Here is a 57,671-nt window from a genome sequence, read left to right on the forward strand (position 1 = left end):
CTGCTGGCCATGTTCGTCAGCACGCTGTCCGAGACGGTGACGGCCACCGCGCTTCCCACCATCGTGGGCGATCTGGGCGGCGTCGACCATATGCAGTGGGTGACCACGGCGTACATCCTGGCGTCCACCGTCATGATGCCAATCTACGGCAAGCTGGGCGACCTGTTCGGCCGCAAATACCTGTTCATCATCGCGCTGTCCATCTTCATCGTGGGGTCGGCCACGTGCGGGCTCGCGCCCAGCATGGACGGCCTCATCGCGGGCCGCGCCGTGGAGGGGCTCGGCGGAGGCGGCCTTATCATCCTGGCGCAAGCTACCATCGCCGACATCATCCCGCCGCGTCAGCGAGGGAAGTACATGGGCCTCATGGGCTCGGTGTTCGCGGTGTCCACGGTGGTGGGGCCGCTGTTGGGCGGCTGGTTCGTGCAGGTGACGGGGTGGCGCTGGCTGTTCGCGTTCAACATCCCGCTGGCGCTGCTGGCCATCGCGGCCGTGGCGTTCTTCCTGACGAAGCCCGTGCGGCGCGACGACCGCCCGCCTATCGACATCGGCGGCATGATGGCCATGGCCGTGTCGGTGTCGTCGCTGGTGCTGGCCACGGCGTGGGGCGGCACGCTGTTTCCGTGGATCTCGCCGCAGATATTCGCGCTGTTCGCGCTGTTCTTCGTGGCGGCGGTTGCGTTCGTACTGGTGGAACGCAAGGCGAAGGAGCCCATCATCCCCATGCTGCTGTTCAAGAACCGCAACTTCGTGGTGTGCACGGTCACCGGAATGTTCATCATGCTGGGCATGATGGGAACCATATCGTACCTGCCCACGTACTTCCAGATCGTCGAGGGGCTGGCGCCCGAGCAGGCGGGTCTCATGACGGTGCCGATGATGGCGGGCGTGCTGATCACGGCGGTGGGCACGGGCTTCCTCGCCACGAAAACGGGCCGCTACAAGTGGATGCCCATCGCGTCGTGCGCCGTGACGGCCGTGGGGTTCGTGCTGCTGTCGCAGCTGACCGTGGGCACGCCGCTGGTGGTGACGGGCGTGTTCCTGTTCGTGCTGGGCTTCGGCATCGGTCTGGGCCAGCAGATCCTCGTGCTCATCGTGCAGAACGAGTTCCCGCACGCCATCGTGGGCACGGCGACGGCGGCGAACAACTTCTTCCGGCAGATCGGCTCCACGCTGGGCGCGTCGCTGGTGGGCGCGCTGTTCACGTCGCGCCTGACTGCCGACTTGGCCGCCAAGCTGCCGCACGTGGACAACATCAACATGAACCGCATCACGCCCGATTTCGTGCAGCACCTCGACAGCGGCACGCGCGCCATCATCACCTCGGCGTACAGCGACGCGCTCGTGCCTATCTTCCTGTACGTGGTGCCGTTGCTAGTGGTGGGCTTCGTGCTGATGCTCACGCTCAAGGAGCACCCGTTGGCCACGAAGGTGAACCACACCGGCCACCCTGGCGACACGGTGTAGAGCGAGACATCAACCTACCGGCGCAGCTGCCAGAAGGCTACGGCGCTGGCGGCGGCCACGTTGAGCGAGTCCACCCCGCAGGCCATGGGGATGCGCACGGTGTAGTCGCAGCGGGCGATGGTGTCGTGCGCGAGGCCGTCGCCCTCGGTGCCGAACACCAGCGCCAGGCGCTCCTCGGCGTTGAGGGCGGGATCGTCCAGCGGCACCGAGTCGTCCGTCAACGCGAAGGCTGCGGTCTTGAAGCCCAGCTCATGCAGCAGCGGCACGCCGTCGGGCGCCCAGCCGCCCGTGCCCGTCGCGCCCGCGCCGGCCTCTTCGCCGATGCGCGTCCACGGCACTTGGAACACCGTGCCCATCGACACGCGCACGGCGCGCCGGTACAGCGGATCGTAGCAGGCGGGCGTCACCAGCACGGCGTCGATGCCGAGGGCTGCGGCCGAGCGGAAGATGGCGCCGACGTTCGTGTGGTTCGTGATGTCTTCCAGCACCGTGATGCGCCGCGCTCCGCGTACGATATCGGCCACGCTGGGCAGCTGCGGGCGGCGGAACGCTCCCAGCGCGCCGCGCGTCAGCTCGAACCCGGTGAGCTTCGTCAACTCGTCGTGCGGTGCGACGAACACGGGGACGCCGTCGCCCCAGCGCGCGGAGATCTCGTCGATGATCGGCTGCATCGCGGGCAGCCATTTCGCTTCCATGAGCAGCGACAGAGGCTCCATGCCAGCCGCCAGCGCGCGCTCAATCACCTTGCCCGACTCGGCGATGAACAGCGCTTTCTCCGGCTCCAGCTTGCTGCGCAGCTGCGCCTCGGTCAGCCGCGCGAACGCATCCAGCCGCGGATCGTCCAGCGTTTCCACGTTCTCGATCATCGGGCTGCCTCCTCGAAGCATGCCTCGCGCACTCCGCCCGCCACGTCTGCGACGTTCGCCAGACCGCGTTCGCAGAATTCGTCGCAGGTCATGATGTGGGCGCCGATGAAGGCCATGTCCTCGATGTTCGCCGCCTGCACCTCCGGCGTGCGCGACGACGTGCAGTCTTCCAGCAGCACCACATTGTAGTCGAGCGACAGCGCGTCGTAGCAGGTGGTGCGGATGCAGTTCGGCGTGGTGGTGCCGATGAGCACGACGGTGCCCACGCCCAGGCGGCGAAGCACCAGGTCCAGCTGCGTGGCGAAGAACGCGGAGAAACGCGGCTTCGCGATCACGCGGTCGCCCGGCTGCGGCGCCAGCGGTTCGTACTCGTCCAGCGTGCGCGGGCTGGCGCAGGCGCGCGACACGGGCTTGCCGCCTTCCACCCAGCCGCGATGCCGCGCGGCTTCCACATCCGAGCCGTCGGCAGCGTACTCGCGGATGGCGTGGAACACGGGCATTCCCAGCTCGCGCGCTCGGTTGAGCGCTCGCGTGCAGGCGGGCACGGTGGCTGCGGCTCCCGCCACGCATAGCGCCGACGAGGAGTCGAGGAACCCGTGTTGCATGTCGATGATGATGAGGGCTGCTTTGCGCGGGTCGATCATAGGGCGCTCCTTCGCACGATCTCGAACTGGTTCCTATTGTAGTCGATGAGGCCGTCCCTTTTCATCCGCGACAGCTCGGCGCACATGGCACTGCGGTCCACCGACAGGTAGTCGGCCAGCTCCTGGCGGTCGAACGGGATGACGAAGCGGCTGGCGTGCGCGGCTTCCGCCTGGTCGGAGAGGTACGACAGCAGCTTGGCGCGCGTCGTGCGCTTCGTGGTGTGCTCGATTTTGCGCGTCAGCGCGTGGGTGCGCTTCGCCACGATGCCCAGCAGGTTGCGGATGAGCCGGGCGTGGAACGCGCACGACGACGGGCACATGGTGGTCACGCGCCCGATGTCCAGGAACAGCACGGTCGCGTCTTCGGCTGCCACCACGTTGATGTCGAAGGCCAGGTCGGGCTCGCAGGCATACACTTCGGCGAACGATTGGCCCGGTCCGAACGATGCGAGGATGCTGCGGTTGCCCCAGTAGTCCTCCTTCTCCAGCCGTACCGAGCCTTCCAGCATGATACCCATCGCCGTGGTGCGGTCGCCCACGCGGAAGAGGTAGGAGCCTTTGGGGAATGTGCGCTTCCGCGCGCCCAGGCACTGCAGCATGGGCGCGAGGTCGGCGGCGTCGATGTTCGCGAACAGGGGCGATCGGCCGATGAGGGGCAGGTGGTGTTCCATAGGGCTCCTTTGTTGTAAATACAACGGAAATGCTTGAACCAGTATCGTAGGGTAAGCGTCATCAGGCAAGCAAGCGATGACCGAGCGCTGCGCACTGCACCGTGAACGGCATGCGGCGCGAAGGGGGGCAGTCCCCTTTCGCGCCGCTCTGGCGGGGTTTGAGCGCAGGCGCAAGAGAGGACGAGACATGGGCGATACGGCGACGATGTTCTGCTTCCAATGCGAGCAGACGGCTGGATGTACTGGCTGCACCGGGGCGACCGGCGTGTGCGGCAAGCAGGCGAGCACGGCTGTTTTGCAGGACGAGGTGACGGGCGCGCTCGTTGCTCTGGCGCGAACCGTACGTGCTGCGGGGATGAACGGGGACGCGCGGCGAACGGCGGACGATCTTGCGATGGAAGGTTTGTTCGCTACGCTGACGAACGTTGATTTCGACGATGCGGCCTTGGCCGACCTCCTCGCGCGCGTCCATGCCGAGCGCGATTCCGTTGCAGCGTCGGCGCAGGTGGGGGCTGCGCCCGACTACGATCTGGCCATGCTGTGGAACGCACCCGAGGACGCGCGTTCGCTCAAGTCGCTGGTGCTGTTCGGTCTGCGCGGGCTGGCGGCCTACGCCTATCATGCAGCGGCGCTGGGCTATCGCGACGACGCGGTGTCGTCCTTCCTGCATGAAGGCTTGGCCGCGCTGGCCGACGACGAGGCCGACGCCGACGTGTTGCTGCCGCTGTCGCTCAAGGTGGGCGAGGTGAACCTGCGCTGTATGGAGTTGCTCGATCGGGCGAACACCGAGACGTTCGGCACGCCGGAGCCCACCACGGTGACGCGCGCGGTGGAAGCCGGCCCCTTCATCGTGGTCTCTGGTCACGACCTGCACGACCTCAAGCTGCTGCTCGATCAGACGGAAGGCCGCGGCGTGAACGTCTACACGCACGGCGAGCTGCTTCCCGCGCACGCGTATCCCGAGTTGAAGCGCTATGCCCACCTCAAGGGCAATGTGGGAACCGCATGGCAGAGCCAGCGCGTCGAGTTCGCCGACCTGCCCGCGCCCGTCCTGTTCACCACGAACTGCCTCATGCCGCCGGCGGCCTCCTACGCCGACCGCGTGTTCACCACCGGTCCTGTGGCGTACCCCGGCATGATGCACGTTGAGGCTGCGCCCGACGGCGGGAAAGACTTCGAGCCGCTCATCCAGCGTGCGCTGGAGCTGGGCGGTTATGCGGCTGCAACCGATACGACCGGCACGTTCACCACGGGCTTCGGCCACAGCGCCGTCCTCGGCGTGGCCGACACCGTGGTCGACGCGGTGAAGCAAGGCGCCATCAGCCGTTTCTTCCTTGTGGGCGGCTGCGACGGTGCGCGTCCGGGCCGCAGCTACTTCCGCGACTTCGTGCAGCAGGCTCCCGACGACAGCATCATCCTGACGCTGGCGTGCGGCAAGTTCCGCTTCAACGACCTGGACTTGGGCACTATCGGCGGTCTGCCGCGCATCATGGACATGGGTCAGTGCAACGACGCGTACGGCGCCATCCGCGTGGCCGTGGCGCTGGCCGAGGCGTTCGACTGCGGCGTGAACGACCTGCCGCTGACGCTGGTGCTGTCGTGGTACGAGCAGAAGGCCGTGTCCATCCTGCTGACGCTGTTGCATCTGGGGATTCGCGGAATCTACCTGGGTCCGACTCTGCCCGCATTCGTGTCGCCCGGCGTGTTGGATGTGCTGGTGCGCGAGTTCGACGTCCGCCCCATCACCACGCCGGAGGAGGACTTGAAGGCGATTTTGGCGTAGCTCCCGACCATGCGTGCGAAGGAGCGAAGCGAGGTGCTAAAAACGAAATTGAGTTGAGAATCCGGCGGGTATTCCGAAGTTTTCTCAATTGGTTTGAGAAAACTTCGGAACGTTTCAAAGCGGAGCTGTACCAAGCGCGTCAAAGCGTGTCAAAGGGACGGGTGATTTGACACGCCTTCGATACGCTCACGAATGGCGCGAAAGGGGACTGTCCCTTTTCGCGCCACTTAGATATCCACGCCCAGGAACTGCTTCACCAGGATGCCGATGACGAACGACAGCGCCGCCACGCCCAGGCTGATGCCGGCCATCTGGCCGAATCGTTTCTTGAACGGAAGATCCTGCGCCACCGAGAGATAGTAGTTGAACACCACGAGTATCAGCAGCACGATGACTACCATGGTACCCATGGCCCACAGGTAGTGCGACTCGTCGAACAGCAGGTACGGCAGAATCAGCAGCGCTACCGTCACGAGGTAGGCGACGCCCGTGTACGAAGCCGACTTCAGCGCGTCGGGACGCCCCTCGCTCTTCGACGACAGGTACTCGCTCGACGCCATCGACAGGGTGGCTGCGATGCCGGTGATCAGACCCGAAAGCGCGATGAGACGCGTGTTCTGCATAGCCAGCGTCAGACCCGCCAGCGTACCGGTCATCTCCACCATGGCGTCGTTCATGCCCAGCACCATGCTGCCCACGTACGACAGGCGCTCCTCGTCCAGCATCGCCAGCAGCGCCTGCTCGTGCGATTCCTCGTCGGCGCGGATGCCCAGCGCCTCGGGCGCTTCTTTCGCCAGCTCCTCGTACGAGATCTGGGCCTTCTCCTCGCCCCGCTCCATCAGCTTGACGGCGAACGTGAAGCCGAACACGCGCGCGATAAGGGAGAATCGCAGCACCTTGCCGCGCTGGGGCTTCATCGCCTCGCCAGTGTAGCGCTGCCAGATGGCGGCGTGCTTCGCCTCCTCGTCGGCGATGCGCAGCAACGCGGCGCGGTTGCTCTCGTCCTTGGTGCCGGCCGCGATGCGCCGGTACACTTCGGATTCGGTCACCTCGTTCTGCTGGAAGATGCGAACCTGTGCGAGCGCTTCGGGGGAGAGCTGCGCGGTCGGGGCGGGTGCGGTATCGATCATGATGCTCCTCGCTGTTTCTTTTTCGGTTCGGCTGCCAGCATATCCGATTTTGCTATGTCGTGGCTGCTGTTTTCCGGTTGCGCCGCATCTTTCTCGCTCCGTGTCCGATCCCGTGCATCCGATGGTGCCGCCGGTGGCGAAAAAGGCTCGAATTCGGAAGTTTCGGAGCGTGCCGCAGGCGCTGCGAAAAACGCTCTTTCTCGTAATACCTGGTCATCGAAGTGCCCTTCATGGATACAGGCATGCCGTGCCCTCCTGAGGGGCGCGATGGTTTCCGAATTCGGCATCTTTTTGCCATTTCGAGCCCGGGGCGTTGCACGCTCTCAGGTCTGGGGCGTTGCACGCTTCACCCAGAGCAGCCACCCGAAGGCGGCCGCCATCAGCACGAGGCCTGCGGCGTCGAACAGGATGAAGCGCTCGATGCTGGCGGAAAGCGCGGCGTGGCCGGCGGGCAGCCCGAAGCGCAGCCACGATTCGCCGGCAAGGCCGATGGCCTGCTGCACCAGCACGATGACGGCCACGGCGCGGAAGCGCAGCGGGCTGGCGATGACGGCGGGGTAGGTGGCGTTCCACATGAGGAACGCGATGCCGAGGCCCTGCACGGCCGCGGCGCCCGGCACGCCCGCCACCTCGAACGACGGTGCGTAGGCATCGGGCCAAAGCACGAACGACGCCGCGCACTGCACGTTGATGGCAAACACCAGCAGAAACGCTGCGCGCGCCAGCCACGCGGCGCGGCGTACGCGCACGGGCAGGTCGTTCGTGTCGGCGGGTTGGTTCATACCGATATCCTTTCGCATTGTCGTGCAGCATACCACGCCCCTCGCGCGGCGGTATACTGCTGTTGAGCAACCGAAGAAAGGATCTCCATGACTGCCTCCGAACCCACGCCGCCCATCGCATCCCCGTCTCCTGCCGCGCCCCTCGCAAGCCAGCTTGCGGCCAACCCCTGCAGCCATCCGTCGTTCGACCAGTTCGTCGCCACCATCGCCGCGCTGCGCGCGCCGGACGGATGCCCGTGGGATCGCACGCAGACGCACCAGAGCATCGCGCACAACATGATCGAAGAGGCATACGAGGCGGTGGACGCCATCGAAGCCGCCGATGTCGCGCACCTGCGCGAGGAGCTGGGCGACGTGCTGCTGCAGGTGGTGTTGCAAAGCCAGATAGCTTCCGATGCCGGCGAGTTCGACATCAACGACGTGTGCGCCGACGTGAACGAGAAGATGGTCCGCCGCCATCCTCACGTGTTCGGCGAGGCGCAAGCCGCCAACGCCGGGGACGTGCTGGATCTGTGGGAACGGGTGAAGATGGCGGAGAAGGGCGCCGCCGACGAGGCGGCCGACGGTGCGGGCGAGCGGCGCGAAGGCCTGCTGGACGGCGTGCCCACCAGCTTCCCCGCGCTCATGCAGGCGCAGAAGATATCTCGCAAGGCCGCGGCCGCCGGGTTCGAGTGGGACTCGCTTGACGGCGTGTGGGAGAAAGTGCGCGAGGAAATCGCCGAGCTGCAAGAAGCCTACGCCGTCGCGCCCAAGGCGGCGAACGGCAAGGTGGACGCCGCGGCCGCTTCCGCAGGCGCGGCCGTCGACCCCGCCGCGGCCGAGGCGGCCGTCGCCGCCGTCGAGGACGAGCTCGGCGACGTGCTGTTCTCGCTGGTGAACGTGGGCCGCCGCATGGGCGTGGACGCAGAAGGTGCGCTGCGCTCCACCTGCCGCAAGTTCCGCGACCGATGGGCCTGGATGGAGCAAGCCGCCTGGCAGCAGGGTCGAACCATCGAAGACCTCTCCAGCGAAGAGCGCGAAACCCTGTGGAACGAGGCGAAGAAGCGCGAGCGATCGTAGGGTCGCCTCCTGTCGTCCTGGGCGCCCGCACCGCTTCGTTCGGGTCTCCGCTTCAACCCTTTGGCACATTTGATGGCGCAGGTGGGCGTAAAGCGCTAAACTGTATCCCCATCGTCATACATCCTACCAAGAAGGCGAGGGGGGCGATGCGTCCTGCATGGGAATTTGGAATCGAAAAAGACTCGCTGGAGGAAGAAAAAACCGACGGGGGGGGGGCTCATTCGGGCCTTCTGAGCACGACGCCCTCTCGGGTCTTCTAAACCGCAGCGGATTCAACGTGCGCGTGCGCGCATTGATCGACGCCCATCCCGATGAGGCGTATGTTCTTGTGTACGGCGACATCGATCGCTTCAAGGCGTATAACGATCTGTTCGGCACTTCGGCGGGCGATAGCCTGCTCGCTGATATCGGCGAGATGATCCGCCGCAATCTGCCGAGCAATGCGGCGGCGGCTCGGTTGCGCGCCGATCATTTCATCGGCTGCTTCCCGCGTTCTCTGTTCGACGCCGATCGCATGCTCGCCGTGTTCAACGACTGGTTCGCTGCCTATCGTCAGGACTTCACCTTCTTCGTTCGCATGGGGGTGTATTCCATCGACGATCCCGAGCTGGACGTCAACCTCATGTGCGACCGTGCGCTCTTGGCGCTGCGCGCCGCGAAGAGCGGTTCTGCGGGCAGCCGCTATGTGCTGTACGACGAGACGCTGCGTGCGTCGCTGCTGAAGGAGCAGCAGCTGGCGGGCGAGATGACTACCGCGCTCGACCGGGGGCAGTTCGTGCCGTTCTTCCAGCCTCAGTACTGCTATGCGACCGGCCGTATGATCGGCGCCGAAGTGCTCGCGCGCTGGAAGCATCCCAAGCGTGGTCTGCTGGGTCCCGCCGAGTTCATTCCCGTGTTCGAGCGCAACGGCCTCATCTCCCGCTTCGATTACTATATGTGGGATCAGGCGTGCCGCTGCCTGCGCGCGTGGATCGACGCGCACGGTCGCGACGCCGTGCCGCATCTGTCGGTGAACCTGTCGCGCGCCGACATCTATCGATCCGACCTGTGCTCGTATCTCAAGGGGCTCGTGGAGCGCTACGATGTGCCGCCCAGCCTGCTGAACCTCGAGATCACCGAAAGCGCGTACATGGAATCGCCTGACCAGCTGGTTGGAGCCGTCATGGAACTGCGCCGCGCCGGCTTCACCGTGGAGATGGACGACTTCGGCAGCGGATACTCGTCGCTGAACACGCTGAAAGACGTGCCTGTGGACGTGTTGAAGCTGGACATGGGCTTCCTCGATGCGCACGAGAGCTCGCGCGGCGGCCTCATCCTCGCCTCCATCGTGCGCATGGCGCGCTGGCTGAACCTGCCCGTCATCGCCGAGGGAGTGGAAACCCAGAAGCAGGCAGCATACCTGGCCAGCATAGGGTGCGAGTACATGCAGGGCTATCTGTTCTCGCGTCCGGTAGATCGCGAGACGTTCGAGCGCATGTTGATGGACGGCGGTCGAGAGTCCGTCAAGCGGCCGATCATTGAGAATCTGCAGGATGATGCATCCGAGTTTTGGAACGCGGATTCCCCGGTAACCCATTTTTTCAACAGCTACGTGGGCGCCGCCGCCATCGCCGAATACGACAACCGAACGTTGGAGATCGCGCGTGCGAACCATCAGTTCGCTGAGCTGTTCGGCATGCTCGATGATTTGGACGCGGCGGAGAGGATACGCAAGGACCTGCTGACGCAGCTGTTGGACGAGGATCGTGCCGCGCTGCATGAGGCTATTTTGCGCGCGGTGCGCGATCGCGGCGACTCCGAGAGCGAGCTGCGTTTCCGCAGCGGCGGACGAGGGCGTTGGATCCGTGTCCGCATCCGTCTGCTCTCGCGCGCGGGCAATCTCAGCAACCTCTATTTGCTTGCCGAGGAAACCACTCAGGAGCAGGCTTTGCGCGATCGGCTGGCTGCCACGCGCGACACCATTCCGGGCGGTCTGGCGTTCTACGAGGTGGCGGATCGCATTCGTCTGTTGGATTTCAGCGATGCCGCTGCCGATATGATCGGCTACACTCGCGAGGAATACCAGGCCCGCACGTTGGACGACGCGCTTGCGGTGGTGCATCCGGAAGATCGCGCACGCGTCGAAGCGGTGGCTGCCGAACTGGATGCGGGTGCGTCGCGGTCGTCGTGCACTATGCGCGTTCTGCGCGGCGACGGCAAGGTGGCGTGGCTGCATCTTTCAGCGTCGACGATGTATCGAGACGAGACGGCGCTGTACGTGGTGGCCGTGCTCATCGACGTGACGAACGAGAAGGAGAATGAGCAACGCCTCAAGGCGCAAAGCGAGCTGCAGTGCCGGTTGAGCGATTCCGTTCCGTGCGGCATCGTGCGCTATACGGTGGACGACGAGCCCCGCGTGCTATTCGTCAACCGTACGGGATGCGAGATATTCGGGTACGCCGATTTCGCTGCATATCGTGCTGGGACGGCGGGCGGTAAGATCGTACCCATCCACGATGACGACGATGAGCTGCATGCCAAGACGGTTGCGGCGCTCAAGGCCGGGGCGGCGCCCATCGGCTTCACGTATCGTTTCGTGCGAAGCGACGGCTCGATGGGATGGATCGAGGGCACGTCGGCGCTGGAGCGCGATATCGACGGCAGGACCGTCGTCCAAAGCGCGTTCCTGGATGTGTCCGACCGCCAGCAGAAGCGCTACGAACAGGATATACACCGTTATTCGATGGTGTTGTGCTCGGTGTACGACGAGATCGTCGAGTTCGATGGCGAGAACAAGACGTACCGCTCGCTGTACTCGTCGGGCAGGACGCTCGCCGACAGAACCATGCCCATGGAAGAGGCGCTCAAGTTCTGGACCGACCATCTGCCCGAGCCGGACGATCGCTTGCGCCTACGTGCCGCGATAGACGAATGCCTTGCAGACGACGGCGCCAGCCCTATCGCCTGCACCTACCGAATGGCGTTCGAAGATAGGAGCTGCTGGTACCAGAGCATTCTGCTGCGAGTGTCGGAGTCGGCCGTGCTGTGCTGCAGCAAGGACGTGACGGAACACGTGTCGAACGAGGATCGCAGGATCATGATGCGCGTGCTGGACACCATGGGCAAGCTGCCGGTGGGCGTGGGCGTGTTCGCGAAGCGCGATGGCGAGGTGCGGCTGCGCTATGCCAACGACCGACTGAGCACCATGTTCGGCGACGGGCTTCCGGGTGCGCCCGAGAATCCCGATTGGGATGCACCGCTTGAGCTGAGCGAAGAGGTGAAGCGGCTCGATCAGCGTTGCGTCGACCAGGGATTCATCGCGGATGGGAACGAATTGGACGTAGGTCTTCGTGCGGTGCGCGATAACGGAGAGGCGATTGACGTGCGGATCCAGGGTCGCGTAGCGCGCGAGCCTGACGGCGAGCTGGTTCTGTACGCAGTGGTCAGCGACGTGACGGCGGAGCTGCGCGATCAGCGTGAACGCTCTTGGCAGAATGAGCGCTACCGCCTGCTCAGCGAGATGACGCACAAGATGAGCTTCGACTACGATTCGGATTCCGACACGGTGCTTTTGTACATGGATCGCACGGGCAAGGGCATGGAAGCCCAGGTTGTCCCTCATTATTTGGAAACGCTTTCGGAAACTCGCGGCAAAATCATCCATCCTGGCAGCATGGACGACGTGCGCAGGATGTTCCAGCATGCACGGTCGGGCGCCAACGAGGTGAGCGCCGAGTATCAGGCAGACTACTTCGGCAAGGGCTACGCCTGGTACCGCGCCAATCTGTTCGTTGCCCACGACGTCGCGGGCGTGTGGCATCTCGTAGGGTTGATAGAGAATATCGATGACGAGCACGATCTGCGGTTCCGTGCGGAAAACGACGCGACGACGGGGTTGAGCAACCATACCGCCACGCAGGATCTGGTTGCCTCGGCGCTCGCCGACGCATCGGTGCGGCGGCACAGCGTGTGCGTCGCGCTCGATATCGACGACTTCAAGCAGGTGAACGACACGTACGGTCACATTGAGGGCGATACGTTGCTGCATGAGGTGGGCAAGGTGCTGAGATCGAGCTTCCGCGAAAGCGACGTGCTGGGTCGCGTGGGCGGCGACGAGTTCCTGCTGCTGCTGAAAAACATCGATCTCGAAGTGGCACTGGACAAGCTGGAACAGGTCAAGCGCCAGCTTGCAGCCGTGAAGGTCGGCTCGCAGGGAAAAGCCCTGTCGGTCAGCATGGGCGTGTATGTGCCGGAAGACGATGACCTGGCGTACCGCGACGTGTTCGTGAAGGCCGACGAGGCGCTGTATCGGGCGAAGCGTTCGGGGAAGAACCGCATCTGCGTCCACGGCCGCTAGGGTCTTTTGCGACTTCCGTCATTCCGATCGCAAGCGCCAATCGCTGATCCCCTTGCCATCCTGAGCGCAGGCGGCGGAGCCGCCGGAGTCGAAGGATCCGGCGCGCCGTCAGCCCTCTCCGCCTGGCGCATCTGATGATTGCGCGGGATTCGGCGGCCGGAACGCCGTTGACGTGACGGCTCGGCTATCATGGGATCGGTAGAGCCGTGCTTGAAGGAGTATTCGTTATGGCAGACGCATCGCAGCAGCCGTCCGATCGTCGACTTGCAGTCGAGGCGCAGAGAGGCGAGGGGGCCAGCCGCTTTCCCTTTTTGTTGACCGACGACCTGCGCAGCCCCCTGGACGATCTGCAGCGTCTTCGTGACGCCGAGGTGAAAACCCGCGAGATCATCCAGAAGTACCAAGCTGCCATGCGCGAGATGATGGTGCGCTTCGAGATCCTCGACCAGGATCTCAATCTCAAGAAGCACCGCAACCCCATCCATCATCTGGAGTCGCGCATAAAGAAGCCTGCCAGCATCTTCGAGAAGCTGGAGCGCTACGGCAAAGAGCCCACGTTGGAGAACCTCGAGCGCTACATCATGGACGTGGCCGGCGTGCGCGTGATCTGCTCGTACATCCACGACGTGTACAACCTGCTGGAGCTGCTGCAAAAACAGGATGACCTGGAGATCGTCGAGATCAAAGATTACATCAACAATCCGAAGCCGAACGGCTATCGTAGCCTGCACGTTATCGTACGCATTCCCGTGTACTTTCTTGACAAGAAGGAACTCATTCCCGTCGAGGTGCAGCTGCGCACCATCGCCATGGACTTCTGGGCCAGCTTGGAACACGATCTGAAGTACAAGTCGGTGAGCGAGGTGCAGGGGATCGACTCCTACGACGAGCTCAAGGATTGCAGTCGCATCATCGAAGACGTGGAGTCGCGCATGCAGATCCTCGCTCGTGCGTTGGAGATGGAAGATTAGCGGCCGGAGCCAGCTGCATGGGCTGATGGCCCGCACCCGCGCGCCTTCTGCGCGGTTCCGTCAGCATCTTCCGAAAGAGGCAAGCCGACTTTTCGGCCTGCCTCTTTCTTGCTCTAGTTCTCGAAATACTCCGAGAAGCGGGCGGTCTGCTTGTTCTCGCGAATGACGGCGGCGCTCTTCGGCTCTTCGATGCGCATGAAGAAGAAGTGCAGGTAATGGATGAACACGTATCCCACCATGACCACCGACACCGCCGCCTCGGCCGCGAACAGGACGTTCAGCACTTCGGGTACCGCAAGGCCGTTAGCCTGGAAGAACGCGAGCGCCTTGCCGAGCGCCGTGGCCGTGATGACGAAGGGGAACGTCATGGCCGCGTAGCTGGGGTAGAACCGAAGGCGCAGCAGAACGGGGAGGCGCGACAGCACCACGGCGAACAGCACTTGCGCCAACACCAGCATCGCCAGGACGAACACGAGGTTCGGCTGGGGAGCCGTGGCCAAGTAGCCTACAAGGGACAGGCTCATGGGAGCGGTGTAGATGCAGAACAGCGGGCGTGCGCTTTCGGGGATCTCGTGCTTCATGTAGCGGTACGTCACCAAGCCCAAAAGCACGACGTAGCAGGCGAATCCGAACCAGAACAGCAGATGGCCCACTGCCTCCATGCCGAACGTCGGAGAGGTGACGGACGCTACGACGATGCCCACGTAGCAGATGAAGTAGGTTGGAAACACCTCATGCAGTTTGAAGTGCGAGATGAAGCGAGCGGTGAACCAGCCCATCAGCGCGAGGTGCGCCACAACGGCCGCCGACCATAGCGCAAATGCCGGAATGTACGCGAAGGGGGCCAGGTAGCCGGCCAGCTGCATGAGCGTCATGAAGAGGGTGGCGCTGACGCTGGCCATGATGGAGTTATGCAGGTCGTCGCGAATCATATCGGGGAACAGCGCGATCTTGGCGCCGAGCATGGCGATGAGCACCAGCGACAGGATGCCGCAGACGATGTGAACGATCTCGGTGTAGGGCTGAAGCAAGTTACCCAGCGCGGCTAAACCGAGCGCAACGCCTGCGGTGGGTATGGGGACTTTTCTGATGATCTCGCGCACGGCGCTACCTTTCTACTGTCGCGCATCTTACTCCTTGATGCGCACGATGGAGGGGTCCCGCTCGATGTTCCATCTGAAACACGCACGGGGGTCTGTCTGCGGCTTGCAAGCCTGCGACCTGGGAAGGCTCGGGACTTGCGAGTCGCTGCCCATTCTTCCATTCCCCTACGAAAAAGAAAACTTCTAAATACTTATGTTATGATTACTATATCTTATGGTTATTGTTTGTCCTGATAGAGGTCGCAATGCTGGATTTCCGTGTCGAAACGTTTCTGACCGTTTGCCGAACGATGAACTACACGCGCGCCGCTGAGGAGCTGAACATCACGCAGCCGGCGGTGTCGCAGCACATCGCGCACCTCGAGCGCGATTACGGCGTGCCGTTGTTCGCCTACCGCAAAAAGAAGCTGCAGCTCACCGACGCGGGCGCGCTGCTGCGCGACGCGCTGTCCACGATGGCGCACGACGAGCGCCTGCTGCGCGACCGGATGCGCAGCTCGGCCACGGGCGCGCGCGTGGAGCTGTCGCTGGGCATGACGCTGACGGCAGGGGAGTACCTGGTGGCTGCGCCGCTGGCCGACTACCTCAGGCGACATCCTGAACTGCATGTCGCCGTGCGCTCGGGCGGCACGAGCGAGTTGCTGGCGTTGTTGAACGCAGGCGAAATAGACTGCGCGTTCGTGGAGGGCTTTTTCGACAAGAATGCGTATGCGTGGGACGTGTTCCGCACCGAACGGCTGGTGTGCGTGTGCGCGGCCGATCATGAGTTTGCCGCTCGGCCCGTGCGCGTGGAAGATCTGTTCGACGAGCGGCTCATCGTGCGCGAACCGGGGTCGGGCACGCGCGCGGTGCTCGAACACGCGCTGGCGGCTCAGAACCTTACGGTGGACGGCTTCGCGCAGGCCAGCGTGGTGGAGAGCCTTGACGTCATCAAGATCCTCGTGGAGCACGATCTGGGAATTTCGTTTCTGTATGAGGCGGCTGTGGCGCGCGAGCTGGCCGCCGGCACGCTGCGAGTCATCGATCTGGAGGGGCTCGCCATCCTGCATGACATCGCATTCATCCGCCTGAAGAACAGCGTTTTCGAGCGAGAGTTCCAGAACCTGTTCGCCGATCTCTGATCGAAGGCTTCGACGAAGCTTGCCGGTCCTTCCTTCACCCGCTGTTCCTGCGCTCCGCTTCTCGCGCCCGTGCTCGTGCCCTCCGCGTTCGATCCCGCTCCCGCGCTCCCGCTCCCGCTTCCTCGCGCTCGCGCACCCTGCGTTCGCCCCGGCCACCCGCACCCCCGCTCCCCACGCCCGCGTCCAATTCCTCTGGGTTCGCGTTTTGCGCTCGATTCCGCGGGATCTGCGTTCGAGTCCGCTGCCCGGGTCTGCCTCGCCGTTCAGTTCTCCTGCGTCGCCCGGCTCGTGGGACGGCGCGCATCCCGGTCAGCCGGGATGTTTCACGTGAAACATCCGTACGCGTTGGAGAGGGGCGCAGGATGGGACCCGTGCCGGCGAGCGCCCTGCGACGGATCGTTTCCCTACACATGGAAGAGAATGCGCGCTATGCACGATTCTTCTCCCTCGCTATTTCTTCCGACCTGGTGTTTCCCTCCTCGCCTCCGTCGGCAGGCCCCGATAATCGTGCATAGCGTGCATTCTCTGCCGCCCCGCTTCCCGGCCTTCTGCGGGCGATGCCGGCGCGAGCCCGTTCGGGCCGAACGCGGCGGCCGGCCCCCCCTCGGCTGGCGCCCCATTACAGTTAGACCCAGCCTTTGTTGGGTCTTTTCTTTCGCTCCTGCCTTAGGGGGATTACGATGAAGGGGACCCTGCGGGGTTGCTGGCCGACCCGCCCCCCGACTGGCATCCCCCCCCCTCCGACTGGCGCCCCCCGACTGGCGCGGCTTCCCCGACCTCCTCTCGGACTGGCGCGCGGGTTCCCAATCCTGATCCTTGGCCGCCGTAGTGTTCCTGCCCGGCTCGTGGGGGCGGTGCGCATCCCGGTCAGCCGGGATGTTTCACGTGAAACATCCGTTCGCATCCTTTCTCCAAAAAACCCTCTTGACTTGGAGTCCGCTCGAAGCCCTATGATGATAGGCGAACCCATCGAGAGGAGCATCGTTGAGACCGGAATTCGAAACCACGCCGAAGCTGGGCTTCGGCTGCATGCGTCTGCCGCTGACCGATCCCGCCGACCAGCAGAGCATCGACTTGGAGCAGTTCAAGCAGATGGTGGACGCGTTCATCGAAGGCGGCGGCACGTACTTCGACACCGCGTTCGTCTACCACGAGGGCGCGTCCGAGAAGGCGCTGAAAGAGGCGCTGGTGAAGCGCTACCCGCGCGACGCGTACACGGTGGCCACGAAGTGCCTGGCCTGGGCCGCGCCCAGCGCCGAAGAGGCGAAAAGCAACCTGGCCACGTCGCTGGAGCGCATGGGGCTGGACTACGTGGACTTCTACCTGCTGCACAACGTGGGCGGCGAGCGCACGGCCAAGTTCGACGAGTACGGCATGTGGGATTTCGCGCTGGACGCGAAGGAGCGCGGCCTCATCAGGAACGTCGGCTTCTCCATGCACGACGGGGCCGACGCGCTGGACGCGCTGCTGACGGCGCATCCGCAGATGGACTTCGTGCAGCTGCAGGTGAACTACCTCGACTGGGACGACCCGGTGGTGGAGGCGCGCCGCTGCATGGAGGTGGCCGCGAAGCACGGCGTGCCCGTGGTCGTCATGGAGCCCGCGCGCGGCGGCCGCCTGGTGGAGCTGCCCCAGCGCGTGGCCGACGTGCTGCGCGCGGCGAACCCCGACGCCAGCCTGGCCTCATGGGCGTATCGCTTCTGCTGCAACCAGCCGAACGTGCTCACCGTGCTCTCGGGCATGTCGAACCTGGACCAGGTGCGCCAGAACGTGGCCGACTACCAGGCGAACCGCCCGTTCTCGCCCGAGGAGCAGCAGGCGCTGGACGCGGCCGTCGAAACGCTGCGCGGCATGGCCAGCGTGCCGTGCACGAACTGCCGCTACTGCGTGAAGGACTGCCCGCAGGGCGTGGTGATACCCACCATCCTGGGTCTGCTGAACCTGGAGCTTATGACCGAGAACCGCGATTTCGCGAAGGGCCTTTACTCGTGGCAGGCCGCCCCTGGGCCTGCCTCGTCCTGCATCGCCTGCGGCGCCTGCGAAGCGATGTGCCCTCAAGGCATCGACATCGTCCATCAGCTGGAAGTGGCGGCCGAGCACTTCGAGGGATAGCCGCCGCCCCGCTCGGGCAAAGCCCGCAGCCCGAGGTTCGCGAGCGCGCGGCCCGCGAGCCGCGAGCCCTGGTTCGCAGCCCGTGAGCCCAGCCCGAAGCCGCAAACCCTAGCCCGCGAGCCCCAACCCGAAGCCGCAAGCCCTAGCCTGTGAGCCTGCAGCCCGGACCCTGCGTGCCTGAGCCCTGCGAACCTCGAGCTCGCAGCCCTAACCCAAAGGCCCGCTCCTTCGCAAGCGCGAACGGATGTTTCACGTGAAACATCCCGAGCGAGGCAGGGCGAACGTGGTCGGTCGATGCCGCCGTCCTCCTGCGTTTCGGCTCCCCTCATCGGCTCGTTCGCGGCCGCTTTACCTGAACCTTTCTCGTTCCTGATGCCCCCTTTGCTCAAACTTGGGGGCATCTTTACGCGCGCCTTCCTTCGTCCTTACCTTCCTTTCTTACGATGATTCTCGCACGTTGGCCGCAGGGTCAACTCGTGCCGAAGACGAATGCGATCCCGGCGATTGCGCCGGGGATACGAGAGGAACGCAACTATGGCAGAAGGGTTTTTGAGCAGGCGCCAGTTCGTGGCCGGCAGCGCGGCGCTGGCGATGGCGGGCATGTTCGGCGCTTTGACGGGCTGCACGGCCGGCGGCTCCGGCGCGGCTGCGGGCGCGGACACGGCTTCGGCCTCCACCGGCGGCGACGCAGCCTCTTCCACCGATCCCATCACCATGGTGTGGCTGCCCGACAACTCCTCGGCCGACCTCACCTCCTCGCGCGAGGCCATCGGCGCGGCCATCACGGCGGCATGCGGCCGCGAGGCGAATCTGCTGACCACCACCGACTACAACGTGGCCATCGAGTCCATCGCGTCGGGCAAGGCGCAGATGGCGCTGTTGGGCCCCGAGGGCTACGTGCAGGCCAACAAGAAGAACCCGAAGGTGCTGGCCGCCTTCACGAACAGCGACGAGGACGGCGGCCTCGACGGCGCCTGCTACTACAGCCGCATCTGCGTGCGCAAAGAAGACGCCGACCAGTACAAAAACGGCGGCAGCTTCTCCATCGAGAACATCGAGGGCAAGTCGTTCTCGTTCGTGTCCGCCACGTCCACCTCGGGCTTCAAGGTGCCGTCGAGCGGCATCGTCACCGAGTTCGGCCTCGACAGCTCTGACGAGCTGCTGGAAGGCGGCAAGTTCTTCAGCGAAGTGCTGTTCGGCAACTCGCATGTGGGATCGTTGGTGAATCTGCTGTCCGGCGATGCCGATGCGGCCGCGTTCGACGATGTGGACGTGGATATGTACCTCGACCTCGTGTCCGGCGAGGCCAACAGCATCGGCGCGGTGTACAAGGCCAAGGACGACGCCGAGGCTCCCGTGGACTCGGTGCGCGGCAAGGAATTCACCATCATCGCCATCACGCCGGTGCTGAACTCGCCCATCTGCTTCAACGAGGAAGCCATCTCCGACGACGACCGCACGAAGATCATCGACTACTTCTGCTCCGACAAGGTAGCCAACGACAAGGCCATCTTCATCGATCCCGAGGACGAGAACGCCAAGGGTCTGTTCGAGAAGGATTCCGAGAAGACCTGCTTCGTGAAGACCGACGACGCCTGGTACGAGCCCATCCGCAAACTGGGCGGGACTGCGTAATGAGCGAGGTGCTGGGAACATCTCCGGTCGAGCGGCAGGGCCTCGAGCCGCTGCTCCTCCTTGAGGGCGTAACGAAAAGCTACGACGGGTGGTCGAAGGCTCTTGACGACGTGTCGCTTTCCGTGGCGCGCGGCGAATTCGTCAGCATCATCGGCTGCTCGGGCGCGGGCAAATCCACGCTGTTGCGCTGTGTGAACCGCCTGATCGATCCCACGCAGGGCAGCGTCGTCTTCGACGGCGACGACGTGACGCATGTGCGCGGACGGGCGCTGCGCCAGACGCGTCGCCGCATCGCCATGGTGTTCCAGCACTACAACCTGGTGTACCGTGCCACCGCCATCGAGAACGTGCTGCAGGGGCGCTTGGGCTACAAGTCCGCCGTCGCCGGCATGCTGGGTCTGTTCAGCGAGGACGAGAAGCGCCGTGCGTTCGAGATTCTCGACCAGGTGGGTCTGGCCGACTTCGCGTACGCGCGCACCGACCAGCTGTCCGGCGGACAGAAGCAGCGCGTAGGCATCGCCCGGGCGCTCGTGCAGGACCCGCTGCTCATGCTGGCCGACGAGCCCATCGCCAGCCTCGACCCGAAGTCATCGCGCACGGTGATGGAGCACCTGCGTTGGGCGGCCGACGAGCTGGGCGTGGCGTGCCTGGCTAACTTGCACCAAGTTGACTTCGCCATGGAATTCTCCGATCGTATCGTGGCGCTGAAGAAGGGCCGCGTCGTGTTCGACGGCGCGCCGCACCTGTTGGACGAGGCCGCCATCGCCGACATATACGGCACGAACGAGGAAGCCGAAGCCGGAAGCGACTTCGGCGAACGAAGCGTTCGGCAGGTCGGCGAGCTATCGGGCTCTCGAACGCGCGAGGCGGATCCAGAAAGACTCGGAAAAGCGGAGGCGAAGGATTCCTCCTCGCCGGAGGTGGCGGCATGACCGAGCGTGTTCTGCAGTCGGCCGGCTTCCTTTCGCGTCTGCGCGGCAGGCGCGCGGTGCCGCGCGGCGCCTACGACCCGTCGTTCTTTCTGCGGCGCACGGCGGCCGTCGTCGGCATGGCGCTCGTGTTCGTGGCGCTGGGCGCGCTGTCGGGCACCTATGTCGGCTTCGATTTCATGCAGGCAATCCTCGACGTCCCGGGCGGGCTCGTTTGGATGGCGACGCAATTCGTCCCTTCCCTTACCTCCCTCCAGAAGCTGGACACCATCCTTCCCGCCTTGGGTTCGACGATTCTCGCCTCGATCGCCTCCAGTTGCACGGCGGCGGTTCTGGCGTATATCTGCGCGGTGCTGGGCTCGCGATCGGTGGGGGTGGGTGGGCCGTTTCCCCTCATCGTGCGGGCCGTCGCGTCGCTGTTCCGCAACATCCCGGTGGTGGCCTGGGCGTTCATCCTGCTGTTCTCGTTCAAGCAGAGCGAGTTCACCGGGTTCTTCGCGCTGTTCCTCACCAGCTTCGGTTACCTGACGCGCTGTTTTCTGGAGAGCATCGACGAGATGAGCGCGGGTCCCGTGGAGGCTCTGCGCGCCTCCGGGGCGACCTACGGCCAGATCGTGGCTCAGGCGGTCGTCCCCATGAGCATCACGTCGGTGATCAGCTGGGTCATGTACATGATCGAGACGAACATCCGCGACGCCACGCTCATCGGCCTGCTCACAGGCACGGGCATCGGATTTGTGTTCGACGTGTATTACAAAAGCTTCCGCTACGACATCGCCGGGCTGGTCATCCTGTCCATCGTCCTCGTGGTCATCGCCTGCGAGCTAACCTCGAACTTCGTGAGGAGGAAGGTCATATGATGGCGAATGCCGACAAAGTGGCTGCCGAAGCGAACGCGGCGGCCATCGCCGAGGACGTCGGCATCGTGCAGGGCGCCTCGGCCGACGCGCTCGGAATAGGCGCCGGTGCTGCGGAAACCCTCGATGGCGATACGAACGACCTGTGTGGCATGGGCGCGCGCACGTCGCGCTCGGGGAAGGTCAAGGTGCATGTGGCCAGCAAGTCGACCGTGGCGCTGTACGTTGTGCTGAGCGTGCTGGCAGCCATCACCGTGTTCGCGCTTGTGGTGATGGACTACGGCAAAGTGTCGTTTCCCGCAGCGATGGCCGCGGCCGTGGAAGACTTCGTCACCATGATGACGCAGCCGGGGCTGGGCGGGCACTTCACGCTGCCCGACGTGATCGAAGGTCTGTTCGTGTCGCTGGCGCTGGCGCTTCTGACCACGTTCATCGGCGCGGTGATCGCGTTCGTGCTGGGTTTGCTGGCGGCCTGCAACCTGTCCAGCAAGGGCATGAGCAACGCCATCAAGGTGTTTATGAGCGTGGCGCGCGCCGTGCCCACCATTTTGTGGGTGCTCGTGTTCTCGGTGGCCATCGGCCTGGGGCCGGAGGCGGCTGTCACAGGCCTTTTGTTCCACAGCGTGGCGTACCTGGTGAAGGCGTACTCGGAAAGCTTCGAGGAAGTGGACGCCGGCGTGCTGGAAGCGCTGCGCGCCAGCGGTGCGTCGTGGTGGCAGGTAGTGTTCCAGGGCGTGGTGCCCGAAAAGGTGAACGAGATGCTGTCGTGGACGTTCATCCGCTTCGAGATCAACTTCGTCAACGCCGTGGCCGTGGGCGCCGTGGCGGGCGCGGGCGGCATTGGCTACCAGCTGTTCCTGGCCGGTAGCTTCTACTACAACATCCACGAGGTGGGGCTGATCGTGTACTTGTGCCTGGCGGTGGCCGTGGTGCTGGAAGTGGCGGCCACGCAGCTGCGCAAGCGCTACATCGTGCAGCACTGATTTGTCTTGCGAGCGGGAGGGCCTGGGGGCTGCGGGGCCCGGGGCGATGCCCAGTCGCTCAAACAGTCCTCGCTTCGCTGCGAAACTCGCTTGGTGGGCACCACCCCGGGCCCCGCAGCCCCCAGGCCTCTTGCATGTTGAAACGATCGTTCTGCGCGGGGCGCTTGCGCGGATTCGCGGCCGGTGTATGAAGAGAGAAAAACTCAGATGGGAGTGGTGTTTTGTTGAAACGGTATGAGCGTACTCGTGCTTTGGTGGAGGGCGATCCGGCGTTGGCTCGGGCCATCGTGTGCGAGGTGGAGCGCGACGGGGCGCAAGATGCCGTCGCGGTGCTCGACGAGCCGCGCGAGGAACTGGTGATGGTGCAGGCGCGCGAGACGGCGCAGGGAAGCCTGTTCTTCCTGGGCGAGGCGCTGACGACGTCGTGCCGCGTGCGCGTGGGCGACGCCGTGGGCTTGGGCCTCGTGCTGGGCAGCGATCGCTGCCGCGCCTACGAGCTTGCCGTGGTGGACGCGGTGTTCTCCGGCGCGGCGGGCGACGCGTGGGCTTCCCGTTGGGACGCTTCCCTGCGCGCCGAGCTAGCGCGCGTCGAAGCGCGCGACCAGCGCGAGGCGCGCCGCACCGCGGCGACGAAGGTTGATTTCTCGACTATGAAGGTGGAAGCATGACGATACGAGAAGACGCTGACCTGCATCGCGCCCAGCGGGCGTTCCGCTGCGTGCTCGATGCGTTCGCGCATCCGGGAACCGTGCACCAGTTGGTGCCGGCGCCCGAGAACCCGGCGAGCCCCGTTGCGCTCGACGCGTCGTTGGAGCTGGTGGTGCGCCTGTTCGTGGACCAGGCGGTGACGTTCTGCGTGGCCGATTCCGAGTCCGACGCCGTGGCCGTGTACCTCACGAGCGAGACGCACGCGCGTCGGGCGCCCCTGCGCGATGCCGACTTCGTAGTGGTGCCCGCGCGCGCCGACGCGCAAACGGCCAGCGAGGCCGTGGCCGAGGCGTGCCGCGGCACGCTGGTGTCGCCGGAGAAGGGAGCGACTCTGCTCATGGGCTGCGCGCGCTTGGCCGGCGTGCCCGAGAGCGGCGAGGTGACCGAGCCGGCCGTGCACGTGGTGGCGCTGCAGGGCCCGGGGGTGGAGCGCGAGAACCGCTTCGCCGTCGATCGCGTGGACTGGCTGCGCGCCCGCGACGCGCGCGGCGACGAGTTCCCTTGCGGCATCGAGATCGTGCTGGTAGACCCGGAGGGTCGCATAGCGGCCGTTCCGCGCAGCTCGAGCGCGCGACGCCTCGCCGACCCCGCAACCGGGTTCGGCGCCGACCCCGCGTCTGACCTCGCGCGCGACGCTGCAACCAACCCAGCGCCCGGCCTCGATCCCTCAACCGATCCCGCGTCGATGTTTCACGTGAAACAATCGACTCAATGTAGTGCGACAAAAGAACAAATGTTTCACGTGAAACATTCCGAGTCCGTGCCTGCTGAGGGGTTCGCGCCCGCCGCAACCGCCGCATCCGCTGCGAAGGGGGTGCGCTAGATGGGATACGTTGCCGTGCGCGGTGGCGGGAAAGCCATCGAGGAAAGCCTCAAGCTGCTGGAATACCAGCGCGTTAACGCGTCGTCCGCCTGGGGCACCGACGAGATCGAGGGCACGTTTCCCGAACTGGTCGACCAGGTGATGGGCGAGGCCTCGCTCTATGCGCCGCGTCTGGCTGCGCTGGCGCTCAAACAGGCGCAGGGCTCGCCCGACGAGGCCGTGTTCCTGCTGCGCGCGTTCCGCTCCACGCTGGAGCGCCCCTACGTGTCGCGTCCGGTGGACACGGGCGCCATGCGCGTGAACCGCCGCGTGTCGGCCGCGTTCAAGGACGTGCCCGGCGGCCAGGTGCTGGGTGCCACGCGCGACTACAGCCACCGTCTGCTGGCGTTCGACCTGGAAACCGAGGGCGCCGAAGAGCTGGCCGAGAAGCGCGCCGAACTGGCCGCCCACTTCGAGAAGGTCGCCGAGGCCCTCGAGGCCGCGCCCGACGTTGCGCCCGCCGCTTCCCCGTGCGCGGAGATCCCCGTAGGGGCGGGCTGCTGCCCGCCTGCGGGCGCCCAGCAGGGCGCCCCTACGAAGTCTCCCGACACCGCCGTGCCCGGCGCGCCCCAAACTCCCGCCACCCTTCCGCGCGTGCTGGACTACCTGCGCGCCCAAGGCTTGCTTGCGTACGTCGAAGCTGACGACGCGCCGCCGGTGGATGCCACCATGGCGCCGCTGTCGTTCCCGGCGCCGCGCTCGGTGCGCTTGCAGACGCTCGCGCGCGGCATGACGCAGGCCGTCGAGGCGCTGGGGTACGCCGCCATCCGCGGCTTCGGCCCCGCGCATCCCACGGTGGGCGAGCTTCGCTCCGGCCGCGTGGCCGTGGCCGTTGACCATCCGCTTGAGGCGGGCGGCGAGCAAGACGCCTACTACCTGGGTTCCGTCCCGGTGACCGAGGTGGAAAGCGTGTTCGAGAGCGAGGGCGAAAGCGATGCCGGCGACGGCGCGGCGACGGCCACGCGCTCCGATGGCGGCGGCCTGTCGCTGGCCATCGGCTACGGCCTGGTGTTCGGCCGCGCCGAGACGAAGGCCATCGCCATGAGCGTGCTCGACCACTGCCTGGAGCACGGCGACAAACGGTTCCCCACCGAGGACGAGGAGTTCGTGCTGTACCACGTGGACGGCGTGGAGGCCACCGGCTTCATCTCGCACCTCAAGCTGCCCCACTACGTCACGTTCCAGTCGAAGCTGTCCAGCGTGCGCGGCACGCGCGACGATCGCGGCGAGCACGACCGGCACGGCACGCGCGTCGCGCACGACCCGCAAAGTACGCGCGACCCGCACGACCAACCCGCCGAGTCGAAGGAGGCCCGCGATGCAGCAGCGCTATAACTACGCGTTCTTCGACGAGGCGTCGAAGCGCGAGATCCGCCGCGCCCTGATCAAGGGCGTGTCCATCCCCGGCTACCAGGTGCCTTTCGCCTCGCGCGAGATGCCCATCGGGCGCGGTTGGGGCACGGGCGGCCTGCAGATCACGCTGGCCATCATCGGTCCCGACGACACGCTCAAGGTGATCGACCAGGGTTCCGACGACAGCGTGAACGCCGTCAACATCAAGAAGCTGGTCGTCGACACCACCGACGTGGAGGTGACCGACGCCACCAAGGATGCCACGCTCATCCAGTCGCGCCATCGCATTCCCGAGCATCCGCTGGACGACGGCCAGATCCTCGTGCTGCAGGTGCCCACGCCCGAGCCGCTGCGCAGCTTCGAGCCCAGCGAGGCCGCCACGAAGCGCCTCCACGCCGAAGCCGACTACACCGGTGCGTGGCTGGAGCTGTTCGACCAGATCGTGCGCTTCGATGCCACCACCACCGGCGCCGACCATCCCGTGCAGGTGTTCGGCCGCTACGTGATGGCGCCGTCGCCCATCCCGCGCTTCGACAACCTGAAGCTGAACCAGGCGCGCCACCTCACGCTGTTGGGGGCGGGCCGCGAGAAGAAGATCTACGCCGTGCCGCCCTTCACCGATGTTAAGCCGCTCGATTTCGAGGACTACCCGTTCGCGGTGGAAACCTTCGAGGGAAAGCGCTGCCGCCTGTGCGGCGCCGAGGGAGTCTACCTGGACGAGCTGGTGGACGAAGCCACCGGCGAAACCGTCTATCAATGCAACGACACGGACTGGTGCACGCAGCGGCGCGAAACGACCGGCGATTCTCGGAAAGGAACTTCCCATGCTTGATGCGCAACGATTCGGCGTCGACGAGGAGCCGTGCCTGTCGGTGCGCCACCTGTCGAAGCGCTTCGGCGCGGGCTGCCCGCACTGCCTTGCTCCCGCGGCGCAGCTGGAACGCAACGTATGCCCGCGTTGCGGCACGGTGCACGCCGTGCGCGACGTCAGCCTGGACGTGTTCCCGGCCGAGATCGTCGGCATCGTGGGCGAGTCGGGAAGCGGTAAGTCGTCGCTGATGAAGTGCCTGTTCTTCGACGAAGAGGCCACCGAGGGCGACGTGCGCGCCCGTCCCTTCGACGGCGGCGCGGCGAACCTGCTGCAGCTGTCGCCCCAACATCAGCGCGCCATCCGCAACACGGTGTTCGGCATGGTGTACCAGAACCCCTACCTGGGGCTGCGCATGGATTTCTCCAGCCTGTCGAACATCGCCGAGCAGATGATCGCCGCCGGCAACCGCAACGTGGGCGCCATGCGCGCTCGCGGGGAGGAGCTGCTCGCGCGCGTGAACATCCCGCTGTCGCGCGAGGTCGAGCCGCCGCGCAACTTCTCCGGCGGCATGCAGCAGCGCGTCCAGATAGCCAAGGCGCTGTCGAACAACCCGCCCATCCTGCTGCTCGACGAGGTGACCACGGGCCTCGACCTCTCCGTGCAAGCCGCCGTGCTCGACCTCATCCAGCAGATCAGGCGCGACTTCAACGTCAGCATGCTGGTGGTCAGCCACGACCTGGGCGTCATCCGCATGCTGGCCGACCGCACGCTGGTCATGCTGGACGGCCGCGTCATCGAAAGCGGCCTGACCGACCAGATCCTGGAAGACCCCCAACACGCATACACCCAACAGCTCGTCTACTCCTTGCTCTGACGAGCAAGGAGTACGCCGACGCTGCGGGCTCTTCCGGTGTCCGATCTTGGCGCTCCAAGCCCTCGTCGCGTACCAAAGTACGCTTCCTCGGTCTTTCACGCCAATCTCGGGCACCGGAAGAACCCTCGCTGACTTACTACGCCAACATGTGACCCTTTGAAAGGAACCTGCACCATGGACACCAATTCTTGCATCATCCGCGGCGGCACGGTGGTGTGCGCCGACCGCGTGCTTCCCGACTGCGACGTCGTGGTCATCGACGGGCGCATCGCCGCCATCGAGCCGGTGGGCGCGTCCGACTTCGACGCGCAGCCCGATGCCACGATGGGCGTGCTGCCCGTGGTGGACGCGCGCGGTGCGTACGTGGTGCCCGGCCTCATCGACATCCACTCGGACTACGTGGAGAACGTGGCCTCGCCGCGCCCCAGCGTGGTCATGGACCTGTCCACGTCGCTGTACAAGGCCGACCGCGAGCTGGTGTCGCACGGCGTGACCACCATCTTCCACTCGCTGTCGGTGTACGGCGCGCACGTGTTCGACCACAAGCCCATCCGCGATTTCGGCAACGTGAGCGCCCTCATCGACCGCGTGGCCGCCCTGCGCGCGGGCGAGGAGCGCGACCACCTCATCCGCCACCGCCTGCACATGCGCGTGGAGCTGGACTCGGTGGACCTGTACGACGACATCGAGAGCTTCCTGCGCTCGGGCAAGGTGGACCTCGTGTCGTTCATGGACCACACGCCCGGGCAGGGCCAGTACCGCGACCTGTTGGTGTTCGGCGACACGCTGAAAGGCTACCGCGACGTCAGCGACGAGGACGTGCGAGACATCGTACGTCAGCAGCAGGAGAGCCAGAAGCTCACGTACGCCCAGATCACAGCTCTGGCGGCCGTGGCGCGCGAGCGCGGCGTGTCCATCGCCTCGCACGACGACGACAGCGAGGACAAGCTGGCGTTCATGGACGGCCTCGAGGCCACCATCTCCGAGTTCCCCATCTCGCTGGACATCGCGCGGGCGGCGCGGGCGCGCGGCATGCACACCATCGCGGGCGCGCCGAACGTGATGCTGGGCCACAGCCACTCGGGCAACCTCAGCGCGCGCGAGGCCGTGCAGGCCGGCGCCATCGACGTGTTGTGCAGCGACTACTACCCGGCGGCGCTGCTGGACGCGGTGTTCACGCTTCGCGACCAGTGCGGGCTCGACATCGCGAAGGCGTTCGCGCTGGTCACCATCAACCCGGCGAAGGCCGCGGGCATCGCCGACGAGGTGGGCTCCATCGCGGTGGGCAAGCGCGCCGACGTGCTGCTGGTGCGCGAGATCTCCTGCGGCGAAGGCGAGAGCTCGGGCGAGCACCCGGGCGCGAGGCCGGACGGTCGCGCTGCGCGCACGATGCCCGTGGTCACGCGCGCGTTCGTGGGCGGCCGCTCGGTGTTCCGCTCGCACTATCCCGACCAGCCGCGCGGCTACGGACGCGACACCGAGCAGCTCGTCTCGCTCGACCAGCTGACCCGCCCTCTGGCCAAGGCGGTGTAGCATGGCGCTCCTCCGAATCGACGGCCTGTCCAAAACCTTCCTGCTCCATCGCGTGAACCGGCGCGTGCAAGGGTGCCAGGACATCGACTTCGCCATCGAACCGGGCCAGTTCGTGGGCATCACGGGGCGCAGCGGCAGCGGCAAGTCCACCATCCTACGCTGCATCTGGCGCACGAACCTGCCCGAGCGCGGCCGCATCCTGTACGACTCTCAGCGCTTCGGCATGCTGGACCTTGCCCAGGCCACGCAGCGCCAGATGCTGTACCTGCGCGCCTACGAGCTGGGCTACGTCTCCCAGTTCCTCAACGCCCTGCCGCGCCAAACCGCCTACGACATCGTGCTGAAAAGCGCGTTGGAAGCGTACGGCGCCGACGAGCGCTCCCGCGCCGAAGAGGAGACCGAGCGCATGCTGCGCCACTTCGATCTGGACGAAGGCCTGTGGGAGCTGTACCCCCGCACGTTCTCGGGCGGCGAGAAGCTGCGCCTCAACATCGCCGCCGCCATGATCAAGCGCCCGCGCCTGCTGCTGCTCGACGAGCCCACGGCCTCGCTCGACAACGCGTCGAAGCTCAAGGTGCGCTCCCTCATCGAGCAGCTGAAAGCCGAAGGCACCACGATGCTCGGCATCTTCCACGACCTCGAATTCATGGAAGGCTTGTGCGATCATGAGTTCAACATGCAGGAGGGGATGATGGCGTGACGAGGATGCATCGCCCGCGCCCGACGCCGTGCGGTCGCGAGCAGGAAAGGGTGGCGCGCAAGAGAACGGATGTTTCACGTGAAACATCCGGAGGCGGCGACGGAGCCCCTTGCGGCGGCGACCTTCGTGGCGGCGGCGCCTTGCGCGGTCGCGCAACGTCGTCCCAATGGCAAAAAGCATTCGAATTCGGAATCTCGAGCTGTCTTTTCGCGGCGCAGGAAAGCGGAACGCTGGCAAAACGCCTGGTCGTGGAAAACCATGCCCCGACTTCTCGCATGGTCCGACCCTATGAGGCGGGCACGCCTTCCGAATTCGATGCTTTTTTGCCATTCCGAGCCGTATTCCGTACCGCGAAGGGGGAATCGTGATCGAAGATCTTCACGTGCATTCGACGATGTCCGACGGCTCGGACACGTTCGAGCAGGTGCTCGAACAAGCGGCGCAGCGAGGCGTCGAGCGCCTGGCGTTCACGAACCACGACACCACTGCCGGGCTGACCGCCGCTCGCGAGCTGGGCGAGCGCCTGGGCGTGCAGGTGGTGGGCGGCATCGAGGTGAGCGCCTACGATTTCGAGCGCGGCCGCAAGGTGCACATCCTGGGGCTGGGCGTCGAGGAGGGCGCGCCCGCGCTGGCCGCCCTGTGCGGGCCCACGCTGCAGCAGCGCAATGCGAACTCGCTGTGGCAGCTGGACCGGTTGGTGGAAGCGGGCTACGAGGTGGACGTAGAGCGCGCGCTTGAGCTGGGCCGCGCGTCCACGTGCCTGTACAAGCAGCACCTCATGGCCGCGCTCACCAGCGAGCCGTACCCCAGCGCCGGCTACCGCACGCTGTGCCGCAGCCTGTTCAAGAACGGCGGCATCTGCGACCGCGATATCGACTACGTGGACGCGCGCGACGCCGTGCGGGCTGTCGTGGAGGACGGCGGGCTGGCGGTGCTGGCGCATCCCGGCCAGCTGGACAGCTACGATCTGCTTCCCAACCTGGTGGAATGCGGTCTCGGCGGCATCGAGCGCTTCCATCCCGACCACACCTTGGCGGATCACGCTCGCTGCGCAGAGCTGGCTGTCCGTCACCGCCTCGTCTGCACGAGCGGCTCCGACTACCACGGAAGGTTCGGCAGGGTTCCCCACGTGGGGTTTCGCGTTCCGGCGTAGATTGCGCGAACCTTCCGGAGCGCTAGGGCGCGTGCCGCTGCGTGCGCAGGCCCGCCGAATCGGCCTGTGAGGCCGCCCTGCGCACCGACCGCTCCGTCCCCGCGATCGCCCTCTCCGCATCGACGCGCCCTGCGCCCCGCGATCGCGACCTCGTACGGGCGGGGGTTCGCGCGCTTTGGCGGTTGTACGCCGTCCGTCGACGCGCTACACTGGTCGCCATGACGCGCGACCCCTCATCGACTTCGCCGAACGCCCCTGATCCGAGGGGCGTTTTTTCGCGCGCCCGCATCGCTTCGGCCTGCCTGCGCTTCGCGCGGACCCACGCGGTGCTGCTCGTGTCGGCGCTCGCCGCGGCAGCCACCATGCTGGTCGTGCCGCCCGACGCCTCCTATCTGGGCTACTTCGATCTTAAAACGCTCGCTTGCCTGTTCGGCATCCTCGCGCTCGTCGGTGCGCTGCGCAACGCAGGCGTGTTCGAAGCAACGGCTCGCGCGATGGTGGCGCGTTTCTCCACCTGCCGCGCGGCCGTCGCGGCCATCGTGGGCATCACGCTCGTGCTGTCGATGATCGCCACGAACGACATGGCTCTCATCATGATGCTGCCCCTCTGTGCGGCGACTTTGCTCAAAGCGGGGTGGGAACGCGCGCTTCCCTTCGCGTTCATCATGCAGAGCCTGGCGGCGAATCTCGGCGGCATGATCGTGCCGTTCGGAAACCCGCAGAACCTCTACCTGTTCGAGCGGTTCGACATCCCGCTGACGGACTTCCTTGCTACCATGGCGTTGCCCTTTGCCGTGTCGGTGCTGCTCATCGGCCTGAGCTGCGCCCTGTTCGCGAAGCCGACGCCGCGCGCTTCCGAAGGGCGGCCTGCGGAGGGGCGGCACCTTGCGCGATCCGACGTCGCCCCTGTCGACCGTCGTCGCGCCATCGCGTTCAGCGCGCTGCTTCTGGTGGTCATCGCCTCGGTGTTTCGCCTGGTTCCGTATCCGGTTTCGCTCGTCGCCGTGGTAGCCGGCCTGCTCGTGCTCGACCGTCGCGCCCTGCGCTCGGTGGACTTCGGGCTGCTGCTCACCTTCGTCTGCTTCTTCGTGTTCGCGGGCAATATGGCGCGCATCCCCTCGGTCGAAGCGGTGTTGTCCCAGGCGATGGCCGATAACGCGCTGCTGGCCAGCGCGGCCGCCAGCCAGATCGTCAGCAACGTGCCGGCCGCGGTGCTGCTGTCGCATTTCACCGACAGCTATCAGGCGCTGCTCGTGGGCGTGAACATCGGCGGCGCGGGCACGCTGGTGGCATCGCTGGCCAGCCTCATCACGTTCAACCAGTATCGTGCCGTGCGTGCTGCGCTCGGGCGCCGTCCCGAATTGGCGCGCCAAACGGCGAGCGGCTTCGTCGCGCGCTTCACGGCTTTCAACTTCGCGTTTCTCGCGGTGCTGTATGCTGTGTGCGCCGTATGCGGATAGCCGCTCCATCGCTCTAGCGCGCTAAACCGCACGGCCCTCCGAAACGACCGCTCGGGGGCCATCACGCTCAACTAACCCTTCTCTTGGCGCTTAGACCTTTGATAAAGAGCGTCCGGGGCCGTATAGTAGTGCGACTGCATCATACTTATAGTGTTCGAGAAAAGCGGATGCAGTGGAAAGGGGAGGAACATGAATATCAAGAAATGGGGCGCGCTCGTCGCCGCAGGCGCGTTGGCCGCGTCGCTCGCGCTGTTCGGCTGCTCGTCCGGAGATCAGGGAACCACCACCAGCAGCACCAGCGGGAACGATGCGGGCTACACGTTGGTCAACGACGGTAAGCTGACGGTGGCGGCGTCGCTCGACTTCCCGCCGTTCGAGAATCTCAACGGCGACAAGCCCGAAGGCTTCGCGGTGGACCTCATGACCTTGCTGGCGGAAGAGATGGGTCTCGAGTGCGAGTATCTGCCGTCCACCAAGTTCGACACCATCGTGCCGCTCATCCAGACCGGCGGCAAGGCTGACGTCGGCGTGTCTTCGTTCACCATCACCGACAAGCGCCTGCAGCAGGTGGATTTCACCGATCCGTACTGCAACGTGAACCAGAGCATCACCGTGCGCAGCGATTCGGGCATCACCGACGTCGCCCAGCTTGAGGGCAAGAAGATCGGAGCCCAAAGCGGCACGACCGGCTACGAGTGGGCTGCCGAGAACATCAAAGATGCCGAGGTTACCGGTTACGACGAGATGACGGCTGTGTTCGCCGCGCTCGACTCCGGCCAGATCGATGCCGTGTCCGTGGACTTGCCGGTGGCGAACTACTACGTGAGGTCGTACTCGGACTGCCAGGTGATCAAGGAGATTCCCACGGGCGAGCAGTATGCCGTCGCAGTGAGCAAGGAGAACCCCGAGCTCACGAAGGCGCTGAACAAAGCGCTGCAGGCCGTGCATGACAACGGCAAGTACGACGAACTTGCCGCCAAGTGGCTTCAGTAAATCAACCAGCGTGACATCATGAGTATCATTCGATGCACGCGGATGCACCTGGCAAGTGCCGCAGCGCTTTTGGCCGCTGCGGCACTTGCCGTGCTGTTCGCGTTTCCGCTGAGCGCTCAGGCGATGGAGGTTGAGCGATGGACCGCCCAGCCCAACGACGACGCGCTCGAAAAGGTCATGGGCGCCACGCCCACGCGCGTCACGTGGCAAGGGCAGACCGCCGAAGACGAATCGCTGTCGGCGTTGGCTATCGATCTGCCCGAGGGCTCGTCAGTCGACGCCGAGAACGTCAAGGTTACCGTCATGAACGGCCTCGATCGCCTCGATGTCGCCTCGAAGGTGCAGGTTGACGGCGGATCGCTGGTCGCGGTGACGTTCCCCGAGGCCACGCCTGCCGGCTCTCTTGTCATGGTGGAGTGCAACCGCACGCTTTTGCCGGGCGATGGTGGAACCTTCGGCCTGACGGGAAGCTATACCACGGCGGACGGGCAGACGCTCGACATGCCTGCCACCGACAAGACGTTCGACGTGGTCAGCACGTCTCCGGCCGAGCAATTGTCCACTTGGCTCGGCATGCAGGATTGGGTGAAGGCGTGGAACTCCAACAAGTTCCTCCACCTGTTCTTCGACCCCAGCATCATCGTCACCTCGGTGCCGGTGGTGTTCAGCGGATGGCTTATCGCCATCGCGCTCGTCATCGTCAGCTTTCCGCTGGCCATTCCCATCGGCCTTCTGTGGTCGTTCATGCGCATGGCGAAAAGCCGTGTCCCGCGCGCTCTGGGCGCTACGTACATCAACATCGTGCGCGGTACGCCGCTGTTTCTGCAGATATACATCGCGTTTTTCGGTTTGCCGCTGCTCGGCATTAAAATGGATCTGTTCGTGTTGGGCGCAATCGTCCTCGTGCTGAACTCCAGCGCGTACCTGGCGGAGATATTCCGCGCGGGCATTCAGTCCATCAACGGCGGCCAGTTCGAAGCTGCGCGCTCCTTGGGCATGAATGGCGCGCAGACGATGTTCTACGTTATCATCCCGCAGACCGTGCGGCGCGTGATCCCCACGATGACGAGTGAGTTCATCCTCATGTACAAGGACACGTCGCTGTTGGCCGCCGTAGGCGTCATGGAGATCATGATGTACGCGAAAACCATCACGGCCGCTACGGGCAACGTGACGCCGTACATCGTGGCCGCCGGCTTCTACCTTATCGTGACCATTCCCATGACGAAGCTCATCAACTCGATGGAGCAGCGCATGGCGGGCGGCCGCAAGAAGCGTAAGAAGGGCGTGACCATCACGTCGGAAGAGGCCGTGCTGCCCGACTCCGATGCGGCCGTGTCCAAGAGCCTGCGCATGTCCGAGACGCTGGCCGGCTCCAACCATATCAGCCATTAAGGAGGTGCGGATATGAGCGAAGAAAGCACAAATGCAGCTGACGTGCGCGTCGGCGAGCCGGTGGTCCGCATCGAGGGGCTGCGCAAATCGTTCGGCGACAACGTGGTGCTGCGCGGGATCGACCTTGAGGTGCAACGCGGCGAAGTGGTGGTCATCCTGGGTCCGTCGGGTTCGGGCAAGTCGACGCTGCTGCGCTGCGTGAACTTGCTGGAAACGCCCACGGATGGGCGCATCTTCTTCGAGGACACCGAGATCACCGCGAAGAAGACCGACATCAACAAAGTGCGCGCCAAGGTGGGCATGGTGTTCCAGAACTTCAACCTGTTCCCACACCTCACGGCGAAGAAGAACGTGATGCTGGCGCAGCAGAAGGTGCTGCATCGCGGCAAGGAAGAGGCCGAGAAGATCGCCGTCGAGCAGCTGACCCGCGTAGGCCTGGCCGACCGCGTGGACTACAAGCCCTCCGAGCTGTCGGGCGGCCAGCAGCAGCGCGTGGCCATCGCCCGCGCGCTGGCCATGGATCCGCACGTCATGCTGTTCGACGAGGCCACCAGCGCGCTGGACCCCGAGCTCGTGCGCGACGTGCTGGGCGTCATGAAAGGCCTGGCGAAGGGCGGCATGACCATGATCGTGGTCACCCACGAGATGGGCTTCGCCCGCGACGTGGCCGACCGCGTCATCTTCATGGACGGCGGTTTCATCGTTGAGCAGGGCACGCCCGAAGAGGTGTTCGACCACCCCAAGTCCGATCGGACGAAAGACTTCCTGGGCCACATCTCATAGTTCCCGCCGTGCCCCGCCGACCAACCGATCAGGCGGGGCGCGGCAACCCCAAGCGAGCGGCACCCGCTTTGTCGTTTTGAGCGAGCGCACCGTGCGGAATCAGAAGATCCCGCACGGTGCTGGCTGCGGCGTCTGCCATCCTGAACGGAGCGCCCGCCAGGCGCGGAATCGAAGGATCCCGCACGGTGTCAGCCGTTAGCCTCCTTGCTATCGCCGTATGGGATCCTTCGACTCCGCGCCTGGCGGGCGCTCCGTTCAGGATGACGGCTTGCCATGAGCGACAGCCTATCCGTACAAATGTTTCACGTGAAACATCTTCGTCGGCACTTCGGAGCCCTCGCGTCCGCGTGCCCCCGTCCTGGCGCCCCGCGCCCGTCCACGAGCCGCGCCCCCGTCCTGGCACCTCGCACCTCTGTCGCGCTCAAAAAAATGGTATCCATCTTATAACATTTTTCTTGCAAATGATGGTACAATGCGTTCCATAGGCATCTGTCGGTACAGACGAGAGTAAGGGGGTGTGCGATGGATATCTTCTCCGATCCTGTGCTTCTGGCGCGTTTGCAGTTCGCTTGCACGGCGGCGTATCACTTCATTTTCGTGCCGTTGACCATCGGTTTGGGACTTATCCTTGCCATCAACGAAACACGGTACTACCGTTCCCGCGACCCGAAGGACGCGGCTGCCACCAAGTTCTGGGTGAAGATCTTCACCGCGACGTTCGTGTTAGGCTTGGCCACGGGCATCACGATGGAGTTCTCCTTCGGAACGAACTGGGCGGATTACTCGAGGTTCGTCGGCGACATCTTCGGTGCGCCGCTGGCCGCCGAGGCGCTGCTCGCGTTCTTCCTGGAGTCCACGTTCCTGGGCGTGCTGCTGTTCGGGCGCAGGCGCGTGTCGCCGAAGTTCTACATGGTGTCGGCCTGGCTCGTGTGGTTCGGCTCGGCTCTGTCGGCCCTGTGGATCCTCATTGCGAACTCGTGGATGCAGACCCCGGCCGGCGCGGAGCTGTCCGCCGACGGCTCGAAGGCCGTCATCACCGACTTCCTGACCGCGGCGATGAACCCGTCGGTATGGCCGCGCTACTCGCACACCATCGTGGCCGTGCTCATCATGGGCGCGTTCGTGGCCATGGCCGTTTCCGCGTGGTACCTCATCAAGAACCGCCACAAGGAATTCGCCATGAAGACAATGAAGCTGGGCGCCGTGGTGGGCATCGTGGTCAGCTGCGTCATGCTGGTCACGGCTCATTCCTCCGCCGTCACCGTCGCCGAGGAGCAGCCCACGAAGCTTGCCATGATGGAGGGCATGTACGACTCCGAGGTGCCTCCTCTGTACGCGTTCGGGTGGGTTGACGAGGAGAACCAGAAGGTCATCACCCCGTTCTCCATCCCGGGTGGCACGAGCTTCCTTGCAACCGGCACCTGGGACACCGAGTACGAGGGCCTCAACCAGCTGGCCGCTTCCGCCGAGTACGGTGCTCTCGATCCCGAAACCGCGCCGGTGAACTTCGTGTTCCAGACGTACCACCTCATGGTTGCCATGTACGGCCTCATCATGCTCACCGTTATCCTGGCGCTCGTATTCACGCTGCGCGGCGGCAAGATCCAGAACATGAAGTGGTTGCAGCGCCTGGTGCTCATCTCGCCGGTGTTCCCGCTCATCGCCATTCAGGCGGGCTGGTTCACGGCCGAAGTCGGCCGCCAGCCGTGGGTGGTGTACCCGTCCGCAACCAGCCCCGAAGGCGTCAGCCTGCTCACGAACGAGGGCGTCTCGCAGTCGGTGTCCGCTCCCGAGCTGGTAATCACGATGGTGCTGTTCCTGGTGGTGTACGCGTTCCTCATGGTCGCGTGGGCTCGCACGATGGGTCGCTTCATCAAGGAAGGGCCGGTTGCAGAGCACGAGCCTGCGTTGGAGGGCGCCGCTGCGGGCAAGACCCCGAAGGGCAAAGCAGCCCCCTCGTTCGGCGACGACCTCGCGAAGGAAGGTGAGTAGTCATGGAAATCACGTTCTTCCAGGGGCTTTGGTTCCTCCTGATCTTCGTGTTGATCGCCGGCTATTTCGTGCTCGACGGTTTCGACCTGGGCGCGGGCGTGCTGTACCCCTTCGTGGCGAAGGGCGATGAAGAAAAGGCCGTTGTGCGCACGAGCATCGGCCCGGTGTGGGACGGCAACGAGGTGTGGCTGCTCACCGCAGGCGGCGCGCTGTTCGCGGCGTTCCCGGCGGCATACGCCACCACGTTCTCCGGGTTCTATCTGGCGGTCATGCTGGTGCTGTTCGGCCTGATCGTGCGTGCTGTTTCGCTGGAATACCGCGGCATCGACCACAAGTGGGCGAAGGTGTGGGACGGCTGCTTCTTCGTGGGCTCGCTGCTGCCGGCGCTGCTGCTGGGCGTTGCCGTGGGCAACATCTACGCGGGCATCCCCATGAGCGCCAACGGCGACTACACGGGCATTCCGCTGTTGGGCCTCATCACCCCGTTCACGCTGCTGTGCGGCCTGCTGGGCCTGTCGATGTTCCTGGCGCAAGGGGCGTCCTGGCTGGCGCTCAAGGCGCCGAAGCCTAGCGACCTGCAGGCGCGCGCCGCGAAGTTGCGCTTCCCGCTGCAGATCGTGTCGCTGGTGCTGTTCGTCGCGGTGACCGCCTATGCTCTGCTGGGCATTCAGCCGGCAATGGATCCCCTGCTGGGAGCGGTTCGCTGGTTGCTGGCCGCCCTGTTCGTGGTTGCCATCGTCGCCTCCGTGTTCTTCGCGAAGAGCAAGGACTGCGACCTGGGCGCCTTCATCGCCCAGTCGGGCGCGGCGGCGCTGCTGGTGCTGCTGCTGGCCGCTTCGATGTTCCCGAACTTCGTGGTTGCTTCGGCCGATAGCGTCGGCCCGGCCATCACGGCCATGAGCGCCGCGTCGTCCGAGCTCACGTTGATGTGGATGACCATCATCACGTGCGTGGGCCTGCCGCTGGTGCTGGTCTATCACGTCATCATCTACCGCACGTTCCGCGGTCGTGTGAAGGAAGAGGATCTGGCGCACTACTAGAGCGGATGCCGTTCCTTGCATAGAAGCGAACTGCCAGGAGCCGTCGGAAATCCGACGGCTCCTTTGCTATACTGTCGGAAACCGCACCTGAAAGGGGATTTTCCATGGATGAGCAGACCGCGCCGCAGCCGCCCGTACCGCCGCAGCCGCCCGTACCGCCCACCGTTTCCGCGCCGCCCGGTTCTCCGGCGCAACCGACGCAGCCGATGCCGCAGTCCGCGCAAGCGCCCGGATCCGTGCCTTACGGTCAGCAGCCGGGCCAGCCCTTCAGCCAACAGCCTGCAGGCTACTATCAACCGGTTCCTCCGCAATCCAACGGCAAGGCCGTCGGCGCTCTCGTGTGCGGCATTTTGGCCATCTTGTTTTCGGCTTCTATCCTGTTCGGAATCGCGCTGGGTATCGTCGCCATCGTGCTGGCCGGCCAAGCCGTTAAGCAGGCGGGCAGGGACGGTAAGGCGACCGGTGGCAAGGTGTGCGGCATCGTCGGTATCGTGCTTTCGGTGCTGGCGTTCGTCTTGTACGTGGTTATCGGGGTTGGCGTGCTCGCCTTCGTGGTCGGTGCGTCCGACGAATACGATCGCACGTACTCGTCGGAAAGTTCCGACCTGTCGTCCATCACGCAGGGCGGCCAGCAGATGGAAGCGGCGGCGTCTGAGAAGCTCGACCTGCTGAAGAGCAAGGATGCTGCGCTTATGCGGAAGATCGCCGACCAAGCCGACGAGCAGCTGGCCGACGCGACGGGATACAGCCTCACCGACTTGGGCATCGATCCCTTGACGTTCGTCGAGTGGATGCTGGTCGATTTCGACTATCAGCTGGACGGCGCCTACGATAACGGCGACGGCACGGGCACCGTGTACGCCGATGTGACGCTGCGCGATTCTATGGCCTTCGCCACCACGTTCATGGAAGACGCGCAAGCCGCCATCGACGCCGGCGACTTGCAGTCCCTCGACGAGGCCGGCGCGAAGGTGCTTCTCGGCGAGCTCTACCAGGCTGCAATGGACAAGACCACCGCCATGACCACGGATTACGTAAGCTTGGAGGTGGTCAAGAACGGCGATTCTTGGCAGGTTGACGAAGACTCCTGGGGCGACGAGCTGGATTACCTTTTCGGCCTATAAAGAATCGCTTCGGCTTCACGGCTTCCGCCGTGCCCCGTATCGCACGGGGCACGGCAGTCGTCGCAACGAAAGAAGGCGTGCATCATGCGCGCCTTCTTGTTTGATGCGGGGGGGGGGCTACGCCAGCTTCTGGCCCAGCTCCTTGGCGGCGGCCGCCTTGTCGAAGTTGCCGCCGGTCTTCTGGGTGAGGGCGCCCATGACGCGGCCCATGTCCTTCTTGGAGGACGCGCCCGTCTCGGTCAGCACCTCGTCGATGAGCGCGACCAGCTCGTCGCCCGACACCTGCTTGGGCAGGTAGCTTTCCAGGATGGCCACCTGGGCGGTCAGGGTGTCGGTGCGTTCCTGGTCGTTGCCGGCCTTGATGGAGCCGTCCAGCGTCTCCTTCGTCTGCTTGATCAGGCGCTTCAACATGGCGTCCACGTCCGCGTCCGTGATGTCGCGGCGCTCGTTCACCTCGATGTTCTTGATCTCGCCGTGCACCTGGCGCAGGATGGACAGTTTCGGCTTGTCCTTCGCGCGCATCGCATTTTTGATCTCGTCTTGCAGCTCGTCATAGCGCATGGGAACCTCGTTTCGCTCGCAGTTTGCTGTCCTGAGTATACTGCACCGGGAAACCCCGCCCAACCCAAACGGATGTTTCACGTGAAACATCCGGAATCGTTCGGCTCTGCGGTGCGCCGTGCTGGCATGCTTGCGCGAAAGCGGCCTTCCCAACGCCCGTCGATTCCGCGGCCGCGCCGAGAAGCCTGTTCCCGCGTAGCGCATCGCGTTAGACGATGCGCCGTCGCTCTGCAATTCTGTGTTGATGCGGCTCCTGGTGACGTTGCGTCGCTCTGGTATGATGAAGCAAGCATATCGACATCGACCAGAAGGACTCGCATGAAAGACTTGCCGGCGCACCAGCTCGATCCGAAGGTCAAAACGGTCTGGCGCATCAACGACGCCATTTGGCTTACCGTGGTATTCCTCTGCTGCTTCGTTCCATTCGCCATCGCTGCAATGGTGGATCCGGCGACGTGGATGTTCGTCGTCCTGGTCGCCGTCGCCGTTGCGTACGCAGCTTGCTTGATCGTGTGGTTGATCGTGCTGCCGCCCATCCGCTTCATGCGCTGGCGCTACGAGCTTTCCAGCGACTACCTCGATATCGCGAAGGGAATCGTGTGGCGCAAGCGTTTCGTCATCCCCTTCATCCGCGTGCAGAACACCGACACGCGCCAGGGTCCCATCTTACGTGCGTTCGGTCTGTCCAGCGTGACGGTGGCCACGGCGGCCGGCGAGCATGAGATCCCCGGCCTCGGCGCCGACGTCGCCGAGCAGCTGCGCGATCGCGCGGCCGAGCTTGCGCGCCTGGCCCAGGAGGACGTGTGATGACGGACTATCGCCAACCGCCCCAACCTTCGCAGCCCCAACCCCAGCCTGCTGCGCCGCAGCCTGAAGGGCCGCGGGGGAGCCATGTCCATCATAGCTATATCTGGTTGGGCAGTCTGCGCACGGCGTTCATGCTGCTGGCCATCGTGGTCTTCTCCTCGTTCTCGGCTATCATCGGCGCCATCTCCGAGGGCGAAGCCATCACGCGCGGAGACATCCCCATGCTTTTCATCGTCATCGGATCCGTGATCGCCGGCATCGTCGTGCTGGTGGCGCTTGTGGCGGTCTACCAGGTGATCTCGTACAAGCATCTGTACTACGAGCTAGGGCCCGAGGAATTCAACCTGTATTCGGGCATACTCAACAAGAAGCGCGTGCATGTGCCCTACCAGCGCATCCAGTCCGTCGACCAGCACGCCACGCTCATCCAGCGCATCTTCGGCGTGTGCAGCGTCAGCATCGACACGGCGGGCGGCGCGGCGAACAAGGCCGTCATCGTGCCGTATGTGCAGAAGACGCAAGCTGAGGAGCTGCGCCGCGAGCTGTTCGCGCGCAAGCAGTACGCCGTAGCCGTGCGCAACGGTGCCGCGCCCGATGCCGCCGTTGCGGCGATGGCCTCTGCAGCGGGCGTTCCCGCGCAAGCCTTGCACGAGGGCGCCAATGTGCTGGACGCTCCCGCCGAGATCTGGCAGGACGTGCGCGGCGTGTTCGGCGGCGCCGCGGTGGATACGGGCCGCGTGACCTACGAGTACGGCATGTCCAACAAGGAGCTCGTGTTCACCGGCCTGTCGAACAATACGGCGTTCTTCGTCGTGGTTGTCGGCATCGTCGGCGCCGTTTCCCAGTTCATGGGTCAGATGGCGCCCATCCTCTCCGGTTCGATGGAGCCGCTCGTTGGCAACGTTGTAGCCACGAGCGTTCGGCTGTTCGGGGGCAGCCTCATCGCCGCGGGCGTGGCGACCTTCCTCGCTGCGTCGCTCGTGTTGTGGCTGCTGTCTGCCATCGGCGCTTGCGTCTCGTACGGCGGCTTCCGCGCATGTCGCCGCGACAACCGCATCGAAGTCGAGCACGGCCTGCTGCAGCACCGCTTCCAGGGCGTCGACGTCGACCGCGTGCAGTCGGTGATGGTGAAGCAGAGCTTCATCCGCCGTCTGCTTGGCTACTGCGAGCTGTCGCTGGGCAAGATCGATGCGGCGGCTGAAAACTCCGACGACCAGCAGAAAGGCCTCAGCCAGCAAGGGCTCGTGATCCATCCCTTCGTGAAGATGTCCCGTGTGCCCGAGATTCTCGCGGGCATCGTTCCCGAGTTCGCCGACGTTCCCACCGAGAACATCCCGGTGGCGCCCGTGGGACTGCGTCGCGCCCTCATCCGGCGATGCATCATCCAGGGGACGGGCTTCTGGTTGGCCGTCCTCGTGGCGGCAGGGCAGATAGCGGTGAACCTCCTGGCGGATCCGGCCGTGCCTGACGGAGCCATGACGTTGTTCTTCGTCAACAACGGCGCGCTGTTCGGCTATGCGCTTGCGGTCGTGCTGCTCGTTCTCGACGCGGTAGGAGCCGTGCTGTGGTTCCGTGGCTCGGGGTTTGCGTACAACGAGCGTTTCATGCAGGTGAGCAACGGCGGGTTCGCTCGCGAGACCATCAGCTTCCCGCGCAAAAAGATACAGTTCGGTTACACGAAGACGAATCCTTTTCAACGTAATGCCGGCACCGCTACGGTCAACGCGCGCACTGCAGCAGGGGTTGGAGGCACTACCATCAGGCTTATCGATGCCCGAGAGGATGATGCCCGTGCGTGGCTTGCATGGCTCAAGCCCCACGGAAATGTGATACAGTAGCACCATGAACGCATCAACTACATCCGACGCCAAAGGCGCTCGAAGTACCGGCTCCGGCCGCAGTGCCGAGAGCCCTTCTTCGGTCGTGCCCGAAACAGAGCACCGGCCCGCTCCCGGTTGGACGCCTTCGCAATTCAAGCCGAACGACTACGCCAGCATGCACGCGCTGCGCAACGAGGTGTCGCATACGTCGGCCAGCGCCACGAACAAAGCTCGCGACATCCGCGAGTACACGCTGGGGGAGGAGATCGCGAACTCCGTCACCCATGGCTTGGGGGCGCTGTTGGCCATTGCGGCCATCCCCATCCTCGTGGTGCGTGCGCTCGACGACGGAGGCGGCATCTACCTGTTCGCCGCGCTCGTGTACACCCTCACGATGCTGCTGGAATATACCATGTCCACGCTGTACCATGCCATCGCGGTAGACCGTGCGAAGCGCGTGTTCAAGGTACTCGACCATAGTTGCATCTACCTGTTCATCGCCGGATCCTACACCCCGTTCTGCCTGATCTCGCTTGCCGATTCCGGCGGCGTGTGGCTGTGCGCCTTCGTGTGGCTGGTTGCGTTGGCGGGCGTTGCCTGCGAGGCGTTCTGGGTGTTTCGTCCGCGCTGGGTGTCGGCCGTGCTGTATCTTCTCATGGGCTGGTGCGTCATCTGGTTCCTCCCCGCGCTCATCGAGGCCATTCCCGGGCCGGGCCTGTGGCTGCTCGTGGGCGGCGGCATCTGCTACTCCATCGGATGCATCTTCTACGTGTTGAAGAAGGTGCCGTACATGCATTCCCTGTTCCATCTCTGGGTACTCGCCGGAAGCGTTCTGCAGTTTCTGGCCATCTTCTTGTACGTTATGTAAGCGGTCGCGTGCATAAGCGCGCGGGCATGACAGCCCCACGGGTGCCGCGAGGACGCAGCGCGAAAGCGCCTCGCCGCGCGGCCAAAGCGCAGAGGTTGCGCATCGTCCGCTTGTCGAAGGAGTTGCAGAAGTACCATGGATATTTGGATTAGCATCGTCGTCACGTTCGTGCTGGTGCTGGTGAACGGCTATTTCTCGATGTCGGAGATGGCGTTGGTGAACGCGCGCCACGTACTGCTGCAGCACGATGCCGACGAGGGCGATAAAAGCGCCCAACGCGCGCTGGGCCTGGCCGCCGATTCGGGGCAGTTCCTGGCCACCATCCAGGTGGCCATCACGCTCGTCGGGTTCTTCGCCTCCGCGGCTGCCGCCACGAACCTCTCCGATCCGCTGGCGCAGTGGCTGTCCGGCTTCAACATCGGGTGGCTTTCCGTTATCGCGCCCGGCTTGGCCCCCGTGGTCATCACGCTCATCGTGTCATACCTCAGCATCGTGGTGGGCGAGCTGGTGCCGAAGCGCATCGCGCTGGCCGATGCCGAGCGCGTCAGCAAGATGGTGGCCGGACCGCTCATGGTGTTCCAGAAAATCGCTTCGCCTTTGGTGGCGTTGACCTCGGCGTCCGCGAACGGGCTGTCGCGCCTGTTCGGCATCAAGAACGCCGACGAGCGCCAGAACGTGTCCGAAGAAGAGATCAAGTACATGGTCACGGACAACGATGAGCTGCTCGAGGACGAGAAGCGCATGATCCACGACATCCTCGATTTGGGCGACATGACCGTGCACGAGATCATGACGCCGCGCGTGGACGTGATGTTCGCGGAAGACACCGACACGGTGCGCCAGACGGTGGAGCGCATGCGCGGCACGGGCTACTCGCGTCTGCCGGTGTATCACGAGGACATCGACCGCATCGTGGGCATCGTCCACTTCAAGGACCTCGTGGCGCCGCTCATGGACGGCAAGGAGCACGAGCCGGTGGCCGAGTATGCCTACGAGGCCATGTTCGTGCCCGAGACGAAGGATCTGTTCCCGCTGCTCGCCGAGATGCAAACGAATCGTCAACAGATGGCTATCGTCGTTGACGAGTACGGTGGCACCGATGGTTTAATTACCGTTGAGGACATCGTAGAGGAGGTCGTCGGCGAGATCGTGGACGAGACGGATCGAGAGAATCCGTTCATCGAGCAGGAAAGCGAGAACGTCTGGGTGGTCGACGGGCGATTCCCCGTCGAAGATGCCGCAGAGCTTGGATGGCCGGTGGAGGATTCGGCCGACTACGAGACCATCGCGGGCTGGCTCATGAGCATGCTCGACTCGGTGCCCCAGGTGGGCGAGGAACTTGCGTTCGACGGATACCGCTTCAAGATTCAGGCTATGCGCCGCCGTCGCATTTCGACGGTGCGCGTGGAACGACTGGACGATCCCTCCCCATCATGCGTGGACGCTGTCGAGGCGATCGACCGGGAGGAAGCGTGACGAGTGAAAAACGGCTGCTCCGTTCGCGAAAGGCGCTCATAGGCGGCGTCTGCGCGGGCGTGGCCGATTATTTCAACGTCGATCCTGTCATCGTCCGTATCATCATGGTGGTGTTCACCCTGGCCTCGGGTGGGCTGCTGGGCATCGCATACATCCTGCTGTGGATCGTGCTGCCGCTCGAGCCGAAGGAGGAGGCGCCGCTCGACGTGCACCCCCAGTCGGTGCATTCCGAGACGTACGGGACGTTCGAATTCGGCGACACCCCGCGCAAAACCGAGTCGGGGGCGCAAAATGCGCCCAATCCCGCGCAAGCGGCCGGTTGGCGCTATGCGCATCCCCCGTACGCCTCGGCCGCTCATGTGCCGCCCGAGCCCCCGGCAGGCGCATCGCGCGCCTCTGCCGCTGCGCCTGCCGATGCTTCTCGTTCGTATGCGCCTCCGGCGAGCCATTCGCATGAAGGGTGGATGCATGCCGCGCCGCAACAGCAGCCGCCGGCGAAGTCGTCGCGCTCGGGCGTGAAGGCTGCTCTGTTCGCGGGGTCGTTCCTGTTGTTTTTCGGCATGTCCGCTATGGTGGCGAGCATGGTCGAAGGCGTGGTGTGGTGGCAGTATTGGCCGCTTATCTTCGTTATCTTGGGCATCGTCGGTATGGTAGTCCCCGGCGAAGAGGGGCATCGCATGCGCCAGTTCGTGGACTCCCTTATCACGTTTTCCGCGGGAGTGGTGCTGGTGCTGATGAGCCTCGATGTCATCGGATGGCGCTCCATCGAGTTCATGTTAGTGGGCCTATGGCCGCTGCTGCTTATTATGGTTGGGCTGTTGCTTCTGGGAGGCGCGCTCAAGTCGCCGCTGCTTACGCTGCTGGCAGGGTTGTGCTTCGTGGCGTTCTGCGTGGTGGGATTGCTGTGGTACTCGGTTCCGGGAGCGACGGAAGAGCTGGTTTTCTCGGCGCCGTACGGGCGCGAGTATCGTTTCGACATGCAGCCGTGGGAAAACATCGGTCTAAACGAGTCCGTTGTGATCTCGATAACCGAATGAGCGTGCTTGTCGCGTAACAGAGCACATAGTTCGTTCGCTTTTTCCCGTGTCCGCAACTAAGGCGAACCACCTGCTGAAATGCGCTTTCATTCGCTGTCAAGCGAACAAATCGTGTAGGGCGTCTCCATAAAATTTTGCCCTCGGACCCCCTTGTCCGTTAAAATACGTTTTGTCACAACAGCATATCGCCCTTTCGGCAGCAAACCCTCACACAATTTACTACGCTGTCAACCGCTTCGGCGGCTGGGTCGTGTGCTGTTCAACGAAAGGTAACTGACGTTTTGGCTAAAAAGCGCTATATACAAAAGAAGTCGAACCTGGCTGCTAAAATTATCGCGGTCGGCTGCGCATCGTGCGTGCTGACCGGGTGCATCGGCTTCGGGTTCGCCTCTGCTGGAAGCGGCGCCGTGCACGATATCGATTCTTTCGGCATCGGCGGTGCGGACGCGAATGTCGCCATTGCCGATTCTGCCGACTTCGCCAACGTATCCGAGGGTTCCACCCGCGAGTCCACCGTGCTTACCAGTATCGCATCGCGCGACATCTCGCAGGGCATCGAAGCTATCGAAGCCGAGGAAGAAGCTGCTCGCATCGCTGCGGAGGAGGCCGCTCGTGCCGAGGAGGAGGCTCGTATCGCCGCCGCCGAGCAAGCGAAGGCCGAGCAGGAGGCCGCCGCTGCGCGCGATGCAGCCTCCGATGCCGTCGCCTCGCTTCCCGAAGTTGATTTCTCCGTGGGCAAAGAGGCTTTCGTTTCCGAGTGGACCTCCCGTATCAATGCATACTTGGCCGGCTCGCCCTTGGCAGGGCAGGGTGCCACGTTCGCCGAAGCTGCCTGGAGCAACGGCGTCGACCCGCGCTGGTCGCCTGCCATATCCAACACCGAAAGCTCCAAGGGCGCGCATTGCTTCCTGCCGTACAACGCATGGGGCTGGGGCGATAAGAGTTGGTCCAGCTGGGAAGAGGCTATTAACGCTCACGTAGCGGGCCTGGCAAACGGCTACGGCTACTCCATCACGTATGCGAACGCTGCCAAGTACTGTCCGCCTAATACGGATCATTGGTTCAAGGCGACTATCGGCCAAATGAAGATGATCTAAACGTTCCGCCGGCCACGAGCCGGCGGTTCCTTTTCCATCGTCGAATCCTTCTTCCGCATGCGTTCGAGACGATGGCCTTGCGGAATGTTTCACGTGAAACATTCGTTCCTAAGTGCCTGATTGCCACGTTACGCCTTTGTCGCCGTTCTATGGCGACGCTGGTCGTGCCCGCATCCATGCAGTATGCTAAGCGCAGCAAGAAATCGGCACCATGCGGGTGCCTGGTGAAAGGATCGGTATGAGCAACGTGATCGTCGTCGGCTGCGGCCGCGTCGGTTCCCAGCTGGCGAACATGCTGTCGGATAACGGCAACAACGTGTGCGTCATCGACAAGAACGTGAACGCGTTCGCGAACCTGGGGCGCAACTTCAACGGCTCCACGGTGCAGGGTGTGGGCTTCGACGAGGAAACCCTCGTCAAAGCCGGTGTCGAAGATTGCGACGTCATGGCCGCCGTCACCCAGTTCGACAACACGAACCTCATGTGCGCCGAAGTGGGCAGCCGTCTGTTCGGCGTGCCGCACGTCATCGCGCGCCTGTACAACCCCGATCACGAGCGCGCGTACATGCAGCTGGGCATCGACTACGTGTGCGGCACGTCGCTGGTGGCCGAGGACGTGTTCAGCAAGGTGGTGTCGGGCCACGGCGCCCATCTCGACACGTTCGGCGAGTTCGAGGTGCTGCGCTTCTCGCTGGACCTCAGCTCCACCGACAAGCGCACCATCCGCGTGGGCGAGCTGGAGCGCGATCACGACGTCCGCATCATCGCGTTCGAGCGCAGCGACGGCTCGGCCAGCTCTATTCCTACGCGCGACTCCATCCTCTACAACGGGGATTCGGTGCTCGCCTGCGTGCGCCATGAGCTGATCGAATCGTTCTCGCGCTATATCCAAGATTAAGGGAGACGGAGCATGTACATCGTTATCGCTGGCGGCGGCAAGATCGGCGAATACTTGGCTTCAGTGCTGCTTTCAAGCGGCAACGACGTGGCCGTCATCGAGGAGAATCTGGCCACGGCCGACCGCCTGTCGGTGGCGCTTCAAGGGCGCTACTTGGTCATCCACGGCGACGGCTGCGACTCGAAGTACCAGGAGGACGCGGGCATCCGGCGCGCCGACGTGTTCGTGGCCACCACCGGCCAGGACGACGACAACCTCGTGTCGTGCGAGATCGCGCAGCGCGTGTTCAACGTGCCGCGCTGCATCGCGCGCGTGAACAGCCCGAAGAACCTCCGCATCTTCAAGGAGGTGGGCATCGAGTGCGTGTCGTCCACCACGCTCATTGCGAACCTCATCGAGGAAGAGACGCTGCTGGGCAGCGTGAGCGTGGCCTCGTCGCTGACGCATGGCAACGTCATGATTACCGAGATCGTGGTGCCGCGCATGCGCCATCATTCCAACGAGGCCGGTATCCTGGTGTCGTCGGTTCCCATGCCCGAGAACAGCCTGATCGCGGCCGTGTCGCCGAAGGACGACGACAACGTGGAAGTGGCCAGCGAAGAGACGGTGCTGTATCCCGGCGACAAGGCCATCGTCGTGGCCGACAACGAAGTGCTCGACGAAGTCCGGGCGCTGTTCAAGGGGCTGTAGGTTCCGTCGGCCTGTCGGCCGCCGGAAACCCCCGACGCTGCGGGGCGCTGCGGCGCCCGATCTTGCCGCGATCCCGGAGGTTCGCGTACCGAAGTACGCTTCGCCTCCGCGATCCCCCAATCTCGGGCACCGCAGCGCCCCTCGCTGACTTACTACGCCAACCGGCGCGTCCGATATGCGCCCTGCGGGCGCATGGGCGGGTCGCTTCGCTCCGCCCCGCCGTCTGCCCCGGTTGCTATCCCCGTGCGGCGGCCAGCTCTGCCAGCGCTTCGGGCGGGGTGTAAGCGCAGGTGCCGTCGCCGAGTGAGACGACTTCCACCGGGTCGCCCACGTTGATCGCGCCGCCTTCCAGCGCCACGAAGAAGATGCCCTCGCGCGGGAAGATGCAGTCGCCTGCCAGGTGGTAGATGGCGCACTTCGTGTGGCACACCTTGCCGATCTGCGATAGCTCCAACAGCACGTCCTCGCCGATGCGCACGCGCGTGCCCAGGGGCAGCGCTAACAGGTCGATGCCCTCGGTGGTGACGTTTTCGGCGAAGTCGCCCTCAACCACGTCGAGGCCGGTCGCGCGCGCTTTCTCGATGGATTCCCAAGCAAGCAGCGACACCTGGCGATGCCAATCGCCGGCATGTGCGTCGGTGTCCAGGCCCCGATGCGCGACGACGGTCGCGCCGCCTTCGCACGGCATCTTGCGCGTTCCCTTGCGCTTCGACACGTTGATCGAGCGGACTCGTCCGCGTGCGACGATCTGCTGCTTCCGTGCTTGCTCCATACCGCGGTTCCTCCCTAAAACCTAGCATAATAATGGGAAATATACTACTCGAACAAGAATAGAGAAGTCAAGCAATAAGCCGCGCTCTGAAGCGCGCTTCGGGAAGGCTGATCCGTCCGGGCGCAAAGCGGCCTAGTGGCCGCTTTGCGCCCGCGCAGCCCGCCGCCCTGGCTGCTCGGCGCTTTCCGTGAAATACGCCGCGCTGCCGTCCGTTTGCGGTATGCTGGTTGCCATCAGGCAGAACAGGGTGAAAGGGACCGGCGTGATCAACCGTTACACGCGCCCCGCGATGGGCGCCATCTGGGAGTTGGAAAACAAGTTCAACATCTGGAAGGAAATCGAGGTGCTGGCCTGCGAGGCGCAGGCCGAGCTGGGCAAGTCCGGCATCACGAAGGAGGAGGCCGCGTGGATCCGCGCGCATGCCGACTTCACCGTGGAGCGCATCGACGAGATCGAGAAGGTGACGAACCACGACGTCATCGCGTTCACCACGAACATGGCCGAGTACATCGACGCCGACGTGCCGGAAGGCACCGAGCCGCCCAGCCGTTGGGTGCACTACGGCATGACGTCGTCCGACCTGGGCGACACGGCGCTGTCCTACCAGATCACGCAGGCTATCGATATCATCCTGGAAGACATCAAGCAGCTGGGCGAGACGTGCAAGCGCCGTGCCTTCGAGTTCCAGGAGACGCTGTGCGTGGGCCGCACGCACGGCATCCACGCCGAGCCCATGACGTTCGGCATGAAGTTCGGCAGCTGGGCTTGGGCCCTCAAGCGCGCGCAGACGCGCATGGAGGAAGCCCGCAAGGTGGCCGCCACGGGCGCCATCAGCGGCGCGGTGGGCACGTACTCCAGCATCGACCCGTTCGTCGAGCAGTACGTGTGCGAGCGCCTGGGCCTTGCGGCCGACCCGCTGTCCACGCAGGTGCTGGCGCGCGACCGTCACGCGCAGGTGATGGCCGGCCTGGCTGTGACGGCTTCCACACTGGAGTCCATCGCCATGCAGGTGCGCCTGCTGCAGCAGTCCGACGTCATCGAGGCCGAGGAGCCGTTCGCGAAGGGGCAGAAGGGGAGCAGCGCCATGCCGCACAAGCGCAACCCCATCACGGCCGAGCGCGTCTGCGGCCTGGCCCGCACGGTCAAGAGCAACGCGCAGGTGGCCTTCGACAACGTGGCGCTGTGGTACGAGCGCGACATCAGCCACTCCGGTGCCGAGCGGGTCGCGCTGGCCGACAGCTTCATCGCGCTGGACTACATGTTCGGCAAGATGCAGTGGATGCTGGACGGCCTGCAAACCTATCCGGCCAAGATGGAGCACAACCTGTGGCGCACGAAGGGCCTCATCTTCAGCTCGAAGGTGCTGCTGGCCCTGGTGGACACCGGCATCAGCCGCGAGGACGCCTACGTCATCGTGCAACGCAACGCCATGAAGGTGTGGGAGGATATCCAGAACGCCGTGGACGGACCCACCTATCGCGAAAACCTCGAAGCCGACCCCGAGGCGAACCTCAGCGCCGAGGTGCTGGACGAGATCTTCGACCCTTGGGACTTCCTCACCCGTAAAGACGTGGTATTCGACCGCCTCAAGGAGCTGGAGTTCTAAAAGCTGCCGCCTACCTTACGTAGAGGCATCAGGAAGCCCCGTCCTGCGGGGCTTCCTGTTTTTGATGGGTGCGATATCTTTGTGCCGGCTTACGCAGATGGTCTGGGACGGAGAAGGCGTTTAAGCTGGTGTCCATACCCTTACGAGGCAGTACTTCCTGGCCTCGCCGTCGAGGGGCTTGTCGTCGATGTTTGTGTACGTGACCACGGCATCGCGCGAGCCGGTGGACGCCAGGTACTCGCCGTAATCGTCAGCGCCGCTTTTCACGTCGAAGGCGAACCAGTCGTTCGTGTCGAAGTTGATGCCCACGACTTGCGTGCGCGACTTCACCATGAGGTACGACCCGCACCAGGCAGGCGGCGCGGTAGGGTTGCGGCTGAAACGGAACCACGGCGCGTTGCTGTAGTCGCCGTTCGTCACGGCGCTGGCCGGGGTGTACGTGCCGATGCTGGCGATACCTCCGCCGTACTGGTAGCCGGCATCGAACGAGAACATGAACCCGGTGTTGCCGTAGCCGGCTTCCAGCGGTTTCATGGACGTGGGCAGCGCCATGGTGTCCAGCGCTTCGCCCGTGTTGGCATCCACGCGCACGAGCTGGTAGTGGATGGACGAGGTGTCCGTGCGCGGCGTGATGACCACGGAGTCGCCGGTGGCGTAGGGAGCCGTCGCCATGCGGCCGATCGAGGTCCACAGCGTCTCGATGTCGTTCGCTCCCATGGTGGCGCGCTTGAACAGCGACGGCTCGGTTTTCTTCGGACCGCTCGCTTTCGGCAACACCTGCCAGAATGCGCGGTTTCCCACGGCGGCGATGGTGGGCATCTCCCAATCGCCGTCGCCTTCTTCCACCAGCGCGGGATTGCCCAGAGCCGCACCATCGGTACGCGCGGTGTATATGCGCCAGACGCCGTCGAGGATGTCCGCCTCGGCCCAGATGAGACCCGAGGATGTGGCGCGCACGTCGTAGATTTCGAAGCCTTCGTCGGATCCGACGGCCTGCTCCAGCACCACGGTGGAGTTTCCCGAGCTCAGCGAAAGCAGCGCCACCTGGGTCAGCGGCTTGCCGGTGTCGGTGGGCAAGAGGCATGCGGCCAAATCGTCGTCGTTCGCCCAGACGAGCGAGCCGTACGGCAGCTCGTAATTCCCCACCTGGTTCATGAGCGTCGTTGGATCTTCCGCCTGGACGAACGTGTTGGTGAACTCGTCGGACGCAGACGACAGCACCGCGTCTTCGGGCACCTTGAGCACTACGAGGTTGTCATCTGGGTCGTTCTTCGTCTGCTCGATTACGACGGATGCGCCGCCGCCCACGGCCGCCAAAGCGCCCACGCCCAACGCTCCGTACAGGAAGTGGCGGCGGGTGAGCAGAACCTCGCCTCCGTTCGGCGTGGGAACGCGAACGCCGTTGCCGCCGGCGTTGCCGTTAGAGGTGCCGCGCGGAGCGGGGGACGATGGGGAGGGCGATGCGGAGGACGAGCGGCGATGCGCGCCGACCGAGCCCATGGCGCTGGCGCTGCCGTACCCCGCCACGTTGCCGACGTCTGCGGAGCCCCCGCGACGACCGCTGCCGCCGTGTGCTCCGCCGTATCCGGCGACGTTTCCCACATGCCCACCGCGCGCGTTCGGTTTTCCGCCGGCGTACAGCGCGCCTCCCCGGGAGGCTGCGCGCCTGTTCGCAAGGCGTTTCTTAGCAACGGTCGGTTTCGCGTGATTCGCGTGTGTTGATCTGCGGGTTACCATGGTGTTTATTGTGTCATTTCACGCACAGGTTAAAGCGCCCTTCGGTCTAATTGCTACAATAAACGCAAACACGACCAATACGCTCGGAACTGGTCCGCGTAGGGAACGCGGGCGCGCATTGTCCGAGATGTCAGCGAGCTTGAGGAGTGATCCATGAGCAACGAAACACGACGCATCCTTTTGGTTGAAGACGAAAAGGCCATCCGCGACGCCGTGACGGCCTATCTTGAACGCGAGAATTACTGGGTGACGGCGGTCGGCGACGGCCAGGAGGCGCTCGAGGAGTTCTCGAAGCACCACTTCGATCTTGTCATCCTCGACCTCATGCTGCCCCGCGTGCCGGGCGAGCGCGTCTGCCGCGCCATCCGCGACAACTCCGACGTGCCCATTATCATGCTCACCGCTAAGGGCGAGGTGGAAGACCGCATCATCGGTCTGGAGCTGGGCGCCGACGACTACCTGGTGAAGCCGTTCAGCCCCCGCGAGCTGGTTGCTCGCGCCCGCGCGCTTCTGCGCCGCGTGCACGCCGATTCCGAGCCGCAGCGCGAAGTGCTGGAGTTCGGCGAGCTCACCATCGACGTGTCGGGGCACAAAGTGCTGGTCAACAACGAGGAGATCGATCTCACCGCCAGCGAGTTCAAGCTGCTCACCACGCTGTCCCGCTACCCGGGTCGCGTGTACTCGCGCATGGAGCTGGTGGAGAAGGTGCTGGGCTACGACTTCGAGGGCTACGAGCGCACCATCGACTCGCATGTGAAGAACCTGCGCGCGAAGATCGGCGACAACCCGCGCAGCCCGAAGTGGCTGCACACCGTTCACGGCGTGGGCTACCGCTTCGAGGATCCCACGAAAGTTGCGCAGTAAACCGACGTGCGAGACGCAAGCGAACAGGCTGCATCGCCAGCCTCCGATGCGCAAGAAACCGCATCGCACACCCCGGTCGTCGAGCGTTTGACGGTCGAAGCCGATACGGGCACCACGGGGCCCATCGTCGTGCCGCACGAGAGCGACGGCAAAAAGCGCCGCGGCATCCGTTTCGGCTGGGACAACCTGACGTACACCACGCGCGTCACGGCCGCGTTCGCCTTCATCGCGGCCATGACCGCGCTTGTGGCCATCGGCGTGCTGTCGTTCGTGTGGGAGCAGCACTTCCAGACGTATACGCAGGCCAACATCTATAAACTCGCCGAATCCACGGCCGAGCAGATCGCGGAGATCTACTCGGATACGGGCACGCTCGACAACGTCGGCATCGCGACGGTTGCGGGCTATGCGGCAAAGCTGAACGGCGTGGGCGTCAAGATCTTCGACAACCAAACCGGCAGCGTCGTGTACGATTCCACGATTCCGCCCAGCGAAAACGGAAATGATATGCCGGGCAAGGACTACAGTCGAGGATCGCTCGCGCCTCCTCCCGGAGACAGCGACCAGCTGGCCATCGCCCCCATCATCACCGACAACGTCGCCGTCGGATCCGTCCACATGTGGGTGTACGGCTCCGAGGCGCTGCTCAGTCAGACCGACGAGGAATTCCGTAACAACTCGTACCAGGCCATGGTGTTCGCGACGGCGCTCGCCATCGTGCTGGCATCATGCATCGGCTTCTTGTTCGCACGTACGCTGGTCAGCCCCATCAACCGCATGACCACCACGGCGAAGGCCATCAAGGAAGGCGACCTGTCGGCCCGCACCGAGCTGCACGGCGAGGACGAGATCGCGCACCTGGGCGAGACGTTCGATGCGATGGCCGACTCCATCGAGCGCGACCGCGAGCTGGAGCGCCGTCTGACCACCGACGTGGCACATGAGCTGCGTACGCCGCTGATGGCCATCCAATCCACCGTGGAAGCGATGGTGGACGGCGTGTTCGAGGCCGACGAGGAGCGCCTGGAAACCGTGAACTCCGAGGTGCAGCGCCTCAGCCGCCTGGTAGACGCCATCTTGAAGCTTTCGCGTTTGGAGAGCCGCTCTACGCCCATGAAGAAGGAAGTGGTCAATGTGGGCGAGCTGATCGCCGGCATCGTGGCCACGCACGAGGCGTTCGTAGCCGATTCCGGCCTCACGCTGAAGTACGAGATGGAGCAAGGCGTGCGCGTGCTGGGCGACGCGGACATGATTCGCCAGGCAACCGCCAACCTCATCTCGAACGCGGTTCGTTACACGTCCGAAGGGGGCTTGGTTACCGTGCGCGTGAAGCGCGGCGACATCATGGCGTCCATCAGCGTGCAGGACACGGGCATCGGCCTCACGCCCGACGAGGCGAAGATGGTGTTCTCGCGCTTTTGGCGCGCCGACGCGGGACGCACGCGCGAGAGCGGCGGCCTGGGCATCGGCTTGTCCGTGGTGAAGGAGATCGTCGAGCGCCACAACGGCTGGGTGCAGGTGGAAGGCCGCAAGGGAGAGGGCGCATGCTTCACCATTCACATCCCGCTGTACCAGGGTGACGAGCAGCAGCGCGGGCAGAAATCGCAAAAATCGCGTGGGAAGTCGCGTAAAGACCAGAAATAGACGATAATAGGGCGCGCCGACGGAGAAGGGGAGCGCCGGGTGCCGCAGAGCGGCGTTTCGAGAGAGCAACGAAAGGACCAGCATGACCGGAATCGACATCAAGCCTGATGCACAAGGGAAAGTCCGCGATCTGTACGATCTGGGCGACAAGCTGCTGCTTGTGGCGACGGACCGCATCTCGGCGTTCGATTACATCCTGGAAGACGAGATCCCCCACAAGGGCGCGGTGCTCACGCAGCTGTCGTGCTTCTGGTTCGAGCTTCTGGACGGCGTGGTGGAGAACCATCTCATCTCCTCCGACGTGGCCGACCTGCCCGAGCAGTTCCAGCCGTACGCCGACTACCTGCGCGGCCGCTTCATGCTGGTGAAGAAGGCCGACATGTTCCCCGCCGAGTGCATTGTGCGCGGCTACCTGGCCGGCAGCGGCCTCAAAGAGTACCAGAAGCAGGGCACTGTGTGCGGCATCCAGCTGCCCGAGGGCCTGGTGAACTCGTCGAAGCTTCCCGAGCCCATCTTCACGCCCTCGACGAAGGCCGAGATCGGCGACCACGACGAGAACATCAGCTACGAGCGCCTCGTGGAGATCATCGGCGAGGACGACGCTTCGCAGCTGCGCGACCTTGCGCTGAAGGTATACACCACGGCGCGCGACCACGCGGCCGAGCGCGGCGTGATCATCGCCGACACGAAGTTCGAGTTCGGCCGCCTGAACGGCCAGATCATCCTGGCCGACGAGGTGCTGACGCCCGATTCGTCCCGCTTCTGGCCGGGCGATGAGTACGCCGAGGGCAAGGACCAGCCCAGCTTCGACAAGCAGTTCGTGCGCGACTGGCTGAACGCCAACTGGGATCGTCAGGGCAACCTGCCCCGCCTGCCCCAGGACATCATCGACCGCACCAGCGAGAAGTACATCCAGGCCTACGAGAAGATCACGGGTAGAACTTTCGTTCCGTTTGCCTAACGGCATCCGGAACTTCTCGACGCTGCGGGCTTCTGTGGCACCCGATCTCGCGGCGATGCCGATAGCTCGCGTACCGAAGTACGCAACGCTCTCGCCATCCCCACGATCTCGGGCACCACAGAAGCCCTCGCTGACTTTTTTGTTTCCTACGAGTTTGAATTGAGAGCACCATGTCCCAGCGCAACCCTATGAACGACCGGTACCAGACCGACGAGCATCGCGGTCAGACGCGCAAGAGCGCGGCCACCATGAAGCCGAAGACGAAGGCGGCTTCGTCGGTGCGCATCCAGCCCACCGTGAAGACGAAGCAGCAGAAGAAGGCCGACAAGAAGGCCGCCCGCGCGAAGCAGACCGAGATCGATCGGCAGTACTACAACCCGCCCACGCCGGAGTACAAGCGCCTGCGCAAGATCTGGTGGGGTCTTTTGATCGGCGCCATCGTGATGACGGCTATGTCGTGGTTCGGCCGCACCTTCCTGCCCGAGGTGGGAACCTATGTGGTGCTGGGCCTGGCCTATGTGTGCATCATCGGCGCCCTGTACGTGGACTTCTCGAAAATCCGCAAGGTGCGACGCGCCTATCAGGAAGAGATGATGTCCAAAAAAACCAAGGAGATGCGCGCAGCAGAAAAGCAGCAGAAGGCCGCGCAGCGCGCCGCCAAGCAGAAGGTGGAGGAGGCTCCGGCCGTGGAGGAGGCGCCTAAGAAGCGCGGCCTGTTCGGCAACGGGTTCCGCCTGCCGAAGAAGCAGGAGGCCGAGCCGGTGGAGGCGAAAACTTCCGACAAGGATTCGACGAAGTAAGGTGGGGACCATGGTTTCTCGTGTCTACGTGGAGAAGAAGCCCGGCTTCGACGGGGAGGCGAAGCAGCTGAAAGAGGAGCTGCGCAGCCTACTGGGCGTCGGCGCGCTTGAGAATCTCCGCATGGTGAATCGCTACGACGTGGAGGGGATCTCGGACGAGCTGTTCGCTCAGTGCGTGCCCACCGTGTTCAGCGAGCCGCAGTCCGACATCGCGACGCTGGAGATGCCCGAGGCGAACGGGGCGGCGGTGTTCGCCGTGGAGTACCTTCCCGGCCAGTTCGACCAGCGCGCCGATTCTGCAAGCGAATGCATCCAGCTGATCAGCCAGGGCGAGCGCCCCGAGGTGCGCAGCGCGAAGGTGTACATGCTGGAGGGCGCGCTGTCCGACGAGGACGTCGCCGCCATCAAGCACTACGTGATCAACCCCATCGAAGCGCGCGAGGCGTCGCTTGATGTGCGCGAGACGCTGCACATGGAGCAGCCCGTGCCGGGCATGGTGGAGACGGTGGACGGGTTCCTGGAGCTGGACGAGGCGGGTCTGGCGGCGTTCGTCGCCGACCGCGGGCTGGCTATGGACCTGGCCGACATCGCGTTCTGCCAGCAGTACTTCGCCGAAGAGGGGCGCAACCCCACCATCACCGAGATCAAGATGATCGACACGTACTGGTCCGATCACTGCCGCCACACCACGTTCGGCACCGTGCTGGACAACGTGGCAGTGGAGGACGAGGCCGTGCAGGCCGCGTTCGAGAAGTACCTCGAGATGCGCCATGAGCTGGGCCGCGATGAAAAGCCGGTGTGCC

49 protein-coding genes (1 of these 49 only partly in view) are annotated in these 57,671 nt (G+C 64.5%); 40 read left to right on the forward strand and 9 right to left on the reverse strand.

Annotation, left to right across the window (positions count from 1 at the left end; genetic code table 11):
• A partial coding sequence (locus tag HMPREF1023_RS08365) for an MDR family MFS transporter (protein ID WP_050784816.1) occupies positions 1-1,467 on the forward strand: 1,467 nt, incomplete at its 5' end.
• A gap of 14 nt (positions 1,468-1,481) precedes the next feature.
• Here HMPREF1023_RS08365 and HMPREF1023_RS08370 read toward each other — a convergent pair.
• The 3 genes from HMPREF1023_RS08370 to HMPREF1023_RS08380 are packed head-to-tail and all read right to left on the reverse strand — an operon-like array spanning position 1,482 to position 3,648.
• Entirely contained in the window at positions 1,482-2,333 is an 852-nt protein-coding gene (locus tag HMPREF1023_RS08370; protein ID WP_009305787.1) for an RNA methyltransferase, read from the reverse strand.
• On the reverse strand, positions 2,330-2,977 hold the full coding sequence (locus HMPREF1023_RS08375) for a cysteine hydrolase family protein (protein WP_009305788.1): 648 nt from the start codon (positions 2,975-2,977) through the stop codon (positions 2,330-2,332). Before HMPREF1023_RS08375 ends, HMPREF1023_RS08370 begins: the two co-directional genes overlap by 4 nt.
• Positions 2,974-3,648: a Crp/Fnr family transcriptional regulator gene (locus tag HMPREF1023_RS08380; protein WP_009305789.1), complete on the reverse strand. Its 675-nt coding sequence runs from the start codon at positions 3,646-3,648 to the stop codon at positions 2,974-2,976. Before HMPREF1023_RS08380 ends, HMPREF1023_RS08375 begins: the two co-directional genes overlap by 4 nt.
• 187 nt (positions 3,649-3,835) lie before the next feature.
• Between HMPREF1023_RS08380 and hcp the strand changes: the two genes are divergently transcribed.
• Positions 3,836-5,431 carry a hydroxylamine reductase gene (hcp, locus tag HMPREF1023_RS08385; RefSeq protein ID WP_009305790.1) on the forward strand — a complete coding sequence of 532 codons (1,596 nt, stop codon included), beginning with the start codon at positions 3,836-3,838 and terminating at the stop codon, positions 5,429-5,431.
• A 227-nt stretch (positions 5,432-5,658) separates the two neighbouring features.
• Here hcp and HMPREF1023_RS08390 read toward each other — a convergent pair whose 3' ends face one another.
• Complete coding sequence (locus tag HMPREF1023_RS08390) at positions 5,659-6,561, reverse strand: VIT1/CCC1 transporter family protein (RefSeq protein ID WP_009305791.1); 903 nt, start codon at positions 6,559-6,561, stop codon at positions 5,659-5,661.
• A 323-nt stretch (positions 6,562-6,884) separates the two neighbouring features.
• Positions 6,885-7,343, reverse strand: a complete 459-nt coding sequence (locus HMPREF1023_RS08395) for a hypothetical protein (protein ID WP_009305792.1) — start codon at positions 7,341-7,343, stop codon at positions 6,885-6,887.
• Between the two features lie 87 nt (positions 7,344-7,430).
• Between HMPREF1023_RS08395 and mazG the strand changes: the two genes are divergently transcribed.
• From mazG to HMPREF1023_RS08410, 3 genes are all read left to right on the forward strand, one after another.
• Positions 7,431-8,402, forward strand: a complete 972-nt coding sequence (mazG, locus tag HMPREF1023_RS08400) for a nucleoside triphosphate pyrophosphohydrolase (protein WP_009305793.1) — start codon at positions 7,431-7,433, stop codon at positions 8,400-8,402.
• A gap of 283 nt (positions 8,403-8,685) precedes the next feature.
• Positions 8,686-12,738: an EAL domain-containing protein gene (locus HMPREF1023_RS15035; protein ID WP_232228703.1), complete on the forward strand. Its 4,053-nt coding sequence runs from the start codon at positions 8,686-8,688 to the stop codon at positions 12,736-12,738.
• Between the two features lie 227 nt (positions 12,739-12,965).
• Entirely contained in the window at positions 12,966-13,709 is a 744-nt protein-coding gene (locus HMPREF1023_RS08410; protein ID WP_009305795.1) for a GTP pyrophosphokinase family protein, read from the forward strand.
• Positions 13,710-13,822: 113 nt separating this feature from the next.
• On the opposite strand, the gene HMPREF1023_RS08415 is transcribed toward HMPREF1023_RS08410, so the two are convergent.
• Positions 13,823-14,812: a TDT family transporter gene (locus tag HMPREF1023_RS08415; RefSeq protein ID WP_009305796.1), complete on the reverse strand. Its 990-nt coding sequence runs from the start codon at positions 14,810-14,812 to the stop codon at positions 13,823-13,825.
• Positions 14,813-15,057: 245 nt separating this feature from the next.
• Between HMPREF1023_RS08415 and HMPREF1023_RS08420 the strand changes: the two genes are divergently transcribed.
• The 21 genes from HMPREF1023_RS08420 (at position 15,058) to HMPREF1023_RS08520 (ending at position 39,230) form a co-directional block, all read left to right on the forward strand.
• Positions 15,058-15,933: a LysR family transcriptional regulator gene (locus HMPREF1023_RS08420; protein WP_009305797.1), complete on the forward strand. Its 876-nt coding sequence runs from the start codon at positions 15,058-15,060 to the stop codon at positions 15,931-15,933.
• Positions 15,934-16,917: 984 nt separating this feature from the next.
• A complete protein-coding gene (locus tag HMPREF1023_RS08425) occupies positions 16,918-18,045 on the forward strand; it encodes an aldo/keto reductase (protein WP_009305798.1) in 1,128 nt (375 codons plus the stop codon).
• 534 nt (positions 18,046-18,579) lie between these two features.
• The gene (locus tag HMPREF1023_RS08430) at positions 18,580-19,680 is read left to right on the forward strand and encodes a phosphate/phosphite/phosphonate ABC transporter substrate-binding protein (protein WP_035578739.1); all 1,101 of its coding nucleotides are present in this window, start codon (positions 18,580-18,582) and stop codon (positions 19,678-19,680) included.
• The gene (gene phnC / locus HMPREF1023_RS08435) at positions 19,680-20,612 is read left to right on the forward strand and encodes a phosphonate ABC transporter ATP-binding protein (RefSeq protein WP_009305800.1); all 933 of its coding nucleotides are present in this window, start codon (positions 19,680-19,682) and stop codon (positions 20,610-20,612) included. The genes HMPREF1023_RS08430 and phnC overlap by 1 nt, the downstream gene beginning before the upstream one ends.
• Entirely contained in the window at positions 20,609-21,469 is an 861-nt protein-coding gene (locus HMPREF1023_RS08440; protein ID WP_009305801.1) for an ABC transporter permease, read from the forward strand. The genes phnC and HMPREF1023_RS08440 overlap by 4 nt, the downstream gene beginning before the upstream one ends.
• Positions 21,466-22,449: an ABC transporter permease gene (locus tag HMPREF1023_RS08445; RefSeq protein WP_035578742.1), complete on the forward strand. Its 984-nt coding sequence runs from the start codon at positions 21,466-21,468 to the stop codon at positions 22,447-22,449. Before HMPREF1023_RS08440 ends, HMPREF1023_RS08445 begins: the two co-directional genes overlap by 4 nt.
• 224 nt (positions 22,450-22,673) lie before the next feature.
• Positions 22,674-23,117, forward strand: a complete 444-nt coding sequence (phnG, locus tag HMPREF1023_RS08450; RefSeq protein WP_083802136.1) for a phosphonate C-P lyase system protein PhnG — start codon at positions 22,674-22,676, stop codon at positions 23,115-23,117.
• Complete coding sequence (phnH, locus tag HMPREF1023_RS08455) at positions 23,114-23,980, forward strand: phosphonate C-P lyase system protein PhnH (protein ID WP_009305804.1); 867 nt, start codon at positions 23,114-23,116, stop codon at positions 23,978-23,980. Before phnG ends, phnH begins: the two co-directional genes overlap by 4 nt.
• The gene (locus HMPREF1023_RS08460; RefSeq protein WP_009305805.1) at positions 23,981-25,354 is read left to right on the forward strand and encodes a carbon-phosphorus lyase complex subunit PhnI; all 1,374 of its coding nucleotides are present in this window, start codon (positions 23,981-23,983) and stop codon (positions 25,352-25,354) included.
• Positions 25,338-26,204, forward strand: a complete 867-nt coding sequence (locus HMPREF1023_RS08465) for an alpha-D-ribose 1-methylphosphonate 5-phosphate C-P-lyase PhnJ (RefSeq protein ID WP_009305806.1) — start codon at positions 25,338-25,340, stop codon at positions 26,202-26,204. Before HMPREF1023_RS08460 ends, HMPREF1023_RS08465 begins: the two co-directional genes overlap by 17 nt.
• Entirely contained in the window at positions 26,197-27,057 is an 861-nt protein-coding gene (locus HMPREF1023_RS08470; RefSeq protein ID WP_009305807.1) for an ABC transporter ATP-binding protein, read from the forward strand. Before HMPREF1023_RS08465 ends, HMPREF1023_RS08470 begins: the two co-directional genes overlap by 8 nt.
• A gap of 174 nt (positions 27,058-27,231) precedes the next feature.
• Positions 27,232-28,590 (forward strand): alpha-D-ribose 1-methylphosphonate 5-triphosphate diphosphatase, encoded by a 1,359-nt coding sequence (locus HMPREF1023_RS08475; RefSeq protein WP_009305808.1) that lies wholly within the window; start codon positions 27,232-27,234, stop codon positions 28,588-28,590.
• A gap of 1 nt (position 28,591) precedes the next feature.
• Entirely contained in the window at positions 28,592-29,290 is a 699-nt protein-coding gene (locus HMPREF1023_RS08480) for a phosphonate C-P lyase system protein PhnL (RefSeq protein ID WP_009305809.1), read from the forward strand.
• A 364-nt stretch (positions 29,291-29,654) separates the two neighbouring features.
• Positions 29,655-30,443: a phosphoribosyl 1,2-cyclic phosphate 1,2-diphosphodiesterase gene (phnPP, locus tag HMPREF1023_RS08485; RefSeq protein WP_009305810.1), complete on the forward strand. Its 789-nt coding sequence runs from the start codon at positions 29,655-29,657 to the stop codon at positions 30,441-30,443.
• 335 nt (positions 30,444-30,778) lie between these two features.
• Entirely contained in the window at positions 30,779-31,903 is a 1,125-nt protein-coding gene (locus HMPREF1023_RS08490) for an SLC13 family permease (protein ID WP_232228704.1), read from the forward strand.
• 189 nt (positions 31,904-32,092) lie between these two features.
• The gene (locus HMPREF1023_RS08495; protein ID WP_009305812.1) at positions 32,093-32,896 is read left to right on the forward strand and encodes an ABC transporter substrate-binding protein; all 804 of its coding nucleotides are present in this window, start codon (positions 32,093-32,095) and stop codon (positions 32,894-32,896) included.
• Between the two features lie 18 nt (positions 32,897-32,914).
• Complete coding sequence (locus HMPREF1023_RS08500) at positions 32,915-34,291, forward strand: amino acid ABC transporter permease (protein WP_009305813.1); 1,377 nt, start codon at positions 32,915-32,917, stop codon at positions 34,289-34,291.
• 12 nt (positions 34,292-34,303) lie between these two features.
• Complete coding sequence (locus tag HMPREF1023_RS08505) at positions 34,304-35,074, forward strand: amino acid ABC transporter ATP-binding protein (RefSeq protein WP_009305814.1); 771 nt, start codon at positions 34,304-34,306, stop codon at positions 35,072-35,074.
• 522 nt (positions 35,075-35,596) lie between these two features.
• Complete coding sequence (locus HMPREF1023_RS08510) at positions 35,597-37,066, forward strand: cytochrome ubiquinol oxidase subunit I (protein WP_009305815.1); 1,470 nt, start codon at positions 35,597-35,599, stop codon at positions 37,064-37,066.
• A 2-nt stretch (positions 37,067-37,068) separates the two neighbouring features.
• Complete coding sequence (gene cydB / locus HMPREF1023_RS08515; protein ID WP_009305816.1) at positions 37,069-38,106, forward strand: cytochrome d ubiquinol oxidase subunit II; 1,038 nt, start codon at positions 37,069-37,071, stop codon at positions 38,104-38,106.
• A 104-nt stretch (positions 38,107-38,210) separates the two neighbouring features.
• Positions 38,211-39,230 (forward strand): hypothetical protein, encoded by a 1,020-nt coding sequence (locus tag HMPREF1023_RS08520; RefSeq protein ID WP_009305817.1) that lies wholly within the window; start codon positions 38,211-38,213, stop codon positions 39,228-39,230.
• Positions 39,231-39,347: 117 nt separating this feature from the next.
• Here HMPREF1023_RS08520 and HMPREF1023_RS08525 read toward each other — a convergent pair whose 3' ends face one another.
• Positions 39,348-39,791 carry a GatB/YqeY domain-containing protein gene (locus tag HMPREF1023_RS08525; protein ID WP_009305818.1) on the reverse strand — a complete coding sequence of 148 codons (444 nt, stop codon included), beginning with the start codon at positions 39,789-39,791 and terminating at the stop codon, positions 39,348-39,350.
• A gap of 318 nt (positions 39,792-40,109) precedes the next feature.
• Here HMPREF1023_RS08525 and HMPREF1023_RS08530 point away from each other — a divergent pair, with 318 nt between their 5' ends.
• The 8 genes from HMPREF1023_RS08530 to HMPREF1023_RS08565 all read left to right on the forward strand — a co-directional run bounded on the left by HMPREF1023_RS08530 (position 40,110) and on the right by HMPREF1023_RS08565 (position 48,484).
• The gene (locus HMPREF1023_RS08530; protein WP_009305819.1) at positions 40,110-40,598 is read left to right on the forward strand and encodes a PH domain-containing protein; all 489 of its coding nucleotides are present in this window, start codon (positions 40,110-40,112) and stop codon (positions 40,596-40,598) included.
• The gene (locus HMPREF1023_RS08535; protein ID WP_035578750.1) at positions 40,598-42,436 is read left to right on the forward strand and encodes a PH domain-containing protein; all 1,839 of its coding nucleotides are present in this window, start codon (positions 40,598-40,600) and stop codon (positions 42,434-42,436) included. The genes HMPREF1023_RS08530 and HMPREF1023_RS08535 overlap by 1 nt, the downstream gene beginning before the upstream one ends.
• An 85-nt stretch (positions 42,437-42,521) precedes the next feature.
• Positions 42,522-43,286 (forward strand): hemolysin III family protein, encoded by a 765-nt coding sequence (locus HMPREF1023_RS08540; protein WP_009305821.1) that lies wholly within the window; start codon positions 42,522-42,524, stop codon positions 43,284-43,286.
• A gap of 135 nt (positions 43,287-43,421) precedes the next feature.
• A complete protein-coding gene (locus tag HMPREF1023_RS08545) occupies positions 43,422-44,762 on the forward strand; it encodes a hemolysin family protein (RefSeq protein ID WP_009305822.1) in 1,341 nt (446 codons plus the stop codon).
• Positions 44,759-45,799, forward strand: a complete 1,041-nt coding sequence (locus HMPREF1023_RS08550) for a PspC domain-containing protein (protein ID WP_009305823.1) — start codon at positions 44,759-44,761, stop codon at positions 45,797-45,799. Before HMPREF1023_RS08545 ends, HMPREF1023_RS08550 begins: the two co-directional genes overlap by 4 nt.
• A gap of 281 nt (positions 45,800-46,080) precedes the next feature.
• Entirely contained in the window at positions 46,081-46,896 is an 816-nt protein-coding gene (locus HMPREF1023_RS08555; protein ID WP_009305824.1) for a hypothetical protein, read from the forward strand.
• Positions 46,897-47,134: 238 nt separating this feature from the next.
• Positions 47,135-47,794, forward strand: coding sequence for a TrkA family potassium uptake protein (locus HMPREF1023_RS08560; protein WP_009305825.1), 660 nt, complete (start codon positions 47,135-47,137; stop codon positions 47,792-47,794).
• A gap of 12 nt (positions 47,795-47,806) precedes the next feature.
• Positions 47,807-48,484: a TrkA family potassium uptake protein gene (locus HMPREF1023_RS08565; protein ID WP_009305826.1), complete on the forward strand. Its 678-nt coding sequence runs from the start codon at positions 47,807-47,809 to the stop codon at positions 48,482-48,484.
• A 235-nt stretch (positions 48,485-48,719) separates the two neighbouring features.
• On the opposite strand, the gene HMPREF1023_RS08570 is transcribed toward HMPREF1023_RS08565, so the two are convergent.
• Positions 48,720-49,256 (reverse strand): MOSC domain-containing protein, encoded by a 537-nt coding sequence (locus HMPREF1023_RS08570; protein ID WP_009305827.1) that lies wholly within the window; start codon positions 49,254-49,256, stop codon positions 48,720-48,722.
• A gap of 262 nt (positions 49,257-49,518) precedes the next feature.
• On the opposite strand from HMPREF1023_RS08570, the gene purB reads away from it, so the two are divergent.
• Positions 49,519-50,862 (forward strand): adenylosuccinate lyase, encoded by a 1,344-nt coding sequence (gene purB / locus HMPREF1023_RS08575; protein WP_009305828.1) that lies wholly within the window; start codon positions 49,519-49,521, stop codon positions 50,860-50,862.
• A gap of 120 nt (positions 50,863-50,982) precedes the next feature.
• Here purB and HMPREF1023_RS08580 read toward each other — a convergent pair whose 3' ends face one another.
• Positions 50,983-52,464: a twin-arginine translocation signal domain-containing protein gene (locus tag HMPREF1023_RS08580; protein WP_015759899.1), complete on the reverse strand. Its 1,482-nt coding sequence runs from the start codon at positions 52,462-52,464 to the stop codon at positions 50,983-50,985.
• A gap of 288 nt (positions 52,465-52,752) precedes the next feature.
• Here HMPREF1023_RS08580 and HMPREF1023_RS08585 point away from each other — a divergent pair, with 288 nt between their 5' ends.
• From HMPREF1023_RS08585 to HMPREF1023_RS08605, 5 genes are all read left to right on the forward strand, one after another.
• On the forward strand, positions 52,753-53,463 hold the full coding sequence (locus HMPREF1023_RS08585) for a response regulator transcription factor (RefSeq protein WP_009305830.1): 711 nt from the start codon (positions 52,753-52,755) through the stop codon (positions 53,461-53,463).
• 6 nt (positions 53,464-53,469) lie between these two features.
• Entirely contained in the window at positions 53,470-55,107 is a 1,638-nt protein-coding gene (locus HMPREF1023_RS08590; RefSeq protein WP_009305831.1) for a cell wall metabolism sensor histidine kinase WalK, read from the forward strand.
• A gap of 82 nt (positions 55,108-55,189) precedes the next feature.
• Complete coding sequence (locus tag HMPREF1023_RS08595; RefSeq protein ID WP_009305832.1) at positions 55,190-56,068, forward strand: phosphoribosylaminoimidazolesuccinocarboxamide synthase; 879 nt, start codon at positions 55,190-55,192, stop codon at positions 56,066-56,068.
• Between the two features lie 170 nt (positions 56,069-56,238).
• Positions 56,239-56,868 carry a hypothetical protein gene (locus tag HMPREF1023_RS08600; protein ID WP_009305833.1) on the forward strand — a complete coding sequence of 210 codons (630 nt, stop codon included), beginning with the start codon at positions 56,239-56,241 and terminating at the stop codon, positions 56,866-56,868.
• A gap of 10 nt (positions 56,869-56,878) precedes the next feature.
• Positions 56,879-57,671 carry the 5' end (the start) of a phosphoribosylformylglycinamidine synthase gene (locus HMPREF1023_RS08605; protein WP_009305834.1) on the forward strand. 2,924 nt of this gene lie beyond the right edge of the window, so 793 of the gene's 3,717 nt are visible here — the first part of the coding sequence; it begins with the start codon at positions 56,879-56,881; its stop codon lies off the right edge, out of view.

It is taken from the genome of Eggerthella sp. 1_3_56FAA, from assembly GCF_000185625.1.
Classification (GTDB): Bacteria; Actinomycetota; Coriobacteriia; order Coriobacteriales; family Eggerthellaceae; genus Eggerthella; species Eggerthella lenta.

What these genes read in the sequence shown, in the direction of transcription:
- HMPREF1023_RS08370 (WP_009305787.1), bottom strand. Translation starts at nt 2,333, where the DNA reads ATGATCGAGAACGTGGAAACGCTGGACGATCCGCGGCTGGATGCGTTC.
- HMPREF1023_RS08375 (WP_009305788.1), bottom strand. Translation starts at nt 2,977, where the DNA reads ATGATCGACCCGCGCAAAGCAGCCCTCATCATCATCGACATGCAACAC.
- HMPREF1023_RS08380 (WP_009305789.1), bottom strand. Translation starts at nt 3,648, where the DNA reads ATGGAACACCACCTGCCCCTCATCGGCCGATCGCCCCTGTTCGCGAAC.
- hcp (WP_009305790.1), top strand. Translation starts at nt 3,836, where the DNA reads ATGGGCGATACGGCGACGATGTTCTGCTTCCAATGCGAGCAGACGGCT.
- HMPREF1023_RS08390 (WP_009305791.1), bottom strand. Translation starts at nt 6,561, where the DNA reads ATGATCGATACCGCACCCGCCCCGACCGCGCAGCTCTCCCCCGAAGCG.
- HMPREF1023_RS08395 (WP_009305792.1), bottom strand. Translation starts at nt 7,343, where the DNA reads ATGAACCAACCCGCCGACACGAACGACCTGCCCGTGCGCGTACGCCGC.
- mazG (WP_009305793.1), top strand. Translation starts at nt 7,431, where the DNA reads ATGACTGCCTCCGAACCCACGCCGCCCATCGCATCCCCGTCTCCTGCC.
- HMPREF1023_RS08410 (WP_009305795.1), top strand. Translation starts at nt 12,966, where the DNA reads ATGGCAGACGCATCGCAGCAGCCGTCCGATCGTCGACTTGCAGTCGAG.
- HMPREF1023_RS08420 (WP_009305797.1), top strand. Translation starts at nt 15,058, where the DNA reads ATGCTGGATTTCCGTGTCGAAACGTTTCTGACCGTTTGCCGAACGATG.
- HMPREF1023_RS08430 (WP_035578739.1), top strand. Translation starts at nt 18,580, where the DNA reads ATGGCAGAAGGGTTTTTGAGCAGGCGCCAGTTCGTGGCCGGCAGCGCG.
- phnC (WP_009305800.1), top strand. Translation starts at nt 19,680, where the DNA reads ATGAGCGAGGTGCTGGGAACATCTCCGGTCGAGCGGCAGGGCCTCGAG.
- HMPREF1023_RS08440 (WP_009305801.1), top strand. Translation starts at nt 20,609, where the DNA reads ATGACCGAGCGTGTTCTGCAGTCGGCCGGCTTCCTTTCGCGTCTGCGC.
- HMPREF1023_RS08445 (WP_035578742.1), top strand. Translation starts at nt 21,466, where the DNA reads ATGATGGCGAATGCCGACAAAGTGGCTGCCGAAGCGAACGCGGCGGCC.
- phnH (WP_009305804.1), top strand. Translation starts at nt 23,114, where the DNA reads ATGACGATACGAGAAGACGCTGACCTGCATCGCGCCCAGCGGGCGTTC.
- HMPREF1023_RS08460 (WP_009305805.1), top strand. Translation starts at nt 23,981, where the DNA reads ATGGGATACGTTGCCGTGCGCGGTGGCGGGAAAGCCATCGAGGAAAGC.
- HMPREF1023_RS08465 (WP_009305806.1), top strand. Translation starts at nt 25,338, where the DNA reads ATGCAGCAGCGCTATAACTACGCGTTCTTCGACGAGGCGTCGAAGCGC.
- HMPREF1023_RS08470 (WP_009305807.1), top strand. Translation starts at nt 26,197, where the DNA reads ATGCTTGATGCGCAACGATTCGGCGTCGACGAGGAGCCGTGCCTGTCG.
- HMPREF1023_RS08475 (WP_009305808.1), top strand. Translation starts at nt 27,232, where the DNA reads ATGGACACCAATTCTTGCATCATCCGCGGCGGCACGGTGGTGTGCGCC.
- HMPREF1023_RS08480 (WP_009305809.1), top strand. Translation starts at nt 28,592, where the DNA reads ATGGCGCTCCTCCGAATCGACGGCCTGTCCAAAACCTTCCTGCTCCAT.
- HMPREF1023_RS08495 (WP_009305812.1), top strand. Translation starts at nt 32,093, where the DNA reads ATGAATATCAAGAAATGGGGCGCGCTCGTCGCCGCAGGCGCGTTGGCC.
- HMPREF1023_RS08500 (WP_009305813.1), top strand. Translation starts at nt 32,915, where the DNA reads ATGAGTATCATTCGATGCACGCGGATGCACCTGGCAAGTGCCGCAGCG.
- HMPREF1023_RS08505 (WP_009305814.1), top strand. Translation starts at nt 34,304, where the DNA reads ATGAGCGAAGAAAGCACAAATGCAGCTGACGTGCGCGTCGGCGAGCCG.
- HMPREF1023_RS08510 (WP_009305815.1), top strand. Translation starts at nt 35,597, where the DNA reads ATGGATATCTTCTCCGATCCTGTGCTTCTGGCGCGTTTGCAGTTCGCT.
- cydB (WP_009305816.1), top strand. Translation starts at nt 37,069, where the DNA reads ATGGAAATCACGTTCTTCCAGGGGCTTTGGTTCCTCCTGATCTTCGTG.
- HMPREF1023_RS08520 (WP_009305817.1), top strand. Translation starts at nt 38,211, where the DNA reads ATGGATGAGCAGACCGCGCCGCAGCCGCCCGTACCGCCGCAGCCGCCC.
- HMPREF1023_RS08525 (WP_009305818.1), bottom strand. Translation starts at nt 39,791, where the DNA reads ATGCGCTATGACGAGCTGCAAGACGAGATCAAAAATGCGATGCGCGCG.
- HMPREF1023_RS08530 (WP_009305819.1), top strand. Translation starts at nt 40,110, where the DNA reads ATGAAAGACTTGCCGGCGCACCAGCTCGATCCGAAGGTCAAAACGGTC.
- HMPREF1023_RS08535 (WP_035578750.1), top strand. Translation starts at nt 40,598, where the DNA reads ATGACGGACTATCGCCAACCGCCCCAACCTTCGCAGCCCCAACCCCAG.
- HMPREF1023_RS08545 (WP_009305822.1), top strand. Translation starts at nt 43,422, where the DNA reads ATGGATATTTGGATTAGCATCGTCGTCACGTTCGTGCTGGTGCTGGTG.
- HMPREF1023_RS08560 (WP_009305825.1), top strand. Translation starts at nt 47,135, where the DNA reads ATGAGCAACGTGATCGTCGTCGGCTGCGGCCGCGTCGGTTCCCAGCTG.
- HMPREF1023_RS08565 (WP_009305826.1), top strand. Translation starts at nt 47,807, where the DNA reads ATGTACATCGTTATCGCTGGCGGCGGCAAGATCGGCGAATACTTGGCT.
- HMPREF1023_RS08570 (WP_009305827.1), bottom strand. Translation starts at nt 49,256, where the DNA reads ATGGAGCAAGCACGGAAGCAGCAGATCGTCGCACGCGGACGAGTCCGC.
- HMPREF1023_RS08585 (WP_009305830.1), top strand. Translation starts at nt 52,753, where the DNA reads ATGAGCAACGAAACACGACGCATCCTTTTGGTTGAAGACGAAAAGGCC.
- HMPREF1023_RS08595 (WP_009305832.1), top strand. Translation starts at nt 55,190, where the DNA reads ATGACCGGAATCGACATCAAGCCTGATGCACAAGGGAAAGTCCGCGAT.
- HMPREF1023_RS08600 (WP_009305833.1), top strand. Translation starts at nt 56,239, where the DNA reads ATGTCCCAGCGCAACCCTATGAACGACCGGTACCAGACCGACGAGCAT.